This window comes from Clostridium sp., from assembly GCF_036781005.1.
Taxonomy (GTDB): Bacteria; Bacillota; Clostridia; order Clostridiales; family Clostridiaceae; genus Clostridium_B.
In genome coordinates this window covers 1-49,019 of record NZ_DAIQBT010000023.1, presented here as the reverse complement: position 1 = coordinate 49,019, position 49,019 = coordinate 1, and the positions used below count along the sequence as shown (strand labels likewise).

Sequence of the window (49,019 nt, the reverse complement as noted above, 5' to 3'; positions counted from 1 at the left end):
ACTTTAGATGTATGTCATAACAGGAGAATACATTCCCACAAGGTTTTCAAGGGAAATTCCAGAAAGGAGAAAGAATTCAACAGGGTGGTTTTATGGCTTCAAACTTCATCTTGTCATAAGTGACAGGGATGAAATTCTTTTTTTCTATCTGACATTTGGAAATGTAGATGACAGGAATATAGAGGTAATAGAACAACTCTCAAAAGAACTTTACGGGAAATTATTCGGGGACAAAGGTTATCTTCCTAAAAAGCCTTCTTTGAAATTGGACAAACATCCTTATTTAGCTTAGTCACAATATCACTTTAAATGTAAATAAATGTTAAATTATTTCTTCATTTGTAGTTAAATTATTTTTTAGATTTTCCATATCTATATTTACACAAAATTGTATTTTATTTTTTTCGAACTCAGGTTAACTAATACACAGGTTCAGTTGGAGTTTGCTATAGAGAAATACTTATCTCCATCTGAACCTTGAATATCTTATACATATGCGTCACTTTTTATCATTTGCAACTTTAAATGAGATAGAATATTAGCTAACACAGCCTTTAAATAAACTAAACAATCTGAAAAAACTAAATCTGTTATTCGGTACAATTTATTTTAGCTATAGCTACCACTTTTTGCTCTTCTTCTGTACGCATAAGAGTTACTCCCATAGCATTTCTACTAGTAGTGGAAATATCAGACACATTGAGCCTTATAGCTACATTACTACTATTTATCATCATCATCTCATCCTCATCTTTTACAACTCTAGCACCTACTATTAAGCCTGTCTTTTCTGTAGATTTATAGGTTATAATTCCTTTTCCACCTCTCTTATGAATAGTATATTCAGTTATTGGAGTTCTTTTTCCAAATCCATTTTCACTAACTACCAAAATATCTTCACCATTACTTGCAATATCCATAGCAACAGCAATATCTTGTTTTCTCAAAGTTATGGCTTTAACTCCTGTAGTATTTCTTCCAGTGGCCCTTACGTCTTTTTCATTAAATCTTATGGCATACCCATTTTTAGTAAAAATCAACACTTCACTACTACCCGTAGTCATTTTAACACCTATAAGTTCATCTCCATCTCTTAAATTTATAGAATTCAATCCATTTTTTCTTATAGATGCATATTGATTTATTTTAGTTTTTTTAACTAATCCCTGTTTGGTGGCCATTATAAAATAATTATCGCCATCAATTTCTTTAAAAGATATAACCGCTTGAATTCGTTCATCTCCATCTAAAGGTAATAAATTAACCAGATTAGTCCCTTTAGCTGTTCTACCTGCATCAGGAATTTCATAGCCTTTTAATTTATAAACTTTTCCTTTATTTGTGAAAAACAAGATATGACTATGAGTGGAAGTGATAAATATATGTTCCACAAAATCATCTTCCCTTGTAGTCATGGCTTGTATTCCCTTTCCACCTCTCCTTTGTGAAGAATAGGTATCTGCAGAAATTCTCTTTATGTATCCTGCATGCGTTAAAGTTATAACTACTTCCTCTTCTTCGATAAGATCTTCAATGTTTATATCATCATCGCTCATCTGTATTTCAGTTTTTCTTTCATCACCGTATTTATCTCTTATTTCAATTAATTCATTTTTAATCATATTTAATAGGATTGATTTATCCTCTAATATTTCCTTAAGATGTTTTATTACATCCATTAGTTCATTATACTCTGCCTCAATTTTTTCTCTTTCAAGTCCCGTAAGTCTTTGAAGTTTCATATCCAAAATAGCCTGTGACTGTTTTTCAGAAAGATTAAATCTATCTATTAACCCATTTCGTGCAATCTCTGTAGTCTTAGATGACCTTATAAGATTTATTACTTCATCAATGTAATCCAATGCTATTCTTAATCCTTCTAGAATATGAGCCCTTGCTTCTGCCTTATCCAGTTCAAATTGAGTTCTTCTAGTCAAAATTTCTTCTTGAAATTTCAAATAATATACAAGCATTTCTTTTAAATTTAAAACTTTAGGTTCATTATCCACAAGTGTGAGCATTATAACTCCAAAAGTATCCTGCATCCTTGTATGTTTATATAATTGATTCAAAGTTATATTAGCATTGGCATCCCTTTTCAATTCTACAACAATTCTCATTCCATCTCTATCTGACTCATCTCTAATATCTGATATACCATCTACTCTTTTATTTTTAACCAGATCTGCCATATTTTCTATAAGCTTAGATTTATTTACCTGATAAGGTATCTCAGTTATTACTATTCTGTTTTTTCCTTTTTCTTCTTGAATCTCAGTTTTAGCTCTTACTATTATCTTTCCTCTTCCAGTTTCGTAAGCACTTTTTATACCAGATGTACCAACTATTATTCCTGATGTTGGAAAATCAGGTCCTTTTATAGATGTCATAAGCTCATATACGGTAACATCTGGATTATCTATTATCATTATGACTCCATTTATAACTTCCACAAGATTATGTGGAGGTATATTAGTAGCCATACCTACCGCTATTCCTGCAGAACCATTTACAAGCAAATTTGGAAATCGCGAAGGCAAAACCACTGGTTCTTTTTCCTCACCATCGAAATTAGGAATAAAATCCACTGTATTTTTATTTATCCCCCTTAACATTTCAACAGTTATTTTATCCATTTTAGCTTCTGTGTATCTCATAGCTGCAGCACTATCCCCATCCACAGAGCCAAAATTACCATGGCCATCAACTAAGGTATATCTGATAGAGAAGTCCTGAGCCATTCTGACAAGAGCATCATAAACAGATGAATCTCCGTGTGGATGATATTTACCTAAAACATCTCCTACAATTCTGGCACATTTTCTATAACCTTTTTCAGGAGTGATTCCAAGTTCATACATAGAATACAATATCCTTCTATGAACTGGCTTTAATCCATCACGTACATCTGGAAGTGCACGACTGACGATAACGCTCATTGCATAATCTATATAACTTTTTTTCATCTCCTGACTTATGTCTATTGGTAAAATTTTTCCTTCATTAAACATCAATTACACCTCTCTACTATATGTCTAAGTTGACAACTTTCTTAGCATTTTCTATTATAAAATCTTTACGAGGTTCTACTTTATCACCCATAAGTATAGTGAAAATTTCATCTGCAACCATTGTATCTTCTACATTAACTTGTATTAAAGTTCTTGTTTCTGGATTCATTGTAGTATCCCAGAGTTGTTCAGAATCCATTTCCCCAAGTCCTTTATACCTTTGTATATTTACATTACTATTTTTTCCTCCTATTTCATCAAGTAATATTTCCAATTCTTTATCGGAGTAAGCATAATGGTCTTTTTTACTTTTAGATACTTTATACAGAGGGGGTTGAGCAATATATACATGACATTTTTCAACAAGTTCTTTCATATACCTATAAAAAAAAGTAAGTAATAATGTTCTTATATGTGCTCCATCTACATCTGCATCTGTCATTATTATTATTTTGTTATACCTTATCTTGCTAATATCAAAATCTTTTCCTATTCCTGCTCCAAACGCCGTTATCATAGCTCTTATTTCTTCATATCCCAGTATTTTATCAAGCCTTTGCTTCTCTACATTCATTATTTTTCCTCTCAAAGGAAGTATAGCTTGAAATCTCCTATCTCTACCCTGTTTAGCTGAGCCACCTGCAGAATCTCCCTCAACCAGATATATCTCACATTCAGACGGATCTTTAGATGAGCAATCTGCAAGCTTTCCTGGAAGAGATGTATTCTCAAGCACAGTTTTACGTCTTGTAAGTTCTCTTGCCTTTCTGGCTGCTTCTCTAGCACGTGATGCAATTAGTGATTTATCAATTATGGTTTTCGCAACTTGAGGATTCTCTTGTAAAAAATCACTTAAGGACTCTGACATTATATTGTCAACTATTCCTCTAACTTCGCTGTTTCCAAGCTTTGTTTTAGTCTGCCCTTCAAATTGAGGATCTACAAGCTTTACGGATATAACTGCAGTAATACCTTCTCTTATATCTTCTCCTGATAAATTTTTATCATTTTCTTTTAATATATTGAATTTTTTTGCATAATCGTTAAAAACCCTTGTTAATGCGGCCTTAAATCCCATTAAATGAGTTCCACCCTCTATTGTATCTATATTATTTGCAAATGAAAAAATATTTTCAGAATATCCATTATTGTATTGAAAAGCAATCTCCACAGAGTAATCACCTTTAATTCCTTCTACATATATCGGATCTTTATGAATTATTTGTTTATTTCTATTTAGGTAGGCTACAAAAGATTTTATTCCTCCTTCATAGTGAAATAATTCCTCTTTACCACTTCTTTCATCCTCTAGAGTTATAGCTATACCCTTATTAAGAAATGCTAATTCCCTAAGTCTTTGAGAAAGAATATCGTAATCAAAGTCTACCTCATCAAATATTTCCTTATCTGGCTTGAAATATATTTTTGTTCCATGATCCTCACTATCTCCTACTATTTCTAATCCTGTAGCTACCTTACCTCTTTTAAATACTTGTTTCCATATATGTTTTTCTCTTTTTACTTCAACTTCGCAAATTTCAGATAAAGCATTTACTACTGATGCACCAACTCCATGAAGACCACCTGAAACTTTATAACCACCGCCTCCAAATTTTCCACCTGCATGTAATATTGTCATTATTACTTCTACTGCAGGTTTTTTAATTTTATGATGTATACCCACTGGCATACCTCTTCCATTATCTGTAACTGTTACAGAGTTATCCTCATGTATAACAACGTCTATTTTGTCACAGTATCCAGCTAATGCTTCATCTATACTGTTATCTACTATTTCATACACTAAATGATGAAGTCCCCTTAAGCTGGTACTTCCAATATACATACCCGGTCTTTTTCTAACAGCTTCTAATCCTTCTAGTATCTGTATTTGATTTTCATCATAAGTTTGTTTTTTTTCCTGTGGCATACCTATCCTCCTTATCTTAAAGTTCATAATATAGAATTTCCGATCTCTTAGTCAATGTAGATGAAGATATAGGTGACAAGTAAATTTTACTTTTTTTATTTACTTCTGCAATAATAAAAGATTTAGGCTTATCATTTGTGATTTTTTGTATGAATCCATCTTCTTCAGCCATCCTTAAAAATTGAGTTGTATCAGAACTATACGTTGAAGTTTCAACATTGAATATACCAATTACATCTTTTATTGGAACAACTATATTTTCGCCTAGGTGCAGAAACATAAACAATCTCCTTTCAAAATTAAATTTTATTAACTTTACCTCTTTTTACAATAAATAGTTGAGCTTTATCTATTACATATTTTTTTATATCATCAATCCCAGTACAAGTTATAAATGTTTGTATTTCCTTTATAGAACTTAATATATATTTTTGCCTATTCTTATCTAATTCAGATAAAACATCATCCAAAAGCAACACAGGATATTCTCCTATGATTTCTTTTATTATCTCAAGAGAAGCAAATTTCATTGTTAATATTGAAGTTCTTTGCTGTCCTTGAGAACCAAAATTTCTGACGTTAATCCCATTTATATTTACAATAAAATCATCTCTATGGGGTCCATAGAGTGTACTACCTTTATATATATCTTTTTTTCTGTTATATTCTAGAATTTTAAATAAATCATCTTCTATATTGTCAAAATTTAACAAACATGTCATATACTTGAATTCTATATTTTCAATTCCAGAAGTTATATCACTGTGAATAATTTTTCCTTTTTCATTAAGTTTTTTTAAATATTTATTTCTAAGTTTTACTACAATGGCTCCATATTTAGCTAATTGTTTATCATATACTTGAAGAATATCTACATAATTCCCTTTATTCCAACTTTTAAGAATAATATTCCTTGCAGTTAACACTTTATTATATTGAACCAGACTATAATAATACTTTTTACTGAATTTACAAAGCTCAATATCTAAAAATTTTCTTCTGTAGACAGGAGATTCCTTTATTATTTTTAAGTCTTCTGGTGAAAACATAACTACATTAAGGATTCCCATAAGTTCAGATAACTTACTCACTTTTATAGAGTTTATATTTATTCCTTTTTTACCTTCTTTAAATATCTTTACTTCTATTTTTTTGTCAAAAGACTTTCTTAATATGTGTACTTTTATATATGACTCTTTACTATCCCAATTTATTAATTCCTTATCTTTATTTGTTCTAGATGACTTACCTATACTGCAATAATACATACTTTCCAATATGTTTGTTTTTCCCTGTGCATTATCTCCTATGAATACATTTATATTTTTATCAAATTCTATATCTAGTTCCTTATAATTTCTAAAATTAATTAGTTTTAAATATTTTATATACATTAAAAACACCTATTTATAATTATATCACAAATGTATAATTGACAATTAATAATAAATTCTTAATGTTTATAATATAATAAGCTACACAATTTTGTAAGTATTTACTCCAAATTCAACTACATCATCTTTAAATAGCTTTCTCCCCCTCCTTGTTTCTACTTCCCCGTTAACTTTTACCACTCCATCTTTTATAAATATTTTAGCTTCAGATCCTTGGGAAACTGCTCCACACCACTTTAAAAAAGAATCTAACTTTATCATATCTGTATTGATTTTAATTTCATTCATTTTACATTATCTCCAATTTATTTATTTTTAATTATTTGATAGTCTCACCGGGAGCACCAAATAAATACAATTATCTTTTTTGCTATTTTTTATAATACAAGGACTTACACTTCCTGAAAATTCCATTATAATTTCCTCATCTTCCATTATTTTAAGTACATCTATAAGGTATTTGGAATTAAATGCAATTTGAAGTGCATCTCCTTCTAGTATTATATTTAGTTCTTCTCTAACCATTCCTATTTGGGAATTAGAGGTTATAATCATATTATTTTGTTCTATCTTTAGTTTTATTAAATTTGTATTACTGTCTTTCGCCATCAATGAAGCTCTTTCAATACAATTTAATAATTCACTTTTTCTAGCTATTACCTTAAGACTGTATTCTTCTGGAATTATAGAATTATATTTTATAAATTCTCCTTGCAAAAGTCTAGATATGACTTTTGTATTTATTAAATTAAATAATATATGATTAGGAGTAAAGGTTATATTTACATTTTCATTATCATCACTTAAAATTTTTGAGACTTCATTTAATGTTTTTCCAGGAATAACAGCATTTATTACATTTTCATTATCTAAAAATTCAGATTTTAAAGCTAACCTATATCCATCTAGAGCTACTAAATTTAATTTTTTATTTTTAATTTCAAATAAAATGCCTGTAAGTATAGGTCTTGCTTCATCTTGTGCTGTAGCAAATATCGTACTTTTTATCATATTTTTCAAGGTACTTTGTGGTATAGAGAAGAATATATTTTCATTTATATTAGGTATTTCAGGAAAATCTTCTGCATTCATATGAATAATATTAAATTTTGATTTTTGACATAATATTTCTACAGAGTTATTCTCAGTTGTGGATATATATATATTATCATTTGGTAATTTTCTTATAATATCCCCAAATATTCTAGAATCAATTACCACAGCCCCTTCTTCTTTTACTTCTGTTTGTATAGTTGTTATTATACTTAAATCTATATCTGATCCTGTTAATTTTACTGTATCTTTATAGGCCTCTAAAAGTATACCATTTAATACAGGCATACTGGATCTACCAGTTATTGCTTTTTGAACTGTAAATATGGATTCTTGTAATTTATTTTTTGTACATAAAAATTTCATTTAAATACCTCCTCTTTTATTGATAGTATTTTAGTATAGATAGATAATTATCTATAGTAGTAGTAGTAGTAGGGACTGTGGATATGTTAATAAGTCTTAAAAATGTTGATAAAACGTTGGTATCACTAAAAAAAGAATAAAAAATAAGTGTGGATAAGTATGTGGATAAAATTTATATTATCCACATTATCCACATTATTAAAAAAATAATAATTGTAATATCTTTTTAATTAAATATTAATGAAGTTATCCACAATATATGTTGATAACTATTCCTGGGCTAATCTTTTAGTTAAATCATTTACAGCATTTTTAAGGCTTTCATCCTTTTTTAAATTATTAGATATCTTTTCATAAGCATGTATTACAGTTGTATGATCTCTTCCACCGAATTCTTCCCCTATTTTAGGCAGAGACATATCTGTAAGTTTTCTACACAGATACATAGCTATTTGTCTTGGAAAAGCTACATTTCTAGTTCTCCTTGATGATTTAAAATCAGATACTTTCAAATTATAATAGTTAGATACCACATCTTGTATTAATTCTATTGTAACTTGTTTTGATTGTCCACTTGATATTATATCCTTAAGAGCTTCTATTGCCAAATCAACACTTACTTCTTTATTTGTAAGTGATGAAAAGGCGACTATTCGTATTAAAGCCCCTTCTAGTTCTCTTATATTTGATTTGATTTTTGTTGCTATGTATGCCATTACTTCGTTTGGAATATTTAATTTTTCAACATCAGCTTTCTTTTTTAATATAGCCATTCTTGTTTCAAAATCAGGGGGTTGAATATCAGCTATAAGACCCCATTCAAACCTAGATCTAAGTCTATCCTCTAGTGTAGGTATTTCCTTTGGAGGTCTGTCACTTGATAAAATTATTTGTTTGTTGGCTTCATATAGCGCATTAAAAGTATGAAAAAATTCTTCTTGAGTTCTTTCTTTACCAGCTATAAATTGAATATCATCTATAAGTAAAACGTCTATATTTCTATATTTATTTCTGAATTCAACATTTTTATCATCTTTTATAGAATTTATTAGTTCATTAGTAAACTTTTCAGAAGAAACATATACTACTTTGCAGCTGGTGTTATTATTTAATATATGGTGTCCTATAGCATGCATTAGATGGGTTTTACCTAAACCTACTCCTCCATATATAAACAAAGGATTATATGCTTTTGCTGGTGATTCCGCAACAGCAAGAGAGGCTGCATGGGCAAATCTGTTACTATTGCCTATAACAAATGAGGTAAAAGTGTATTTTGGATTTAACATAGCTGACATTTCATCTGTTACTATTATTGAGCTTTTTATATTTTGTTCGTTTACAGTATCTAAAGTTAAAAATTCTCCAGGTAATTCAGATGAAATTAAAAATTTAACATTGTATTTTTTTGAAGTAACCATTTGAAGCGCTCTAATTATTAAATCAGTATATTTATTGCTTAGTATACCTTTTGTAAGATCATTTGGTACAGTTAGCATAAATGTATCATTTTCAATAGATATAGGAGTAATACTTTTGATCCACGTGTTAAAGCTTACTTCAGTAGTCTCACCTTTTATTATGTTTAAACATTGTTCCCATATTTCTTTTAGATGGGTATTCATTTTGTATCCTCCAGTCTTATAAAAATAATTAACAATATATCCACAGAAAATTATAGGTATATTATATTTCTTTGACACATGTGGATAAAAATATTCACATGTGGATGAAAATGTGGATATTTTTAAATAAAAAAAAGTTATCCACATTTTTAACAAAATAGATATCAACATTATCTACAGTGAATAATACTAGATAAATTGGGCAATAATGCATATATAGAAATAAGTTATACACATAAATTATTAAGTTATACACATATTTATCCACAAGTGTGGATAAATAATTTAAATCGTAAAGTTATCCACAAGTCCCTATAATATAATATCAAAACATAACTACCTATTCAATAAGTTATCCACAAAAATAAATAAAAATGTTGATATGTGAACTTTTTTATTAAATTTTATACTTTTTAATTTGTATTGACATTGTAACTTAGTGAATATATAATTTAATAGTAAAACTTTAGGATGGATTTAGTATTTTATAGATAAGTGTATTTAAAAAGCTGGATTTCTATTTTTAATGTTCAGTTTTAAATTGAATTTTATAATGTTAAATAAATATTATTAAACTTAAAGAAAGGAGTTGTGTGGATTATGTGGATGACTTATCAGCCAAAAAAGAAACAAAGAAAAAGAGAGCATGGCTTTAGAAAAAGAATGAGAACTCTATCAGGAAGAAATGTTATTAAGAGAAGAAGACAAAAAGGTAGAAAAAGATTAACAGCATAAGGCCGCTTTTGTGGCCTTTTTCTGCAAGCAGAAAAAAGGAGCAAAGACAGATGGATTTTTATAGATTAAAAAAAAATGCAGAATTCAGAGCTGTGTATAAAAGAGGAAAGTCTTTTTCTAATAATTTGTTAGTAGTGTATTTATATATAAATAAAAAAAGTATAAATAGATTAGGTGTATCGGTAAGTAAAAAAGTAGGTAAAAGTGTTGTTAGAAATAGAATTAAAAGGTTGATTAAGGAAAGTGTTAGATTGAATAGCAGTTGTATAAAAGTTGAAAATGGATACGATTTAGTATTTATAGCTAGAAAGGCATCTAGTGGAAAAAGCTACGTAGAGATAAATAATTCTGTAAAAAATTTAATTAGAAAAGCGGGTTTATATAAATGAAAAAGTTTTTGATTTTTTTAATTAAAATATATAGGAAGTACATTTCCCTTTTAAAAATACCCAGTTGTAGATTTTATCCTACTTGTTCACAATATGCATTGGAAGCTTTACAAAAATATGGTATTATAAAAGGTGGATTTATGTCTATAAAGAGAATATTGAGGTGTAATCCATTTTGCGCTGGTGGATATGACCCAGTTAAATAAATTTCAGGAGGAGTAATGTTTTGCAATATCTAAATAATGCTTTTGTTCAGTTTTTTGAGTTTTTACATCGTAATGTGACTTTACTTATACCTAATCAAAATGTATCTTATGGTATAGCAATAATTTTGATGACTATAATAATTAGGATCATAATACTCCCATTAGGTGTAAAACAGTTAAAGTCTTCACTTATAATGAATGAAATTCAGCCGGAAGTTAAAAAGTTGCAAGAAAAATATAAAAAAGATCCACAAAGAGCTCAACAAGAAATGATGAAATTATACAAAGAAAAAGGTGCTAGTCCTTTCAGTGGATGTTTACCACTTCTTATTCAATGGCCTATTTTAATTGCCCTCTACTATGTTTTTAATAATTTATCTGGAATAAATGGGATTAGTTTTTTATGGATAAGTGATTTGGCTAAAAGAGACATATTCCTTGCTATTTTATCTGGAATAACTACTTATTTATCTACATATTTTATGATGTCTTCAAATAATAGTGAACAGACAGCCAAACAGACACAAACAATGAATATAGGAATGTCCGGATTTATGATATTTATGAGTTTGGGATTTAAATCTGCATTGGTACTGTATTGGGTTGTTAGTAATTTGATTCAAATAGCACAAACTTTAGTTATAAAGAGGATTGGAACTAAGAAGAACACTAGTCATAGTAAAGGTTAGGGGGGTGGCTGCTTATTATGAAGATTATAGAGGTTGCTGGAAAAACTGTTGATGAAGCAATTAAAAATGCATTACTAGAATTAAATGTGGAAAGAGATAAAGTGGAAGTTGAAATATTAGATTCAGGAAATAAAGGTTTTTTAAACTTTATAGGGGTTAGACCTGCTAAGATAAGGGTTAAAGTAAAAAGGGATTATATAAAAGAAGCAAATATATTTTTAAAAAATATTCTACATTGTATTAAAGTAGAAGCTAAAGTACAAATTAAAGAGAATAATAATGTTATAAAAATATATTTAACGGGTTCTGATATGGGAATACTCATAGGTTATAGGGGAGAAACATTAGATGCTATTCAATATCTTGTAAGTCTTGTGGTGAATAAAAATCATGATATAGAATATAAAAGAGTTATTTTGGATACAGAAAATTATAGATTAAAAAGAGAAGAAACCTTAAAAAGACTTGCAAAAAAAGTTGCTGAAAAGGTTAGAAGGACAGGTAGAACTGTGAAATTAGAACCGATGAATCCTTATGAGAGAAGAATAATTCATTCTTCTCTTCAAAATGATTTTTATGTAAATACCTATAGTGAAGGTCAAGAACCTTTTAGAAGAGTTGTAGTAGATTTTAAGAAAGCCTAAAAGGCTTTCTTTTTTTAAATCTGTAAAAGTTATATAATTTTATTTGGAGGAAATTAAAATTATGTTAGAAATTGATACAATAACAGCTATTGCTACTGTTTTAGGAGAAGGAGGCATATCTATTGTAAGAATTTCAGGAGAAAATTCTCTTAGTATAGTTAATAGCATATTTAGAGGAAAAAATAATAGAAGTTTGTTAGATATAAAATCCTATTCTATGAGATATGGCTTTATAATAGAGATAGACACTGGTGAAATATTAGATGAAGTACTTGTAAGTTTTATGAAAGGACCTAAAAGCTATACTGCAGAGGATGTGGTAGAGATAAATTGTCATGGTGGAATATTAGCTACAAGAAGGGTAATAGAAGAAGTTATTAAAGCAGGTGCCAGACTTGCAGAACCTGGTGAATTTACCAAAAGGGCATTTTTAAATGGAAGGATTGATTTAAGTCAGGCAGAAGCGGTAATTGACATAATTAAAGCAAAAAGTAACATTTCAGTGAAGTCAGCCTTGCAGCAATCACAAGGTAAAATTTCTAAAGAAATTAATTTATTAAGAGAGGAACTTCTAGAGATAATTGCACATATAGAAGTTACTGTAAATTATCCAGAAGAAGATTTAGAAGAGGTGACTTCAGAGGAGGTTATTTTAAAGTTAAATAAAATATTGCATAAAATAAATTATATATTAAGTAATGCAGAGGAAGGCAAGATAGTTAGAGAGGGTTTAAATGTAGCAATTATTGGAAAACCCAATGTAGGGAAATCATCTTTACTGAATTCTTTAATTGAAGAAAATAAGGCCATAGTTACAAATATACCTGGCACCACTAGAGATGTTATAGAAGAGTACATGAATATAGGAGGAATTCCTGTAAAAATAATTGATACAGCTGGTATAAGAAAAACTGATGATGTGGTAGAAAAAATAGGTGTGGAGAAATCTAAAGAAAAAATAGATGAATCAGATTTGGTTATATTAATGATGGATTCAAGTAAGGAATTAGATGAAGAAGATAAAGAAATAATAGATTATGTAAATCATAGAAAATATATTATTCTATTAAATAAAATTGATATAGGTGATAAAATAGGTTTAAATAATATTTGTAATTTAAATTCAAGATTCATAATAAAAACTTCCATTAAAAATGGAGAAGGTCTGGATGAAATTAAAAACTGCATTAAAGAATTATTTTTTAAAGGAGAAATTAAGTCAGAAGATTTATTTATAACTAATACCAGACATAAAGAAGGATTAATCAGAGCCAGAGAGAGTTGTGTTGAAGCGTTAAAAACGTTAAAAAGTACTTTATCTATAGATTTAGCATCTATAGATATAAAAAATGCATGGGTTAGTTTAGGAAAAATAACTGGTGATACTTTAGAAGAGGATATAATAGATAAAATATTTTCACAATTTTGTTTAGGAAAGTAGGTAATTAGAATTGGAGTATTTTTCAGGAAGATATGATGTAATAGTTGTAGGCGCAGGCCATGCAGGATGCGAAGCAGCACTTGCTGCGGCTAGAATGGGTTGTAAAACTTTAATATGTACCATGAATTTAGATAGCATAGGTTTTATGCCATGTAATCCCAATATAGGGGGAACAGCTAAAGGTCATTTGGTAAGGGAGATAGATGCTTTAGGAGGAGAAATGGGTATAAATATTGATGCTACTTTTATACAGTCAAGAATGCTTAATACTTCTAAGGGACCTGCTGTGCATTCACTGAGAGCACAGGCGGACAAGAGAAATTATTCAGGAAGAATGAAAAGTGTACTTGAAGGACAGTATAATTTGGATTTAAGACAGTTAGAAGTGATAGGTATAAGAATTGACAATGAAGGTAAGGTTTGTGGAGCTTTAACAAAGAATGGAGCATATTTTGAGACAAAAACTATTGTTTTATCCACAGGGACCTATTTAAAAGGTAAGATAATTATAGGTGATACAAGTTATAGTTCGGGACCAAATGGATTTATGCCAGCCAATGATCTTTCACAGAGTTTATTAGATTTAGGGATAGAGCTTAGAAGATTTAAGACAGGCACACCGGCAAGGGTAAATAGACGTAGTGTAGATTTTTCTAAAATGATAGAACAGTCGGGTGATAAGAAAATAATTCCTTTTTCTTTTATGAGTAAGAATTTAGACAAAGAACAGGTGTCTTGTTATTTGACATATACTACAGAGAATACTACAAAAGTTATAAGAGAGAATATAAATAGATCGCCACTTTTTAATGGCTCTATTAAATCAGTAGGACCAAGATATTGTCCTTCTATTGAGGATAAGATAGTTAGATTTCCAGATAAGGAAAATCACCAAATATTTATTGAACCTGAAGGGGAGGATACAAATGAGCTGTATGTGGATGGTGCGTCTACATCAATGCCTGAAGATGTTCAAATAGCCATGTATAGAACTATAATAGGACTTGAAAATGTAGAATTGTTGAGAACGGGATATGCTATTGAATATGATTGTATAAATCCACTACAATTAAAGCTTACTTTAGAATTTAAGAAAATTGAAGGATTATTTGGAGCTGGACAGTTAAATGGAAGCTCTGGATATGAGGAAGCAGCATCTCAGGGTATAATTGCAGGTATCAATGCAGCACTTAAAGTTCTGGGAAAAGAACCCTTTATTTTAAAAAGATCAGATGCCTATATAGGAGTTTTAATAGATGATTTAGTTACAAAAGGAACAGAAGAACCATATAGAATGATGACATCTCGTGCTGAATACAGGCTTATACTTAGGCAAGATAATGCTGATTTGAGACTTACAGAGATGGGATATAAAATAGGGTTAGTAACTAAAGAAAGATATGATAAATATTTAAAAAGAAAGAATAGTGTAGAAACTGAAATAAAGAGAATAAAAAATCTGTATATAACACCTAAGAAAGAAGTAATTGAATTCTTAAATTCATTGAATTCCTCTGGATTAAAAAAAAGTATAAGTCTTTATGAATTAATAAAAAGACCGGAGCTTGATTATTTTAAACTTCAGTTGCTTGATACAGATAGACCTGAATTAAGTGAAGATGTTCAAGAAGAAGTAAATATCATTTCAAAATATGAAGGATATATAAGAAAACAGTTAGAACAAGTTCAACAGTTTAAAAAATTTGAAAACAAATTTATACCTGAAAACATAGATTATGGTGAAGTGAAAGGATTGAGAATAGAGGCAAATCAAAAATTAAAGAAAATACGGCCTATAAGTATAGGGCAAGCTTCTAGAATTTCAGGAGTTTCACCAGCAGATATTTCTGTTTTACTGGTTCATTTAGAAAAAAGACGTAGAGAAAAACTTTTATAAAATAATGATTTTGGAGAAAATATTATGAATTATTTTGTGAGTATGGATACTGTATGTAAAGATTTAGAATTAGATTTTAATCAGGAAAAGTACGATAAATTTATTAAATATAAGGATATGCTCAAGTTATGGAATGAAAAGATAAATCTTACTGCGATAATAGATGATCAGGATATAATTAAGAAGCATTTTATAGATAGTATTAATATATTTAAATTTTCCCCTTTAAAAAGTGTTAAAAGTATTATTGATGTGGGAACTGGTGCAGGATTTCCAGGCATACCTATAAAAATAATTAGACCGGAAGTAAAGCTCGTACTATTGGATTCTTTAAACAAAAGAATAAATTTTTTAAATCAACTGGTTTTAAATATTAAATTGGATAATATAAAATGTATACATGGAAGAGCAGAGGATTTTGCAAGAAAAATAGAATACAGAGAGAATAGTGATGCTGTGGTATCAAGGGCCGTAGCTAATTTAACGGTTTTAAGTGAATTGTGTATTCCTTATGTAAAAATAGGAGGATATTTCATAGCAATGAAGGGACCTTCTGTTGAAAATGAAATTAAAGAAAGTAGAAATGCAGTTAATATTTTAGGAGGCAAAATTCAAGATATAATAAAAATTGAAGATAATGAATTCAATCATAATTTGGTAGTAATGAAAAAAGTAAAACACACCCCTGACAAATACCCCAGAAAAGCAGGTATCTTATCTAAAAATCCATTAATGTAGATGGAGCTTTAGATATAAAGTATATAATATACTTTTTTAATGAAGGAATATATAATATTAATTGAAATTTATAAATTTCAAAAAGCAAAATGTTTCACGTGAAACATTTTGCTTTAATTTATATGTTACTAATTTTGTTATAATTTTACAAGCAGTAATACTGCTATTTTTTTAGTTTTTTTAGTATATAAATTAATGGATAAAATTATAAATTTTATATGTATTTTGCTATAAATAAAAGAATTTATATTAAAAACTCTTTTATTATTATAAATAAAAATATATAATTAAGAATAGAAAACCTAGAAAGGGGGAATTTAAATGAAAATAATATCCATATTTAATCAAAAAGGCGGAGTAGGTGTGCGTCCGTAATGGGTTATAAGAGAATGTTGTTTAATACAACCAAGGTTACAACGATACCTTGTTAACCAATAGACTTACCTAAGGATGGAAACATCAAAGGGACAATAGCATGTCTATTAAAGCATATAGTTTCTAAAAATGGTTAAGATGCTGATATGCAAGGTTAGGATGTGATAAGGTCAAGGCTGGATTGCTTGAATTCTAGTTTCTTAGCTCTAACTGCCGGGGTTTACGAAGACCATTTGAATACGTAAACGGAATATTTAAAGATAAAATTTTACCTGCGTTTTATTAACGTTGTAGATATTCCCCACATCTCCTATAAGATGTACAAGAAACGAAAGGAAGACCTAAGTCATGTTATCGCTTTTATTAATCTAAACGGAGATAGTCTAAGGTGAAATATTTTAAGCATTCATTATGACTACGGAACCTTCATAGTAGTCCGGGATAGGGAAAGCCTATTACATGGCGAAGGAAGGAAGGTTATTTTTATTGTCTGATTAAGGAGGTATGCGAAATGCAAAAAGCTGAATTAATATTGGCAATATTAAAAGATAAATCTAATAAAAATCCCAATTATAGATTTCAGAGAATATATAGATATTTATTTAATATAGATTTTTATTTAAGGGCATATTCTCAAGTGTATTCTAATGAAAATATAAGATATACCATTGAAGAAGAGGTACATAAATTCAGTATTGAAAGTACTTATGAAGTAATTAAAAAATTAAAAAATGAAAGCTATTATCCTGAGCCATTAAAAAAAACAGATAAGGGAAATAAAAAACATTGGAAAACAAAAACTCTATATGATAATTTAATACAGCAAATAATTGTGGAAATTCTTCAAGCTATATATAATATTGATTTTAGTATTAATTCTCATGGATTTATACCCAATAAAAATTGTCATAATGCTCTTTACAAGATAAAGTCCACTTGTGGTGGTTCTAGATGGGTCATAAGGGGTAATATAGAAAATTATTTTTACAATATAAATTATGATTTTCTTATAGAGCTTTTAGGTGAAAAAATATCTGATGGACGTTTTATAAATCTTATCTATAAGTTTCTTGTGGCAGGATATATGAAAGAAAAAAAAGATTGTGATACATTGTCAGAGATATCCCATAGGAAAAGTTTAGCTAGCATATTGATTAATATATATTTATATAAATTTGATAAATATATGAATGAAGAATTTAGACAAGCAGAATATACACGTTATTTAGATAATTTTATAATTTTTACTTTTGAAAATAGAGATTTGTCTGAATATATGGTAAGTGATGTAATAAGTTTTTTGCAAGATAAGTTAAATATAAAAGTCACTGAAAAAGAAATTTTTATGATTGATTTAAATAAGCGGAGGGCAAGATTTTTAGGATATGAAATAGCTAAGTTAAAATGTAATTATAATGACAATAAAAATTGTAAGCATGAAGAAAAAAGAGATAGTGGGATAATACAATTATTAATACCGGCTGATGTAATAAGAAAAAGAATTAAGCCTCTTATGCTGAATGGAAAATCAATACACAATAGTTCTAGAATTAACTTACCTATATTTAAGATAATTTCTCTTTACAATAGAGAAATTATAGAGTTATATAATTATTATTCTTTAGCATCAGATGTAAATATAAAGATTAGAAAATTTAAATTTTATCATTATTTAAGTTTAGTAAAGACTTTGGCAAGAAAAGAACAAATATCAGTTAAACAAGTATTAAATAGATATGGAATAGTATCTAAAGAAAAGGATAAAAAGATTGTAGGAGTTAGTTATAACACAGAAAATGGAATAAAAACTGTAACTTATTTTAATGAGTCTTTAAAAAAGAGAAATAAACCTCTTTATAATATAAATGATATAATTGGGAAGTAGATTGGTATAACTAAGAAGAACTTGATATAGATTTATCTTTTAATATAAATAACTGGAGAGCCGAATACATTGAAAGGTGTACGTTCGGTTCGGAGGGGGGTTCTCAAAAATCTGCTGTAATTTAATTATAGTAAGACGTTGGGTTCCTACCCTACAAAACTACTACTTGTATTAATTTAAGTGCATACTTAGCTATGCAAGGATATAAAATATTAAATATAGATATTGATCCTCAAGGTAATACTACTAGTGGATTAGGTTTTGATAAGAGAAATGTAGAGATTTCTATATATGATGTTTTGACCTCAAGGGTTAATATAAATGAAGCAATAGTACCCTGTGAGCTTATAGATAATTTCTATATAATTCCTTCAATAATGGAGTTGGCTGGATGTGAAATAGAATTAATAAGTAAGAAGAATAGAGAAAAAATATTAAAAAATAAGCTGAAAAATTTGAAACAGGAGTTTGATTTCGTATTTATAGATTGTCCACCATCTCTAGGATTGTTAATTATAAATGCACTCACTGCATCAGACAGTGTGCTTATTCCAATTCAATGTGAATTTTATGCATTAGAAGGCGTGGGACAATTGATGAATACAGTTAAATTAGTTAAGGAATCACTGAATACTAATTTAAAAATTGAAGGAGTAATTATGAGTATGTGTGATACTAGGACTAATTTATCAAATCAAGTTGTTTTAGAAGTGAAGAAATATTTTAAAGATAAAGTTTATGATACCACTATACCTAGGAATATAAGACTGGCGGAAGCTCCTAGTTTTGGACTACCTATAGTGCTTTATGATGATAAGTGTAAAGGTGCTGAAGCTTATGAGGGATTGACTAAAGAATTTTTACATAAGCAAAAGGAGTGAATGTATTTTGAATAAGAAATCTGGATTGGGAAAGGGCCTCAGGGCACTAATACCTGAAAATACTTTTGATATTGAAGAAGAAAATCAAAAAGACATTAAGTATATTAATATTGATTTTATAGTTGCAAATAAAAATCAGCCCAGAAAAAAGTTTGATGAGGATAAGATATTGGAACTTTCTCAATCAATAAAAGAGTATGGTATAATACAACCTCTTGTGGTTAATAAAATTGAAGATAACATATACGGTATAATTGTAGGAGAGAGAAGATGGAGAGCTGCCAAGTTGGCTAATATAAAAGAAATACCTGTAATTATAATGAACTTGTCAGATAATGAGATTTTGGAAGTTTCTTTAATAGAAAATATACAAAGACAGGATTTAAATCCTATAGAAGAAGCTCTAGCCTATAAAAAATTGGTTACTGATTTGAATTTAACTCAAGAAGAATTAAGTAATAAGATTGGAAAATCCAGGACTAAGATTACTAATTGTATAAGGCTTTTAAATTTAGATGATAGGGTTCAAAATTATCTTATAGATGGAGCCATTACTGAAGGACATGGAAGAGCTTTATTAGGTTTAGTAAGTAATGATTTACAATACAAGTTAGCTAGAACTATTATAGATAAAAATCTTACTGTTAGAGCTGTGGAAAAACTTATTAAAAATTTCAATTTACATAAAAAACCACCGCAGAGCGAGATTAGAGAACAGAATATTTATTATTTAGACATAAAAGACAAGTTAGAAAATTTATTTGGTACAAAGGTTTCATTAATGGATAAGAAAAATAAAGGTAAAATAGAAATAGAATATTATTCTCAGGAGGATTTACAGAGAATATTAGATATATTAAAAATCTAATTTGTTTAAAAATGTTTCACATGAAACATTTTTAAACAAAAATTCTTTTCATATATATAAGGGGTATATTGTTAAATAAATTAAGAACCATTCATTTTTAATTCCTATGAAAGGAGAAAAATATGCAAAATATCGTTAAACTAATAAATGGATTACACATATACATTATAATTGGATTAATTATAATTATAATAATATTATTTATTATGAATATAGTAATTTTAAAATCTTTGAATGGCTTAGAGAAAAGATATAGAAAATTTATGAGGGGATCTAATAATAAAAATTTAGAAGAATTTATTATTGGATATTTAGATAGCATAGACGATGTGAAAAATCAATATGAAAATATAAAGGAACTATATAATAGTTTAAATTCTAAAGTGAGCTGTTGTATACAAAAAATAGCTGTTATAAGATATAGGGCCTTTGAAGATGTAGGAAGTGATTTGAGTTTTTCAATAGCACTACTAGATGAAAAAAATGATGGGGTAATAATTACAGGAATATATGGAAGAGATGAAAGTACAACTTATGCTAAGCCTATAGATAAGGGCCTGTCCAGATATGGTCTATCTCAAGAAGAACAACAAGTTTTAGAAGATTGTATAAATAAAAGAGTATAGTAGTTATTAAATAAAAAACTCCTTGAAATACTTGTAAATTTATAAGGAGTTTTTTTATTTTTTTAAAGGGTTAATATAATCATCTAATTTTATTAATAAATAAATCAAAGATTGTTTATTTAAAAGATGCATTAAGCTTCCACGTTTTGGATAAAATTAGTATTATTTCTTCCACCAATAGTCTTTAATATGGAATGATATACGCCCTTTGAAATTATATCTGCCAATTGCATAACAGTAAATAATCTTGTATTTTGCAAGACCATAAATTCCATTGCACCACATATGTTTACAATGCCTGTTATACTTAAATCGCCCACTTTTGGAAGTGACTTATTCATGGCAGAACCAGGGTGAAGAGGTTTGGATTCTAATATTATTTTACCTACATTTTGAATATTGCCTAAACAGGCATCAATTGCTATTGTGAAAGGATCATTATATTTAGAGTTTATTTCATTTATTATGTTGGAAATATTTTTAGCGTGTACTGGATATTGAAGATTTCCATATAGTGCAACTCTATTTCTTACTAGAAATTTTAACTTATCTCCTACTATGGGACCTAAACTGTCTCCGGTAGATCTGTCTGTTCCTATACATAATATTACTATAGTTCTTTTGGATTTGACTATAGGAAATATTTCATTACTAATATTATCTCTTAAAGTGTATATTGAATTTTTGGCTGCGGGATCTATTATTAATTTTTTAATCATAAAAAACCTCCTATATTAGAATCTTTACCACATAGAGGTTTTTTATACTACAAGTTCATATATTTTGTTATAAAATTTAGAGCATATCAAGTTTTCTAAATATATTAAAAAATACCACTAGAAATATACAAAATATCATTCCAGATAGACCATTTGCTTTTAATCCTATAAACAATGCTGCAAGAACTGCTACAGGATGTATTCCCAAAGAAGATGAGACTATCTTAGGTTCAATAATTTGTCTTATTATAGAGACTAATATATAGCATATAAGCAGTCCTATAAATGTAACATAATTTTTAAATACTATTAAGTAAATAAAAGCTATAGGTATATATATGGTTCCAATCCCAAGGATAGGAAGTAAATCTGCTATAGCACATATTATACTTAATATTACGGCATATTTAACTTTAAAAATTAAAAATACTATTATGGTTTCTAAAAATGTAAATGAAATTATAATCATGTAGGAAAGTAAATAATTACCTAACATTTTTTTAGCCTCAGAATATATTCTTAATAATTTATCTGTTTTGTCATTTGGTATTAAATTTTGCATATTTATTTTGGAGGAACTTATATCCTTTGTAAAAAAATATGTAGTTAATAAAGTAAAAAGTACTACCATTAATATATATGGTATTGTAGCTATTAAATTTATTATATAAGATACTAGTTTACTGGATAAATCTACTACTATATTTGATGTTTTGGTAACAAAATTTGTAAAGTTTTTTTCTAAGGTATTTATTATATAAGGATCCAAATTATTATAATATTTTTGTAATTTATAAAATGAGTTATATATATCTGTTGAGTTTTTAGAAATATATATTTGAGTATTTTTACCAAATTGTATAGCTTCTTGACTTATAGTGGTTATTCCAAGAACCAATAAAGTTATTATTATTGTAAAAAATAATACAGTTGTAATTAAAGATGCAATGCTATTTTTAATTTTTAATTTTTGTGAAATAAAAATTGTAGGTCTTCTAAGTATTAATGCACATAAAAGAGCCAGAACAAAAGGTAGAGTGTAATCAAGAGTATTAAAAAATATTAAAAAGAGTATGGTATAAACTATAAAAAATATACTAATTTTATCAATTTTGTTTATTAAATCACTCATGAGTATATATCAACTCCTCTAAAATTTTTACTATTATTTTCATTATTAATAATAGTACTAGGATATATTTTATAATTTACATAATAATTATATATATTATTAAATACGAAGTATATTTGTTATATAATTATATCGTGAATTAAAATAATCTATGTATAATAATTATAAAGTAATATAATAGTATTGTATATACTTAGAGTAGTAAAATTTTACATACTTAGTTGAGTTATTTAAGAGTTTGAGGGAATTTTATTATGAAATATACGTCTTCTTCATCTAAATTTTAAAAGAACTTATTAGGGTCTATAGTAATTATTGATATGAACAACAAATTAATTAAGTCTCAAGAGAATATAAAAAAAGGTAAAATTTAAATAGAGAGAAGGTGAAAACTGCTATAAATTTATTAAAATTAATGATATTAGAAACTTCAAAAAAATAAAGTTTATTCAAAGAAAAATTTCAAAATATAAATAATCAGCATAGCATCATATTTATGGTAATGTTGATACATTATGTTTTTTATACAGAAATTTAAGTTTTTGAAGCAATATATCAAATAGAAAGAGATTTATTAATAATGTATAAATCTCTGTAGATTTTATTAGATTTTATGTAACGGAAAATATGAAAGAAAATTTAACTAAAATATATAAAAGTTTGAAAATACCTAAAGAAAGTATATATAATTTTGGTGAAACAGTGTTTAAAATAATAATTATAGTAATTGTTATGTATGTTGTTATTAAACTTGGAAATAAAATAATAAGTAAGTATGTTTCTAAACAGAAAAATTTTAAAATTTCATTGGATGATAAAAGGGCTAAAACTATAGGAGCTATCTTGAGAAGTGCATTGAAGTATGTAGTATATTTTTTCGGTATATTTAGTATTATTACTATAATATCACCTAAAATAGGTATAACTGGATTGACTTTTGCAGGTATAGGTGGAGTAGCATTGGGACTTGGAGCACAGAGTATTATAAAAGATATAATAAATGGTTTTTTTATATTATTTGAAGATCAATTTGCAGTGGGAGATTATATAAATATAGATGATAAAGGTGGTATTGTGGAAAGTATAGAATTAAGAATTACTAAGATAAGGGATTTTAATGGAGATTTACATATAATACCAAATAGCCTAATAACTAAAATTACAAATCACTCTAAAGGAAGTGCCAGAATTATTATAGATACAGATATTGCCTATGATGAAAATATAAATAGGGTTATGAGCGTAATGTCGGAATTATGTGAGAGGTTTAAAAATGAAAATTCTGTTATTGTGGAAGGGCCTGCAGTTCAGGGTATAACAAGTATTAAAGATGATAGAGTGACTATTAGAATAGCTGGTAAGACAAAAACAATGACACAATGGGATATGGAAATGAAACTTAGAAAGGAAATATGGGAAGTATTAAAACAAGAAAATATTAAAATTCCTTATTCATTAGTAAAAATTTTAAAGGAGGAATAGATATATGAAAAAAATCTTTTATATTGGTGATATAGTACAGATGAAAAAAGGTCACCCCTGTGGCAGTAATGAATGGCAAGTTATAAGACTTGGTGCTGATATAAAAATAAAATGTTGTGGCTGTAGCAGGATAGTAATGCTTCCAAGAAATAAATTTGAAAAAAATGTAAAAAAAATCATAAAGCAGAATTCACCTGATATACAAGAGTTATAAGTGTATGTTATAAATTTTCTATGCATAAAAAAATTAATTGATTTTATATAGAAAAAGTAGTAAAATAAGAAAACGTAGTCCCTGCTGTGAAAATTACAGCCATTAGTCCGAGGGGAGGAGGTGGAATTCAATGGGTAAATATGAAACTATATTTATATTACATCCGTCATTAGATGAGGAAGGTTATAAATCTAATATAGAAAAATTTAAAGGTGTAATAGAAAATGGTGGAGGTGTAATAGAAAACGTTGATATTTGGGGTAAGAGAAAGCTTGCCTATGAAATAAAAAAAGTTAACGAAGGATATTATACTCTTATAACTTTTAATGCTGATCCTACATTGCCAAAAGAGTTAGATAGAATATTTAGAATTACAGATACAGTTGTTAGACATATAATAGTAAAGGATGAAAAATAGGTGGTGTTTTAATTGAATAAAGTTGTTTTAATTGGAAGATTGACTAAAGATCCGGAATTAAGATTTACACCAGGAATGGGAAAAGCGGTTACTACCTTTACTATAGCTGTTGATAGAAGATTTACTAGAGACGGACAAAGAGAGGCAGACTTCATTCCTATAGTTGTATGGGGAAAACAGGCTGAATCTACTGCTAATTATATGAGTAAAGGAAAGCTTATAGGTATTAGTGGCAGAATCCAAACTAGAAGTTATGAATCTAGAGACGGTATTAGAAAATATGTTACTGAAGTTATTGCAGAAGAAGTCCAATTTCTTGAATGGGGACAGAAATCTGTAAGCAACAATAACACTGAAAATTTATCTGAGGGTTTTGGCAAAAACTCAGGCTTTAATGAAGATATCTATGGAGAAGATATTACTCCAGTTGATGAGGGAGATATCCCATTTTAAGAGTAAGGAGGGAGAAGCAGTATGGCAAATAGAGAAGGCGGAAGAAGAAATTCTGGAAAATTAAGAAGAACCAAAAGAAAAGTTTGTGCTTTTTGTATGGATAAGTCTGAATTTATAGACTATAAGGATATAAATAAATTAAGAAAGTATGTCACAGAAAGAGGAAAAATTCTTCCAAGAAGAATTTCTGGAAACTGTGCAAAACATCAAAGGGAATTGACTAGAGCTATTAAGAGGGCTAGAAACATAGCTTTATTACCATTTACAACAGAGTAGTTAAAAAGTGAAGAATTTGTATTCTTCACTTTTTTTAAACCTAATCTTAAATTATACATATAAGTTTAAATCATCACTTCTATTTTATTGCACAAAAATGTAAAAGAAACTAAAATATAATTAAAGAATAGGAGGAGAACTGTATGAAAAAACAAAATTTTAACATAATGTATAATGTTAAAATGATAGAGGATTTAAAGGCGGATCTTCTATGTATAATAGGGGATTTTTTTAAATTACTCACAAAAGGAAGTAATGTAGCACAACAAGCCATATTAGATTGTATTTCTGGAGCAATAATAATATTATATTTGCTTTCAGAAAGATTGGGTTACTCTCATACAGCTGTAGATGAAACTATAAAAAAGAAATTAAAAATTGGTATAATTGAAGAGGATAGAATAGAAAAAGATGGAAAAGATTTAACCAAGTTATATAATTATCTTAAAGACAGAAATTGATGGAGGTATGTATGCAAGGTAAAACATATAATGTAAAGGCTTTAGTAGAAGCCAGTATTATAACAGCATTTACAGTGGTAATAGTTCTTATGAATATATATGTACCTATATTATCTATAGTTATTAATTTTATAATACCTATTCCTATAGCAATACTATATATAAGACAAAACTATAAGGTTACTTTGATTTCTGTGGCAGCTAGTGGTATATTTATAGCAATGCTTTATAATCCTATAAGTGCATTATCCTCTATATTGTTAATAGGGCTCACAGGAATGACTTTAGGATATTGTATAAAAAATAAAAAAGGGTTTGGAAATACAATTATTTTTTTAGCTATATCTTTTGTTGTAGGAATAACATTTTATTTATTTGTTTATACCATTTTTATAAATAAAGAGGGTATATATGGATTTATCAATGAAATGTTAAAAGGATTAAAGCAGTCAATGGAATTGAGCAAAGATATGTATAAAAGATCTGGAATGTCAAGCAGTGAAGCTGCTGCAATTGAAGAAGTATTTAGAGTATTTACACCAGAATATATTATGAAGTTTATTCCAGCTGTGGTTATAATTTCAGTATTTATATTATCCTATTTAAATTATATGGTAACGTTATTTGTACTTAAAAGATTAAGATATGAAGTTAACGAAATTAAACCTGTTAGCCAATGGTATATGAATATCAGATTAGGTACATTAATTGGATTAATTCTTGTTATAGGAATGCTGCTTGATAGAAGGAATATGATTATAGGAGGATATTTGGCTAATTCAGCAGGTACTATACTTCAATTTATACTTTTATTAGATGGTATAACATTAATTACATATTATTTAATAGATAAATACAAAATATCTAAAAAGATTGTGGCATTAATAATAATATTTACAGCTATGTCAAGATTATCTTTATTTTATGTTATTATAGGATTTATAGATATGATATTTGATTTCAGAAAACTAGATCCTTATAGAAAATTAGAAAAATAGTAACCGGGGGCTTTATTTGATGCAAGATAATTATAATTATTTTATAACTAGTAATAAAGTGTATATGGTGATAATTGCGGTGCTGGTTTTATTATTAATTCTATATGGACATATAATAATTGGTAGCATAGCTATTGCTTTATATGTGCTGCTTGTAATTTATAATATAAAAAATACAAAGTTTAGAAAAAATGAGTGGAAAAAATTTATAGAAGATTTTTCTTCGAAACTTGATGTAGCCACTACAAGTACACTTGTTAAATTTCCATTTCCGCTTGTTATAATAAAAGTAACTGGAGATGTACTTTGGTATAATCAAAACTTTTCTTTTATATTAGAAGGAAAAGATATATTAGGTCAAAATATTAAAAATATTGCAAGGGACTTTAATATTAAACAGGCGGTGAACGGAAAGGAAAGTGTATTTAAATATATAAAAATAAAAGATAAATATTATGACATATATACAAATATAGTAGGAACTTCAGAAAAATCTAGGGATAAGATTGTTATATTATATCTTTATGATGTAACAAAGTCTCATAATATGGTAAGTTCGATAAATGCCAATAAAGATACTATAATGCTTATGGAAGTTGATAACTTTGATGATGTAGTTAAAGCTATGGATGAAGATGATAGACCACTTATAATAGCAGAAATAGAAAGAACTATAAATATTTATGCACAAAGTTTAAATGCAATGATTAGAAAATATGAGTCAAATAAATATATATTGTGTATACAGAACAAGTATATAGAAAAAGAAATGGAAAAAAAATTTGAAATATTAGATACTGTGAGAGAAATAAATATGGGAAACAAGCTTGCAGTAACTTTAAGCATAGGCATAGGTAGGGGAGGAGCTACTCCCTTAGAAAATGAAAAATATGCAGTATCTGCTAAAGAACTGGCATTAGGCAGGGGTGGAGATCAATCAGTTGTAAAAAATGGAGATAAATTACTATTTTATGGAGGAAAGGCCAAAGAGGTTGAAAAAAGAACTAAGGTAAAGGCAAGAGTGGTAGCTCAAGCATTGGTGGATATAATAAATGACAGCAACAATATATTTATAATGGGTCATATTAAACCAGATATAGATTGTTTGGGTGCAGCAGTAGGATTACACAGTGTGGTAAGTTTACTTCATAAGGAGTGTCATATAGTATTAAATAATCCAAATGAAAGTACAAAACTTATATTGGCAAAAATAAAGGACGAAAAGGAATATAAGGATGTATTCATACATAGTAGGGATTGTGATGATAAAATGGATAAAAACAGTCTCCTTATAATTGTGGATGTTCACAGTGAAGGCTATGTAGAAAGTATGGATTTGGTAAATAAATTTGGTAGAATAGTTATAATTGACCATCATAGAAGAACCACAGATCTTATTAAAGGATCACTTTTAAGTTATATTGAACCTTATGCTTCATCTACCTCTGAATTAGTTACAGAAATGTTGCCATATATGGTAGAAAAACCTGCCATAAAAACTATAGAAGCAGAAGCTCTTCTTGCAGGAATATGCGTAGATACTAAAAATTTCTATTTTAAAACTGGAGTAAGGACTTTTGAAGCTGCTTCATTTTTAAGAAGACTAGGAGCAGATACTATAGAAATAAAAAAATTTTTCTCTTATGATTTAGAAGCTTATTTAAAAAGGGCTGAAATTATAAAGTCAGCTAATATATATAATAACATTGCCATAGCAGTATGTCCGAAGCAAATAGAAAGTATACTGTTAGCAGCTCAAGCAGCAGATGAATTGCTAAATATTACAGGTATTCAAGCGTCTTTTGTTTTTGTTAAAATAAAAGATGAAATATTTATTAGCGGAAGATCCCTAGGAGATATAAATGTGCAAGTTATACTTGAAACATTGGGAGGGGGAGGACATATTACTATGGCAGGAGCAAAATTAGAGCATATTACAATAGATGATGCTTTATTGCAATTAAAGGATGCCATAAAGAAATATGTTAAGGAGAGTGAAAAATAAATGAAAATTATTTTATTAAAAGATGTAAAAACTCTAGGGAAAAAAGGTGAAGTTATAAATGCTTCAGATGGATATGCTAGAAATTATTTAATACCAAAAGGATTTGCAGAAGAGGCAAATAAAACTAACCTCCATATATGGAATAATAAAAGGGAAGCTGAAAGAAAACAGAAGCTGGCCGAAATTGAAGCAGCACAGAAGCTTGCGGCAGAATTAAAGGGAAAAGAAATAAGTTTATCCGTTAAATCGGGAGAAAATGGGAGAATATTCGGTTCTATAACCGGAAAGGATATTTCAGATGAATTAAATAAAAAATTTAAAATAAATATAGATAAGAAAAAAATAGCGGTTAATAATATAAGACAGATTGGTACTTATGATGTGGAAGTTAAATTATATCCTGAAATATCTACAAAAATAAAAGTAATTATTGCAGAAAAATAAGGAGGAGAACTCGTGAAGTTACAATTTATTGATGGTTTGGATAAAGAAATGAATAATTCCATACCAATAGATATTCAAGTTAAAGTATTATATGATTTATTAAAGAAAGTTATGGATGAAGCTACCATAAATGATAAGGTAGAAAAATATAATCTTCAAGAGTACATAAATAGTGATGATGTATTTAAAAGAATATATGCTTTGAATAAAATAGTAAGTAATGGAAAAGGATTAAGTATTATACCCAATCAATCTAATATATATAATGCTTTAGAGGATACCAATAATTGGCTTGCGGAGACTTTAGCAGAGAGATATGTGAGAACTAAAATTGAAAGAGAAGTAGAAAGAAATGTTACAGAACGTCAGGACAAGTACATGGATGATGTAAGATTAAGTATTATAAAGAAACAAAAAGGGCCAGAAAATGCTAAAACTTTAAAAAAGTATGCAAAACTTGAGGTACTTGATTCTAAAAATCTTAGTAAAAATATACAAAGACTTTTAAGACCAGAAAATTTTGATGAAATTATAGGTCAGAGAAGAGCAGTAGAGTCTATACTTTCTAAAATAGCATCCCCTTATCCACAGCATATAATCTTGTATGGACCTCCTGGGGTAGGTAAGACTACTGCCGCTAGAATTGCTCTTGAAGAGGCAAAAAAATTAAAGTTTACTCCTTTCAATAAAGATGCTAAATTTGTAGAAGTTGATGGGACTACACTTAGATGGGATCCTAGAGAAATTACAAATCCTCTTTTAGGTTCTGTACATGATCCTATATACCAAGGTACCAGAAGAGATTTAGCAGAAGGAGGTATACCTGAACCAAAGCTTGGACTTGTTACAGAAGCACATGGAGGAGTACTTTTTATTGATGAAATTGGAGAATTGGATGATATGCTCCAAAATAAATTACTAAAAGTTTTAGAGGACAAAAGAGTTGAGTTTTCCTCTTCGTATTATGATCCTGATGATGAAAGTATACCAAAGTATATAAAGTACTTGTTTGATAAGGGAGCCCCAGCAGATTTTTTACTTATAGGAGCTACTACAAGGGAGCCGGGGGAAATAAATCCAGCTCTTAGGTCAAGATGTACAGAAGTTTATTTTGAACCCCTTTCTGTAAAAGATATACAAAATATAGTGGAAAATGCAGCAGCAAAATTAAATATAGATATGGAAAATGGGGTATCAGAACTTATAAGTAAATATACTATTGAGGGAAGAAAAGCTATTAATATATTATCAGACGTATATGGATATGTACTTTATAATAGTGGCATTAAGGATTTAAATAATAAAATTAAAATTACAGTAGAAGATTTAAAAAAGATTATATCTATAGGAAGGTTTAAATCCTTTGAAGATGTGTCTTTAAAATCAGAATATGAAGTGGGGCATATTTATGGATTAGGAGTTAGTGGATACATAGGTTCTACTATAGAAATAGAATCAGTGGCATTTAAGGCCAAGGAAAAGGGAAGAGGAGTTGTAAGGTTTAATGATACAGCGGGAAGTATGGCAAAGGACTCAGTATTTAATGCTGCTTCGGTAATAAGAAAAATGACAGATAAAGATATAAGTGATTATGATATTCATGTAAATATAATAGGGGGAGGAAGAATTGATGGGCCTTCTGCAGGGGCTGCTATCACAGTTTGCATAATAAGTTCTCTTTTAAATAAGCCATTAAAACAGAATATTGCTATTACAGGAGAAATATCATTAAGAGGCAATATAAAGCCTGTGGGTGGAATTTTCGAGAAAACCTATGGTGCAAAAAGAAATGGAATAAAAACAATGGTCATACCTGTAGAAAACTTAAAAGAGGTACCTAATGATATTGAAGATATAGTAGTTGAGCCAGTATCCAATATTGAAGAATTAATCAAAATAGTGTTTTAATATAGTATAGAAATAAACTTTTGTAAACTTAAGGAGTGAAGATATCCATGGATGCACCTTTAGGAAGTATACCTCATAATTTGGAAGCTGAACAAAGTGTAATTGGTTCAATGCTTGTTGACAAGTCTTCTATAGTTGAATCTATGGAAATTTTAAAAGTTGATGATTTTTATAGAGAATCACACAAGATTATATTTGAAGCCATTTTAGATTTATATAAAAGAGATATAGCTGTAGATATAATAACGTTAACTGAAAGTTTGAAGTCTAAATCTAAATTGGAAGCTGCAGGAGGAATAACCTACATAAGTGAATTGAGTGGTTCTATAGTATCAACTGTAAATTTACAGTCTTATATAAAAATTATAAAGGATAAATCCACCCTCAGAAAACTTATTAAAGCCTCTACAAAGATAATAGAAGAAAGTTATAACAATCAAAATAATGTAGAGAAAACTATTGATATGGCGGAAAAGTCTATATTTGACTTATCAAATAATAGAAAAGTGTCTGATTTTGAACCTATGAATGTTGTACTTGAAAGAGGATTTTTGGAAATAGAGAGATTGTTTAATAATAAAGGTCAGACTACAGGCATAGCCTCTGGGTTTAGGGAATTAGATGCTAAAACTTCAGGATTTCAAAAGGGTGATATGGTTTTAGTAGCTGCAAGGCCTTCTATGGGTAAAACTACTTTTGCATTGAATATAGCAGAATATGCAGCCTTAAGAGAAGGTAAGAAAGTGGCTATATTTTCTCTTGAAATGTCAAAAGAACAATTGGCATATAAATTACTATGTTCTGAGGCACATATAGATATGCTAAAGCTTAGAACTGGAAATTTAGAAGATAAGGATTGGGAAAATATTGCCAGAGCTTCAGGCCCCCTAGCTGAGGCAAAGATATTTATAGATGATACTGCTGGGATATCTATTATGGAAATGAGATCTAAATGTAGAAGGTTAAAAATAGAACATGGTATAGATATTATAATTGTAGATTATCTGCAGCTTATGAGTGGCGGGAGGAGTTCGGAAAGTAGACAGCAGGAAGTGTCTGAGATATCTAGATTTATAAAATCTCTTGCAAAAGAGATGCAGTGTCCTGTTATAGCACTCTCACAGTTATCTCGTGCGCCAGAGGCCAGATCAGATCACAGACCAATGCTTTCAGATTTAAGAGAATCAGGTTCTATAGAACAAGATGCCGATATAGTTATGTTCTTATATAGAGATGAATATTACAATAAAGAAACAGAAGAAAAAAATATAGCGGAATGTATTATTGCAAAACAAAGAAATGGTCCTACTGGTACTATAAAATTAGCCTGGATGGGGCAGTTCAGTAAATTTGGAAATCTGGATATGATACATCAGGAATAAAAATAGGGAACTATATTTTTCATATAGTTCCCTATTTTACTATGAGGTTATAGAGGAAGACCCCAATTAATGTATTTCTATTTTGTTACTATTTCCCTTTCCTTTTTCTAATTTTGGAAGTTCAATCTTTAGAACTCCTTCTTCAAAAGAAGCATTGATATTTTTTTCATCCACATTATCAATATAAAAACTTCTCTTAAATTCACCATATCTTCTTTCTTGTCTTATAAAATTTTCTTTATTGTCTTCTACAGTGTCGTCTCTTTTAGCGGATATTGTTAAATAGTTGTTGTTAAAGCTTAAATCTATAGCATCCTTTTTTATACCTGGAAGATCTGCTTCAATAAGATAGGAAGTATCAGTTTCTTTAAGATCAACTTTGAGTCCATTATTAAATAAGTTCATATTAAATGGTGTTAAAAAATCATTGTTAAAGAAAGAGTTGAAGAAGTTTTCCACATCATCACCTTTTCTTATAGAATTATTTCTTTTAAACGGAACCATATCAAACATAATTTATACCTCCTTATATACTGGTTATTATTTATTAATTTTTAATACAGTTACATAATATATCAAAAGTCAAAGAAAGTCAAAGTCTAAAAGATATAGATTTCTCTACTAATGATTAGAAATTACTATTGAGAAGTATATAATTTAGTATAAACAATATATTTAAAAGTAAACTAATAATTTTAATCAATTTTACCGGTTAAGTAGATGAAACATAAAAAAATTTTTTATGTTTGATTATAAAGAAAATTTGTATTAAAATAGTATTATATGTTTTGCTCTTATAGTTCAGACGATAGGGTATTAATTTGTAATGGCATACATAAAGTTAGTAAGGTTCTGAATTATTTTAGTTACAAGTGATCTAAAAGTTAAAATTATTTTCTTATATGCTGGTGTAGCTCAGCTGGTAGAGCAACGCACTCGTAATGCGTAGGCCGCGGGTTCGATTCCCTTCACCAGCACCAAAAACCAGCCACGTGTCAGGTTTTGAAACTGTGATTATACGGATTAAATCTGCCCAAATTATAAGGCAATGGATGATAAAAAATGCATCTAAAAGCAAGAGAGACTTCCTCATAATTTTAGCTGCATCAAAGCTATTTTCAATCATTTGCACAATATGAGAGCCTGTGTTTTTATCTGATTCATTCCACTGACGAATAGATTCAACCCCATCATGAATTTTCATTGAAATTGGAACACAAAACATCCTGGAAATATCCCCTATTAAAACACCCACTGCACCAAACATATGACCAAATATATACTTAGCTTTTGAGGAATTTTCGGATTCCTGGTGCAGTCTTTTAACGCCGGGCATTTTGCGTACCTCTTTTGATTGCTTAACTCCATCACCTATAAGTACAGTCATCCCATCCTGTTTGTAGACTGGTGCTATAGCAGCTACAGTTTTAGCCCATACAGCTATTAAATTGTTTGAATTCCATCTAATAAAAATATAAATTTTTAAGAATATTTTTCAAAAAAGTAGGAAAACCTAAAATAGTAAAGTTTATTTTAGGTTTTCCTATTTTTTTATATTTAGTTATACTATTATAGTTATATTTAATACTTAATTTTAGGTAATTATTAAGGTTGATATAATATTTTTATAATAATATTATACATTATGGAGATAACTATGGTATTAGGATTGCTATTTTAAAAAAAATTCATAAAATACGCTATTTCAGGAACGATAAATACATTAATTACTTACAATATTCTCATACAAATTGGTGTTAATTATATAATATCAAATGTGGTAGCATACTTTTTTGGAATTATAAATGGATTTATACTGGATAAAATTTGGGTATTTAAATCTAATAAAAAAATTGTCCTCTTATTTAGTAAATTTATTATTGTAAATATACTCTCTCTTTTCTTTAATTCTATAATATTATTTGTACTAGTAAATAATGTTGGTTTAGACAGTATGTTTTCACAATTAATATCAACCATTTCTACAGGTATATTTAATTACATAATGAATAGAGCATGGACATTTTCTTAAATACTTGTGTAAATCAACGGAGTGATATATATGTCTATAAATCAATATAAAAGATATTTTTTAAAAGAATGTGATAATATTGATGAATTTTGGAAAGAATTATGCCCTGAAAATCCTTTAGGACATAAGAGAGGAAAATTTATTTACAGAGGTCAAAGAGATGATACATGGCCTTTAATCCCCAGCATATTGAGAACCACTAAAAAAATTAATACAAAATTCAATATAAAGTGTGAAGAACAAGTACATAATGAACTTATGATATTAAATTATTTTGTAGATCAATGCGATTCTATAGGAATAAGTATAATAAATGATTCCTTGGAATTTAGGAAAAAGTACTTGGATTTTAAAATAGGAGATGAAAATGACAAGTTTTCTATCGATCCATCCAATTGGCCCAGTGAAGAATTGCTGGAATTAATGGCATTAGCACAGCACTGCGGAGTACCCACTAGTCTGATTGACTGGTCAAGACGTTCATATGTAGCCGCTTACTTTGCCGCTTCATCCGCCTTAAAACATTATCATAAAAATAATGATAAAAAATTAGCAGTATGGGCTTTAGATATAGAAAAAGTTAAACTATACAAAAATGTTAAATTAATTAAAGTTCCAGGTTCAACTAGTAATAATCTTGCGGCCCAATCCGGTTTATTTACTTTCCTAAAGCAAGCAGGTAAAAGGGGCGATATATTTTCTCCTAAATTTTTAGAAAATGAGTTTGAAAATACACCAGATACACCTTTATGGAAAATAACACTCCCTGTTACATATTCTGTGCAAATACTAAAACTATGTAAGTTATATGGTATTTCAGGTGCAACCTTATTTCCAAATTATAATGGTGTCTCACGCTCCGTTTCTGACTATATAAATACCATTTTAATCAATTGAAATATTAAGTATCCTCTGCCAAGAATCACTTTATAATTAAACTCTAAGTCTATAGCCTGCTCCCCACACTGTTTCTATGTATTGAGGTTTAGATGGATAAGGTTCTATTTTTTCACGTATTCTTCTTATATGTACCGTAACTGTAGCATTATCTCCCATAGAACCAAGTCCCCATATCTTTTCAAAAAGTTCTTCTCGATTAAATACTCTATTGGGATTTTCAGCCATATAAAGTAAAATATCAAACTCTTTTTGAGCTAAAGTAATTTCCTGGCCATTTACAAAAACCTGTCTGGAATCTCTCAGTATCTCCAATCCTCTTATTGTTAATTTATTATTCTTACAATTAAATTTATTTTTTATTCTTTCATAATTTTTAATATGTGATTTAACCCTTGCTACCAATTCACCAGGACTGAAAGGTTTTGTGATATAATCATCTGCACCTAATGTAAATCCCTTAATTTTATCAATTTCTTCCTTCTTAGCAGAAACCAAAAGTACAGGAATATCTTTCTTATCCTGTATACTACGCAAAATACTATAGCCATTAATTTTAGGAAGCATTATATCTAAAATCAATAAATCAAATTTATTATTATTTAAGGTATTTAGACCTTTTACTCCTTCTGTACATATAGTAACTTCAAATCCTTCTAATTCAAGGTAATCCTTTTGAAGTTCTGCTATACTTAAATCATCTTCAATTATTAAAATCTTTCGCATAAATAACCTCTCCCATGCAGTTCACATTCAATATTATATGTTAAGTTTATTTTTTACATTAATTAAAATAAAGGCTGCATTAACAACAAAATTTTTAACCAACTTTCCCAATAGATATTAATATACTTGTCCCTCTTAATTCACGAGATACAGCCCATATCTTTCCATTATGACTTTCTACAATTTGTTTTGATATGGCAAGTCCTAAACCACTTCCTGAAGGATTACTTCTTGAAGAATCCCCTCTATAAAACTTATTAAATATTTTATTTACATCATCCTCATTAATACCGGCTCCATTGTCTTTTATTTCAACTATTATGCTTAAATCAGTTTCTCTAAGAAATATAATTATTTCTCCTTCTTCTTTGTCCATATATTTTCTAGAATTATCAATTATATTTAATATCACTCTCATGAATCTTTCTCTATCTATCATAACATATCTTGAATTTTTCAAGTGATTTTGTAAACTTATTTTTATGTTAAATTTATTAAGTTCTGGTTCACTCTCAAGAATACAGTAATTAAAATAATCCACAATATCTGTTTTTTCATAGTTAAAAGGAACCTGTTTTAAATTTAATTTAGAATATAAAAGTAAATCATCTATCATATTATCAATTTGAATTGCCTTTCTATGTATAGTTTTTAAATAATGCTCTAACTTTTCAGGAGTATTAGCTACTCCGTCTAAAATTCCCTGAACATATCCCTCTATAGAAGTTATAGGAGTTTTTAAATCATGGGATATACTTGAAATAAGTAATTTTTTATTATCATCATATGCCATTTTTGCATTAATTGAATCTTTCAATTTTATCCTCATTTGTTCAAAATCAACACAGAGTTCTCTTATTTCCTCATCTCCTGATTCTGCAATTTCAAAATTCAACTCTCCATTCCGTATTTTTGACATGGATTCTTTCAGTAATGTTATAGGAGTTAATATTTTCTTAGAAAATATATATGATACAAGAATACTTGTTAAAACAGAAGAAATCAAAAATATAGCTAAAATAGCTATTATAAAATTTTTCAAAACATCCATTTCTTTTCTTACAGGAAGTAAAAATATTACTTTTCCCTGCAAATCATCATTAAATTGAATAGGAAAAGATTTTACAGAATAATAAATATTTTCTATGGTTACAAGATTTTTTGAAAGTTTACTGTTTGCTTCATTTAATGAATTTTCTATATCCATTTTATCCATATTATCAGAATAAAATATAATAGTATCATTTTTTATTATTATAATCTTGCCATCTATAAGTGCAATTTTTTGATTTAAAAACTTTTCAAACTCTGTACCTTTTATGTCTTTAACATTAGATTTGGATATTTCTCTTACCGTATTTAATAATTCAGATCTTATATATGCAGATTCCTTAAATTTATCATAGTTTATACTGGTGTCAAAAAATTTTGAGGATATAGATACAAATATAATTGCAATTGCACTGGCAATTATAAAAGGAATTATTATTGTTAAAGTATTGTAAAAAATCATTCGTCTTTTTATATCCATATAAATTCACACCTTAAAAATCTCTTTTATCAAACATATAATAAGCTGTTGTAAATAATATTATAATATAACTTAACATCATTATAAAGTTACGAAGTATCTTCATAACGGGTATATTGTCCATAAGCCACAAAGTATGCCACCCCATAATAGATGTAAATAAAATTCCTGAATATATTGGAAAGAAAATGGCAAGTACTTTAAACAAAATAAATACTAGCACAGAAAGAAAAAATACAGCTATTCCGCTTTTCAGTATATTGGTAAATAAAACAATCATAAGACATAAAATTATCATAGGTATCAAAGTTACTACATATGAAATTATTATTTTACCAATGTTTTCCAGAGTAAAAGAATTAGAATTAAATATCACTCCTGATATTATAGAAAAAAACATTATAATCATTAAAGTTATAAAAATAACTATAATTATTGCATTTATTTTTATTGTAAAAAGCTTTAGTCTTGAAATAGGTTTCGTTAAACATATTTTCATAGTATTATGAGAAGATTCACCAGAAAAACTATCAATGGTAATAAGTGCTATGAATAAAGGTAATAATGTATTTATAAATATAGAAAGGACCAAAAGAGGAAATTCGGTACTAGAAACGCCTTTAAGCCCAAAATTATTCCTTACCAACAAAATAAAGACTTGACCAATTATAATAAATATTATGGACAATATGGCTACTATTAAAACTTTTTTATTTTTATACAATTTTTCTAATTCATTTATCAATGTTGCTTTAATTCTTGTCATTTCTATCTACCTCACTTATAAAATAATTTTCCAAGGAAGCATAATTATTCAATATATTTTTAGTAGTATCTACATTAATAAGATTTCCATTATACAACACTCCAATATGTGTACAAGTTAACTCAATATCATGTATCAAGTGACTGGAGATAAAAAAAGTAGTATTTTTGTTTGTTGATAAATTTTTTATTATATTTCTTACATCAATCATCCCTTCCACATCCAAGCCATTTAGAGGTTCATCTAAAATTACAATTTCAGGATCACATAAAATTGAAGATGCAATTCCAAGTCTCTGTTTCATTCCCAGAGAAAATTTTTCAGGTTTTTCATCTTTATATTTTAAGAGTCCTACCATATCTAAAGCTTCTTCAATTTTATTATTATTTACATTATCGTAGTATCTTGAGAACTGTCTCAAGTTTTCAAAAGCTGTCAAATATGAATAGGCTTCTGTATTTTCTATAATACATCCTACCTTATAGATAGCCTTTTCAAATTCTTCTAATATACTGTGACCTAGTATCTTAACATCTCCCTTATCTGGTTTCACAAGTCCTGTCATTATTTTCATAGCAGTAGTTTTTCCTGCACCATTAGGCCCTAGAAAACCAAAAATCTGGCCTCTATATATGTCTAAATTAACATTTTGTATGCCTCTTCCATTTTTATATACTTTAGATAAATTGATAAGTTCAATAACTTTTTCCATTTAAATTCCTCCTAAAATTTAATTTCACTTATTTTAAAATAATTTGCCGTCAAACTCCCGGCAAATTATTTTAAATATATATTTTATCCTAGGATTTTAGTTTAATATTTTTCTATAGGTATCATCTAATAGTACATTTGAGTTTACATCTCCATCAATGTTAAAATTTAAACTTGGCTCATTAGGTCGAATATAAATAAACCCAGATACTTTTTTATCAGCTTCCGTTGTACCAGTGAATTTGCCACTAAAGTTATCTTGGTTTTGCCCTAAAGTTCCAGTAAATTTTATACTTTCATTATCATTTGCATAATTTTCATATCCTTCTAAATATTGTTTAGAATAACTTCCTTTTATAATTTTATTATCTATACTTTCAATATTTAAAAAAGCTTCTCCTATCTTTTTAAACTTGTCATCATCTTCTATTATAATATCAGATGTGTATTTTCCTATATATTTTTCAGGATTAGATAATTTACTATAATCCTTTTCTATATTTTTCACTACTTTCTCTTTAGATAGATCAGGTTTTATTACTTCAGTTGAATTTATATTTTGTAATTTTATTAAAAACTCTAAACTAAGCTGATGTTCAACACCATTCTTATCAATGCCATTTAAAGTTCCAGAAGCTAAAATAGTTTTAACCAAACCATTTTTATCAGTAGTCATATTACCTTTTATACTATCTACAAAAATATTTTTTGTAAGTTTAGGCATAACATTTTCACTGCTAATTATATTTCCATAAGAACTTTTAAATTTAAATGATGTAAGGGCGTTTATAAGAGTAGGAATTTGAGTATTATTTAAAGAACCTGATATCTCTTTAGTTCCATCTTGCTTTTCAGTAACTGTCACAGAATCCTTTAAATTTCCTACAACGGCATCTGCTATTTTCTCAATATCAGCTGCTTTGTCTTCCTTAAAAGGATTTTCTAATACACTAAGATTTTTATCTTTTTCATTGGAGTATTCAGTTAAATAGTAAATATTTCCATTAATACTTGGATTTTTAGTTATATAGCTATTTTTATCTCTATAATAATAGCGTTCTATCTTAGTGGATCCTTTAATATCTGTATTTATACTTTCTTCTGAATTTTTATCCATATCATACTTGTTTATTGTATTTTCTGATATTATTGTATTTCCATTATCTTTTATCACAAGGGATGCGTCTACAGTAAAGTTTGAAAGGGTACTAGTACAATTTTCTGCAGTATATTTTAAAGAATCTTTTAACTGATCATAACCACTTTTAGATGCCACTTCAGCCATAGCAGTGGTAGCAAACATCATAATTCCCACTGTAAAACTTATGACCATAGCTGTTTTTTTCTTAAGTTTCATTTTCTCATCTCCTTTTTATATTTTATGGGGAAGTACTTCCTAATTATATTGTAAAATATGTATCTCTATTTTATCTAAACTAATTATAAACAAAATCTAAACTTTTTAAAGTAGTAAATTATTATTAGAGTTTTTTAATAATTCAGGTTCTACCTCGACTTTTGTATTGAGGTAGCTGACAAAAAATCTTTAATAATAGAAGAAATGTTTAAAGATTTTAAAGCTGGTGGTTTCAATCTGAAGGATACTTGGACTTATAATATTCAGTATGCAAGGACTTTATATTTGTGTATTTGTATAGCCTATTGCTGGATGATAACTCTTGGATCCTCTTGTTCTAAGGATAAGAAAAATAAAATAATTGGAGCCACAAAGGCACTAAAAGGGAATCAAGTTAGAATTTACAGTCTTTTTAGATCTGGCATTAAATGGTTTAACAGATGCTATAATTCCCTGAAAAGCCACTACTATTTAAAGATTGTTTTTACATTATATGAATCTTAATTACTTTTATTTACATTGACACAAAGCACTGTCATAAGTATAAATCCTTATTTACATTTTAATCAATTTATTCAATAATAATGAACTTAAAACACAGTTAAATTATAGAATACATAAATTAATACCAACTATTGTATCCGCTGGAATTTCATATAAATTTACTGCCCGTAGGTCAGATATTTTTGGGGTATTTTGCCTTTATCTTTCTTTGGGGCCTGAGAATGCCCATTTCTTTACATAGACGATATATCTTTTTCTTGTTGATAATCACCCAATATGTCCGCCTTAATTCTATTGTTAATTTATAATAACCATATGCAAAACAGTCTCCTTGAATCAGTGCTAGAATCCATTCTTTGATCTGCATATCGCATATTTTTTTGTAGCCAATAGTATAAGAGTATCCTGGAATAGGTCTACCACCATTTTCTTCTTTCTTTTCGCTGCTTTTTGATATCGCATAATAATATGTCTATGGCCTAAGGACTACTAACCTCAGAACTGTCGTAGATTCATAGCCTTTTGAGATCCACTTGCCGGCAATTTCTACCTTGGTGGTAACGGAATTTTCATTTTTTTTAAAAGGTCTCTTAAAATCTCTATTTCAAGCTCTTTCTCCCCAATAAGCTTCTTTAGCTGTGTATTTTGCTCAAAAGCCTTTTTTATCTCCTTCGGATCCTCAGCAAGAGTTGTAGAATCTTGTAATGCTTTATTTGTCATTATTTTCATTGGATTTATCTTTCCAACACGAACCCACCGGGCTACAATGGATGGACTGATGTCATGTTTTCTTCCAACCAAACTGGCATTACCAGTTTCAAGTGCTTCTTTGATCACCTGTTTTTTAAATTCTTCTGAATATTTTTTCCCTAGCATATTATTATCCCCCTTGCTTATTTTTATTATATAAACTTTAGGTCTAATTGTCCAAACTGATTAGGGGGCTTATGAGGGAGGACTTGTATATGTCAAGGGCAGATAACTCTTTCATGCAAAAATTAAAGACTTATACATCACCTATCACCTGACTGATACTTGACGAACCGGGACTTAAAAAGCTTAAGCAGAATAGTGTTATGATTTCTATGAAATTGTGTCAAAACGCTATGAAAAGGGTTCAATAATAGTAACATCCAATAAAATATTTGAAGAATGGGCCAGGATATTTTATAATCCTGTATTTGCTTCGGCCATTCTTGACAGGTTTGTTCATCACTGCCACTTTGTCGTTATTAGAGGTGACAGTTACAGAATGAAACAGAGTGAACAGGCTATTAAGAAGTTAAGTGAAAAATCCCAAAATAATGCTTGATTTTTTATGCTTACAGGTGAGGAATCTTTATTCCCAAAAACGGGACTTTTTTCTTGACAATAACACATGTAAATCCTTATGGAAACTTTGATTTAGATATGCAGCAAAGGATACCTATTAATATCTGATAAAAATCCGGGTAAAAACATGTATTTTCCATTGAATTTAAGACGATAATTATATATATTAGAGAAACATATAAATACTTTTTTCTAGACAGTGAATATGTATTAAACTTTAAGTTTAGGAGGGGGATAAAATGAATGTATATGTAGCTAGACAAGCAATTTTTGATACGAATAAGCAAATAATAGCTTATGAACTTCTTTTCAGAAACAGTAATATCAATAAATTTACTCCTATAGAAGGCCTAAATCCAACTTTAAATGTAATTAAAAATAGTTTTTCAATCATAGGCCTTGATAAGATTACAGAAGGGAAACGAGCATTTATAAATTTTGATGAAGCTCTTTTAAAATCAGGAATTATTGAAACCATTCATAAAGATTGTATTGTAGTAGAAATACTGGAGACAATAAATCCAGATGATACAATTATTAATTGCTGTAAACACTTAAAGACAAAGGGATATATTATTGCTTTAGATGACTTTGAATACGATTACAAATTTGATAAATTAATGAGATATATAGATATAATTAAAGTAGATTTTACTCTTACTAAAGGAAAAGGAAGAAAAGAAATCATGTATAGAATAAGGAACAAAAATATAAAATTTCTTGCAGAAAAAGTGGAAACAGAAAAAGACTATGAAGAAGCACTAGAGTATGGTTATTCCTACTTTCAAGGCTACTTCTTCTGTAAGCCAGTAATTATTTCAGGAAATGATATTTTCATTTACAAACCCACTTATATTAAGTTAATTAAAGAACTAAGCAGTGAGGTTGTAGATATAGAAAATGTTGAAAATTTAATTAAGAGTGATGTTGCTCTTTCTTATAAAGTATTAAAAATAATAAATTCTGCTTATTACAGCTTCAGTAAAGAAATTACTTCTATTCGTAATGCTATTATGATTATTGGAATTAATGAATTAAAAAGATGGGTTTTTATTATGGAATTAAAGTCTATAACTAAAAATAACACAGGAGAATTGATAAAACTGTCCTTGATTAGGGGATGTTTTGGGGAATTAATAGTAAAAGAAATAGATTTTGGAGTAGAAATATTTGATGTATTTCTAACAGGATTATTTTCTTTAATAGATGCATTAACCAATCAACCATTGGATAAGATTTTGATTGAATTACCAGTTTCAAAAAATGTAAAAGATGCATTGGCGGGGAAACAAAATATGCTTAGTAAACTGCTAGATCTAATTATAAAATATGAAAAAGGAATTTGGGAAGAAGTAAATATAATAGTGGAAAAAATTGGATTGGATAATGCATTTGTAATAAAGTGTTATTTGAAAGCCATAGAAAGTGTTAAATGTTTAGAAGCTGTATAAGGCACATTAAAATAGAAAATTTATTTACATTTATATGGAATTCTTATTTAAAAATTATTATTATTATTCCAATAATTAGTCCTACATTTTATATTTTTCACTTTATGATTCATTGATTTATAGGAGGTAAAAATTATGGTAAAAACAAATAAAGATAATTATGTGAATTTTGATATAAGTTCATTTAAAATAGAGGATATTATTGATATTAGTTTACTCCAAAAGTTTCAAGATAGCTTTGCAAAAAGTATGAATATTGCCAGTGTAACTGTAGATACTGATGGAAACCCTGTAACTAAACCAAGTTCCTATACAAGCTTCTGTATGAACTTAACACAATCTACTGATATTGGTACTAGACGCTGTGCTGAATCGCACAAAAGAGGTGGAATAGAAGCAGTAAAAACAGGAAGACCTTATATTTATACATGTCACGCAGGATTAATAGACTTTGCTGTACCTATAATAATAGAAGGCAAACACATTGGAACAATTTTAGGAGGTCAAATTTTAACTTCTAATCCAGAAGAAACAATATATAAAAAGATCTCAAAAGAACTAGGTGTGGATGAAAAGGAATATTTAAATGCTGTAAATAAAGTAACAATTACTGATGAAGAAAATATAAGAGCAGCTGCAGAAGTATTATATATTATTGCAAATGCACTCTCAAAAATAGGTTATGAAGAATTAAAAATAAAAAATACATCTAATATACTTTCTGATAATTTAAATCAAGTTTCTGCAATTATGGAAGAATTATCAGCATCTGCAATTAATGTTTCAGATAATCAACATACTTTAAATAGGGAGATTGTTAATATTAAAGATATCACTATTGAAATTAACTCTATATTAGATGCAATAAAAGCCATAGCCGATCAAACAAAAATGCTTGGATTAAATGCAGCTATAGAGGCGGCAAGAGCAGGTGATATAGGCAGAGGTTTTGGTGTAGTTGCTACAGAAATAAGAAAGTTATCTCAAAACTCAAAAGATACAACTATAAAGATATCAGAACTTACTAAAAAAATTCAGGATTCTGTAGATAGAACAGTAGAAACATCAAAGTCTACCTTGCAAACTACAGAGCAACAAACATCTGCTATTCAAGAGACTACTGCAAATTTACAAGAAATTACTCTAATCTCAGAAGAATTAAATACTTTAACTGCTTCTAGAATGCAAAATTAGTATAATACCAGTAGAGATGTCAATAGGGACAAAGTAAAAAATGTAATATAAAAATTGATATTATATTTTTACTTTTTACCTCTTATTCAAAATATGAGTGCTAAAGTCTGCTGTTATGATAATACATGTGTTTAATTATTATTGTCATTTTTGAAAAAGAAAGAAGAAGTGATTTTTTATATAAAGGGGTAATGGGAGCATCCTTCTTCTGTACTGTAAAGTAAATTGCGTAATTTGAAAATTTATATTAGATATCTTATTAAATTTAGACACTAGAAATTTTTTGTATAAATGCATAATTTCCACCTCAATAGTCATCTGTTCATAGAAAATTTAAACAATACGCTTGACTTAGAGTTAGCTCTAAGTGGTAAAGTATGAACTAAACATAGGTTATCTTCGTTAACCTAAATACATTATATAAGGAGTATATTAAAATGAACAAAAAGATTTTTATTATTTATTATTCTTGGTCAGGTAACACAGGTAATATTGCTAAGTTGATTCAGCAGGAAACAGGCAGCCAACTATTTGAAGTTAATCCCGTTCAATCTTATCCAATTAATTATGGCGTTTGCGTTGAACAGGCAAAAAAGAAATTTATTCTGGATTTATGCCGAAGCTAGAAGCGATTCCTAACAATCTGGATAGTTACGATATTATCTTTATTGGTACCCCTATTTGGTGGCATACTATGGCACCTCCAGTATTCACATTTCTGTCTCACGTAGATCTATCGGGTAAAACAGTGGTTCCATTTTGTACTCATGGTGGCGGTGGAAAGGGTGATTGTATAAATGACATTGCTAAGTTATGTAAAAACTCTATTATCTTGGATGAACTCGTGATGTATGGGGATGGCGGAAAAAGTGCAAGACTGGATGTACAGGCGTGGTTGAATAGAATTGGAATCAAAGAGAATCTATAAATTGAGTATTGCCAATGTATATCATATCGGTCAGCCCATGGGAAAACGGATTTGTTGAATCATTTAATAACATAATGCAAATAGACTAGTGGTTGAAGACGTAATTAAGTGGACACTTAAATTTCAAATAAATTAAAATATTTCCATATAGTTACTTGCAAAAAGAATAAAAAATATGCATGATAGTATTGCAAAAACCACCTAAAAAAGGAGGAAACTATCATGCATAATAAAATTATAAATGGTTTAAAAAACTTTTTCAAGAAAAATAGTACAAAAGATATTGATTTAGAATTATTAGAGAAATCAAACAGCTCTACTGTTTCCAAAAGTCTAAATATAAATAGAAAAACGGTTATTAAATGGAAACAAAGGTGGGTACAGTCTAAAATAGAATTAGATCGTATAGAAAAAGATGAACCGCGTAAATTAAAGCAAGCAATAAAGGAAATTTTAGAAGATAATTATAGATCCGGACGGCCTAATAGTTTTACAATGGAACAAATAGCATGTATTATTAATTTATCATTACAAAAGCCGGAATCAGTTGGGGTACCGATAAGTCATTGGACTGCAGAAGAATTAGCTTGTAAAGCTATAAAAGATAATATTGTTGAAAGTATATCGGCAAGGCAAATTTGTAGATATTTAAAGGAAATGGATTTGAAAATACACCAGTTTGAAGGGTGGCTAAACTCAAAAGATAAGTTAAAAGATCCAGAAGAATTTGAAAGACGTACAGGTACAGTGTGCTAGATTTATCTCAATATTAATAATCTGCAGCAAGAAGGATTTCATGTTCTAAGTTGTGATGAAAAAACAGGCATACAGGCAATAGAACATAAACATCCATCAAAGCCTGCAAGACCGGGTGAGATTGAAAGATGTGAACATGAATATAAAAGAAATGGAACTACAACATTAATAGCATCCAGAGATATAAATACATGACAAATTATAGCATCTATGGTAAATAAAACAAGGACTGAAAAAGATTTTGTAAAACACATATCAGATGTAGTTTCCAGCGCACCTGAAGATAAGTATATTTTTATAATGGACCAGTTAAATACACATAAATCTGAGAGTCTTGTTAAATATGTTGCAAAGCAATGTGATATCCAGGAGAATTTAGGTAAGAATGGTTACTGTGGAATATTAAAAACAATGTAAACAAGACAGGCGTTTTTAGAAGATGAAAGTCACCGCATAAAAATAGGATATACTCCAAGATATGCTTCATGGCTGAATCAAATTGAAATTTGGTTCGGTATATTAACCCGTAAGGTATTAGACGTGCAAGTTTTAAATCGGTTCATGAACTTGATGGGAAGATATTAGATTTTATAAGGTATTACAATCAAAATATGGCAAAGCCATTTAAGTGGAGTTATGCAGGCAAAATTTTAAAAGCATAGTTTGTTAACAATACACCTAAAAACAATTTCAGGTGGCAATAAAAAACTGCAGATGGGTATCATGAGCATAAAATTATTCTAAGAATGTATATTTTTAGGTGTGTACGGAATTAAGTCTTGAACCACTAGTCAACGAGAGATATTTGACACACTATATGAGTCTAGGGACTCCTTACTTGCTGGGTTAATAAGTACAACACGGTGGTATTGTAAATGTCGAAATGTCATACTATATCTGACGGCTTATTTTTGTAAAATAAGAAAAGAAAATCATTTTGAATGAAATTGAAAAAATAACGGTAAAAGTCACATACCCAAAAAGAAAAACAAAGAAATAATAAATATTTAACTATACGATTAACGTTCTTATTAGCATTAACTGGATGGATATCCATAACAAATCTTTATTATAATCAACTTTAACATATTAAAATTACAAAATATTTAAAGGATGTAGCTAATGCATTTGAAATAAACTTTCTTGTTGGCATCATTTCTACAGATAAGTAATAAAAAAAGGATCTATATATTATTAAACGAAGTGGTAGAAGCAAATTTTATTGGTTAAAGGAGATATTTTTCTATGATGATTGCAGAAGTAAGTCAAAAATATAATATAACAGCTGATACATTGCGGTACTACGAGCGTATAGGTTTGATTCCACCTGTTAATCGAAATCCAAGTGGGATTAGAGACTACACAGAAGAAGACTGTAATTGGGTTGAATTTATCAAATGTATGCGTAATGCTGGACTTTCCATTGAAGTATTAGTTGAGTATGTAACCATGTTTCAGCAGGGCAATTCCTCAATTAAGGCTAGAAAACAACTTTTGATAGAACAACGTAACCAACTTTCTGGAAAAATTAACGAAATGAAGCAAACATTGGAACGTTTGGATAAGAAAATTGATGGATATGAAGAAGGAGTACTGGTAAAAGAAAAACAATTAAAAAGAACAAACAACTAATTTTTGCTCTTTAAATATTCAATTTCGAAAAACTGACAGGAAACTGTCGATAGCTTTTGTAAGGGAACGTACCTAAATTTGTGTAAAACAAATCAAGGTATGTTCCCTGTATGAATGGACTCAAAGAACTTCCACAGGCCATAAAAGTAGTCTTTCCTGAAGTAAATATACAAAATTGTATAATACATCAAATAAGAAATTCTATGACATATGTACCCTCAAAAAATATTAAAGCTTTTATAAAGGATTTAAAAAATGTATACAAAGTAATTAGCCTAATGCCAGTAAACGTGTAACCAGGGGCAAAATATATTACATAATTTAGAAATTTATATTAGATATTTTATTGTATTTATACAAAAAATTTCTTTTGTCCAAATAAATATAATCTGTAGCTTGTTTTCAGACATGCCCTAATTAGACTATAAAATAGGTGTATTATTAATGTATTGTAAAATATCACAAGTGTTGATTAACTAGTTTTTTACTTCAAATTATAGACTTATTTTTGATATTATTTAAAAATAAGTTAATGGATATATAGACTTCAATCTCAA

Annotated in this window: 49 protein-coding genes, 1 tRNA gene and 4 pseudogenes; 37 read left to right on the top strand and 17 right to left on the bottom strand. The window is 28.4% G+C overall.

Going from position 1 to position 49,019, the window contains the following annotated elements:
* Positions 1-253: pseudogene (locus V7Q02_RS10525) on the top strand (transposase); the annotation flags it as partial.
* 337 nt (positions 254-590) lie between these two features.
* Here V7Q02_RS10525 and gyrA read toward each other — a convergent pair.
* The 7 genes from gyrA to dnaA all read right to left on the bottom strand — a co-directional run bounded on the left by gyrA (position 591) and on the right by dnaA (position 9,379).
* Positions 591-3,011, bottom strand: a complete 2,421-nt coding sequence (gyrA, locus tag V7Q02_RS10520; RefSeq protein WP_333860969.1) for a DNA gyrase subunit A — start codon at positions 3,009-3,011, stop codon at positions 591-593.
* A gap of 16 nt (positions 3,012-3,027) precedes the next feature.
* Entirely contained in the window at positions 3,028-4,941 is a 1,914-nt protein-coding gene (gyrB, locus tag V7Q02_RS10515) for a DNA topoisomerase (ATP-hydrolyzing) subunit B (RefSeq protein ID WP_333860968.1), read from the bottom strand.
* A gap of 16 nt (positions 4,942-4,957) precedes the next feature.
* Entirely contained in the window at positions 4,958-5,221 is a 264-nt protein-coding gene (gene remB, locus V7Q02_RS10510; RefSeq protein ID WP_011988618.1) for an extracellular matrix regulator RemB, read from the bottom strand.
* A 19-nt stretch (positions 5,222-5,240) separates the two neighbouring features.
* The gene (gene recF, locus V7Q02_RS10505; protein WP_333860967.1) at positions 5,241-6,335 is read right to left on the bottom strand and encodes a DNA replication/repair protein RecF; all 1,095 of its coding nucleotides are present in this window, start codon (positions 6,333-6,335) and stop codon (positions 5,241-5,243) included.
* Positions 6,336-6,416: 81 nt separating this feature from the next.
* Positions 6,417-6,623 (bottom strand): S4 domain-containing protein YaaA, encoded by a 207-nt coding sequence (yaaA, locus tag V7Q02_RS10500; RefSeq protein ID WP_333860966.1) that lies wholly within the window; start codon positions 6,621-6,623, stop codon positions 6,417-6,419.
* A gap of 27 nt (positions 6,624-6,650) precedes the next feature.
* Positions 6,651-7,754 carry a DNA polymerase III subunit beta gene (dnaN, locus tag V7Q02_RS10495; protein WP_333860965.1) on the bottom strand — a complete coding sequence of 368 codons (1,104 nt, stop codon included), beginning with the start codon at positions 7,752-7,754 and terminating at the stop codon, positions 6,651-6,653.
* Between the two features lie 269 nt (positions 7,755-8,023).
* A complete protein-coding gene (gene dnaA / locus V7Q02_RS10490) occupies positions 8,024-9,379 on the bottom strand; it encodes a chromosomal replication initiator protein DnaA (RefSeq protein WP_333860964.1) in 1,356 nt (451 codons plus the stop codon).
* A gap of 600 nt (positions 9,380-9,979) precedes the next feature.
* Here dnaA and rpmH point away from each other — a divergent pair.
* The 12 genes and pseudogenes from rpmH to V7Q02_RS10430 all read left to right on the top strand — a co-directional run bounded on the left by rpmH (position 9,980) and on the right by V7Q02_RS10430 (position 20,753).
* Complete coding sequence (rpmH, locus tag V7Q02_RS10485; RefSeq protein ID WP_012104240.1) at positions 9,980-10,114, top strand: 50S ribosomal protein L34; 135 nt, start codon at positions 9,980-9,982, stop codon at positions 10,112-10,114.
* Positions 10,115-10,164: 50 nt separating this feature from the next.
* A complete protein-coding gene (rnpA, locus tag V7Q02_RS10480) occupies positions 10,165-10,503 on the top strand; it encodes a ribonuclease P protein component (RefSeq protein WP_333860963.1) in 339 nt (112 codons plus the stop codon).
* Positions 10,500-10,709: a membrane protein insertion efficiency factor YidD gene (gene yidD, locus V7Q02_RS10475; protein ID WP_333860962.1), complete on the top strand. Its 210-nt coding sequence runs from the start codon at positions 10,500-10,502 to the stop codon at positions 10,707-10,709. The genes rnpA and yidD overlap by 4 nt, the downstream gene beginning before the upstream one ends.
* 20 nt (positions 10,710-10,729) lie before the next feature.
* Positions 10,730-11,398: a membrane protein insertase YidC gene (locus V7Q02_RS10470; protein ID WP_333860961.1), complete on the top strand. Its 669-nt coding sequence runs from the start codon at positions 10,730-10,732 to the stop codon at positions 11,396-11,398.
* 17 nt (positions 11,399-11,415) lie between these two features.
* Positions 11,416-12,042 (top strand): RNA-binding cell elongation regulator Jag/EloR, encoded by a 627-nt coding sequence (gene jag, locus V7Q02_RS10465; protein ID WP_333860960.1) that lies wholly within the window; start codon positions 11,416-11,418, stop codon positions 12,040-12,042.
* Between the two features lie 61 nt (positions 12,043-12,103).
* Positions 12,104-13,483 carry a tRNA uridine-5-carboxymethylaminomethyl(34) synthesis GTPase MnmE gene (gene mnmE, locus V7Q02_RS10460; RefSeq protein WP_333860959.1) on the top strand — a complete coding sequence of 460 codons (1,380 nt, stop codon included), beginning with the start codon at positions 12,104-12,106 and terminating at the stop codon, positions 13,481-13,483.
* 10 nt (positions 13,484-13,493) lie between these two features.
* Positions 13,494-15,380 carry a tRNA uridine-5-carboxymethylaminomethyl(34) synthesis enzyme MnmG gene (gene mnmG, locus V7Q02_RS10455; protein WP_333860958.1) on the top strand — a complete coding sequence of 629 codons (1,887 nt, stop codon included), beginning with the start codon at positions 13,494-13,496 and terminating at the stop codon, positions 15,378-15,380.
* A gap of 24 nt (positions 15,381-15,404) precedes the next feature.
* Entirely contained in the window at positions 15,405-16,118 is a 714-nt protein-coding gene (rsmG, locus tag V7Q02_RS10450; RefSeq protein WP_333860957.1) for a 16S rRNA (guanine(527)-N(7))-methyltransferase RsmG, read from the top strand.
* Positions 16,119-17,004: 886 nt separating this feature from the next.
* Positions 17,005-18,378, top strand: coding sequence for a reverse transcriptase/maturase family protein (locus V7Q02_RS10445; protein WP_333860956.1), 1,374 nt, complete (start codon positions 17,005-17,007; stop codon positions 18,376-18,378).
* A 155-nt stretch (positions 18,379-18,533) separates the two neighbouring features.
* Positions 18,534-19,259, top strand: a pseudogene (locus V7Q02_RS10440) (ParA family protein); the annotation flags it as partial.
* A 7-nt stretch (positions 19,260-19,266) separates the two neighbouring features.
* Complete coding sequence (locus V7Q02_RS10435; protein ID WP_333860955.1) at positions 19,267-20,127, top strand: ParB/RepB/Spo0J family partition protein; 861 nt, start codon at positions 19,267-19,269, stop codon at positions 20,125-20,127.
* 122 nt (positions 20,128-20,249) lie between these two features.
* Positions 20,250-20,753, top strand: coding sequence for a DUF4446 family protein (locus V7Q02_RS10430; protein ID WP_333860954.1), 504 nt, complete (start codon positions 20,250-20,252; stop codon positions 20,751-20,753).
* A gap of 131 nt (positions 20,754-20,884) precedes the next feature.
* Here V7Q02_RS10430 and yyaC read toward each other — a convergent pair whose 3' ends face one another.
* Together yyaC and ytvI are read right to left on the bottom strand one after the other, a co-directional pair.
* Entirely contained in the window at positions 20,885-21,472 is a 588-nt protein-coding gene (gene yyaC / locus V7Q02_RS10425) for a spore protease YyaC (RefSeq protein WP_333860953.1), read from the bottom strand.
* 76 nt (positions 21,473-21,548) lie between these two features.
* Positions 21,549-22,604, bottom strand: a complete 1,056-nt coding sequence (gene ytvI / locus V7Q02_RS10420; protein ID WP_333860952.1) for a sporulation integral membrane protein YtvI — start codon at positions 22,602-22,604, stop codon at positions 21,549-21,551.
* Between the two features lie 627 nt (positions 22,605-23,231).
* Here ytvI and V7Q02_RS10415 point away from each other — a divergent pair.
* From V7Q02_RS10415 to V7Q02_RS10365, 11 genes are all read left to right on the top strand, one after another.
* A complete protein-coding gene (locus V7Q02_RS10415; protein WP_333860951.1) occupies positions 23,232-24,086 on the top strand; it encodes a mechanosensitive ion channel family protein in 855 nt (284 codons plus the stop codon).
* Between the two features lie 4 nt (positions 24,087-24,090).
* Positions 24,091-24,300 carry a DUF951 domain-containing protein gene (locus V7Q02_RS10410; RefSeq protein WP_333860950.1) on the top strand — a complete coding sequence of 70 codons (210 nt, stop codon included), beginning with the start codon at positions 24,091-24,093 and terminating at the stop codon, positions 24,298-24,300.
* A gap of 130 nt (positions 24,301-24,430) precedes the next feature.
* On the top strand, positions 24,431-24,718 hold the full coding sequence (rpsF, locus tag V7Q02_RS10405) for a 30S ribosomal protein S6 (RefSeq protein ID WP_333860949.1): 288 nt from the start codon (positions 24,431-24,433) through the stop codon (positions 24,716-24,718).
* A 12-nt stretch (positions 24,719-24,730) separates the two neighbouring features.
* The gene (locus V7Q02_RS10400) at positions 24,731-25,171 is read left to right on the top strand and encodes a single-stranded DNA-binding protein (RefSeq protein ID WP_333860948.1); all 441 of its coding nucleotides are present in this window, start codon (positions 24,731-24,733) and stop codon (positions 25,169-25,171) included.
* Between the two features lie 21 nt (positions 25,172-25,192).
* Positions 25,193-25,447, top strand: coding sequence for a 30S ribosomal protein S18 (gene rpsR / locus V7Q02_RS10395; protein ID WP_333860947.1), 255 nt, complete (start codon positions 25,193-25,195; stop codon positions 25,445-25,447).
* A gap of 143 nt (positions 25,448-25,590) precedes the next feature.
* Positions 25,591-25,908, top strand: a complete 318-nt coding sequence (locus tag V7Q02_RS10390; RefSeq protein ID WP_333860946.1) for a MazG-like family protein — start codon at positions 25,591-25,593, stop codon at positions 25,906-25,908.
* Positions 25,909-25,919: 11 nt separating this feature from the next.
* Positions 25,920-26,906 (top strand): YybS family protein, encoded by a 987-nt coding sequence (locus V7Q02_RS10385; RefSeq protein WP_333860945.1) that lies wholly within the window; start codon positions 25,920-25,922, stop codon positions 26,904-26,906.
* Between the two features lie 19 nt (positions 26,907-26,925).
* Positions 26,926-28,911, top strand: coding sequence for a DHH family phosphoesterase (locus V7Q02_RS10380; protein ID WP_333860943.1), 1,986 nt, complete (start codon positions 26,926-26,928; stop codon positions 28,909-28,911).
* The gene (rplI, locus tag V7Q02_RS10375) at positions 28,912-29,355 is read left to right on the top strand and encodes a 50S ribosomal protein L9 (protein WP_333860942.1); all 444 of its coding nucleotides are present in this window, start codon (positions 28,912-28,914) and stop codon (positions 29,353-29,355) included. It begins immediately after the preceding gene.
* A 48-nt stretch (positions 29,356-29,403) separates the two neighbouring features.
* Positions 29,404-31,263, top strand: coding sequence for a Lon family ATP-dependent protease (lonC, locus tag V7Q02_RS10370; protein ID WP_373844972.1), 1,860 nt, complete (start codon positions 29,404-29,406; stop codon positions 31,261-31,263).
* Positions 31,264-31,310: 47 nt separating this feature from the next.
* Entirely contained in the window at positions 31,311-32,645 is a 1,335-nt protein-coding gene (locus V7Q02_RS10365; protein WP_333860940.1) for a replicative DNA helicase, read from the top strand.
* A 66-nt stretch (positions 32,646-32,711) separates the two neighbouring features.
* On the opposite strand, the gene hsp18 is transcribed toward V7Q02_RS10365, so the two are convergent.
* On the bottom strand, positions 32,712-33,158 hold the full coding sequence (hsp18, locus tag V7Q02_RS10360) for a heat shock protein Hsp18 (RefSeq protein WP_333860939.1): 447 nt from the start codon (positions 33,156-33,158) through the stop codon (positions 32,712-32,714).
* A gap of 391 nt (positions 33,159-33,549) precedes the next feature.
* On the opposite strand from hsp18, the gene V7Q02_RS10355 reads away from it, so the two are divergent.
* The 3 genes from V7Q02_RS10355 (at position 33,550) to V7Q02_RS10345 (ending at position 35,574) form a co-directional block, all read left to right on the top strand.
* Positions 33,550-33,625 (top strand) — tRNA-Thr (locus V7Q02_RS10355).
* Between the two features lie 710 nt (positions 33,626-34,335).
* Positions 34,336-34,677, top strand: a complete 342-nt coding sequence (locus tag V7Q02_RS10350; RefSeq protein WP_333860971.1) for a GtrA family protein — start codon at positions 34,336-34,338, stop codon at positions 34,675-34,677.
* Between the two features lie 30 nt (positions 34,678-34,707).
* A complete protein-coding gene (locus tag V7Q02_RS10345; protein ID WP_333860938.1) occupies positions 34,708-35,574 on the top strand; it encodes an FRG domain-containing protein in 867 nt (288 codons plus the stop codon).
* 36 nt (positions 35,575-35,610) lie between these two features.
* Here V7Q02_RS10345 and V7Q02_RS10340 read toward each other — a convergent pair whose 3' ends face one another.
* The 5 genes from V7Q02_RS10340 to V7Q02_RS10320 form a co-directional block, all read right to left on the bottom strand.
* Positions 35,611-36,300, bottom strand: a complete 690-nt coding sequence (locus tag V7Q02_RS10340; protein WP_333860937.1) for a response regulator transcription factor — start codon at positions 36,298-36,300, stop codon at positions 35,611-35,613.
* Positions 36,301-36,394: 94 nt separating this feature from the next.
* Entirely contained in the window at positions 36,395-37,831 is a 1,437-nt protein-coding gene (locus tag V7Q02_RS10335) for a sensor histidine kinase (protein WP_333860936.1), read from the bottom strand.
* A gap of 13 nt (positions 37,832-37,844) precedes the next feature.
* A complete protein-coding gene (locus tag V7Q02_RS10330; protein WP_333860935.1) occupies positions 37,845-38,597 on the bottom strand; it encodes an ABC transporter permease in 753 nt (250 codons plus the stop codon).
* Entirely contained in the window at positions 38,584-39,309 is a 726-nt protein-coding gene (locus V7Q02_RS10325) for an ABC transporter ATP-binding protein (protein WP_333860934.1), read from the bottom strand. Before V7Q02_RS10325 ends, V7Q02_RS10330 begins: the two co-directional genes overlap by 14 nt.
* A 96-nt stretch (positions 39,310-39,405) precedes the next feature.
* Complete coding sequence (locus V7Q02_RS10320) at positions 39,406-40,665, bottom strand: hypothetical protein (protein WP_333860933.1); 1,260 nt, start codon at positions 40,663-40,665, stop codon at positions 39,406-39,408.
* A gap of 204 nt (positions 40,666-40,869) precedes the next feature.
* On the opposite strand from V7Q02_RS10320, the gene V7Q02_RS10315 reads away from it, so the two are divergent.
* Positions 40,870-41,169: a hypothetical protein gene (locus V7Q02_RS10315; protein WP_333860932.1), complete on the top strand. Its 300-nt coding sequence runs from the start codon at positions 40,870-40,872 to the stop codon at positions 41,167-41,169.
* A 172-nt stretch (positions 41,170-41,341) separates the two neighbouring features.
* Here the strand turns inward: V7Q02_RS10315 and V7Q02_RS15960 are convergent, their stop codons facing one another.
* The gene (locus V7Q02_RS15960; RefSeq protein WP_373844969.1) at positions 41,342-41,536 is read right to left on the bottom strand and encodes a transposase; all 195 of its coding nucleotides are present in this window, start codon (positions 41,534-41,536) and stop codon (positions 41,342-41,344) included.
* 179 nt (positions 41,537-41,715) lie between these two features.
* A complete protein-coding gene (locus tag V7Q02_RS10310; protein WP_333860931.1) occupies positions 41,716-42,045 on the bottom strand; it encodes a transposase in 330 nt (109 codons plus the stop codon).
* A gap of 217 nt (positions 42,046-42,262) precedes the next feature.
* Here V7Q02_RS10310 and V7Q02_RS10305 point away from each other — a divergent pair, with 217 nt between their 5' ends.
* The 9 genes and pseudogenes from V7Q02_RS10305 to V7Q02_RS10260 form a co-directional block, all read left to right on the top strand.
* Entirely contained in the window at positions 42,263-42,481 is a 219-nt protein-coding gene (locus V7Q02_RS10305; RefSeq protein ID WP_333860930.1) for an ATP-binding protein, read from the top strand.
* Positions 42,482-42,740: 259 nt separating this feature from the next.
* Positions 42,741-43,952, top strand: coding sequence for an EAL and HDOD domain-containing protein (locus V7Q02_RS10300; protein WP_333860929.1), 1,212 nt, complete (start codon positions 42,741-42,743; stop codon positions 43,950-43,952).
* Positions 43,953-44,087: 135 nt separating this feature from the next.
* The gene (locus tag V7Q02_RS10295; protein WP_333860928.1) at positions 44,088-45,146 is read left to right on the top strand and encodes a PocR ligand-binding domain-containing protein; all 1,059 of its coding nucleotides are present in this window, start codon (positions 44,088-44,090) and stop codon (positions 45,144-45,146) included.
* A gap of 437 nt (positions 45,147-45,583) precedes the next feature.
* Entirely contained in the window at positions 45,584-45,772 is a 189-nt protein-coding gene (locus V7Q02_RS10290) for a hypothetical protein (RefSeq protein WP_333860927.1), read from the top strand.
* The gene (locus V7Q02_RS10285) at positions 45,760-46,074 is read left to right on the top strand and encodes a flavodoxin (RefSeq protein ID WP_333860926.1); all 315 of its coding nucleotides are present in this window, start codon (positions 45,760-45,762) and stop codon (positions 46,072-46,074) included. The genes V7Q02_RS10290 and V7Q02_RS10285 overlap by 13 nt, the downstream gene beginning before the upstream one ends.
* A 222-nt stretch (positions 46,075-46,296) precedes the next feature.
* Positions 46,297-46,830: a hypothetical protein gene (locus tag V7Q02_RS10280; protein ID WP_333860925.1), complete on the top strand. Its 534-nt coding sequence runs from the start codon at positions 46,297-46,299 to the stop codon at positions 46,828-46,830.
* 210 nt (positions 46,831-47,040) lie between these two features.
* Positions 47,041-47,415: pseudogene (locus V7Q02_RS15955) on the top strand (transposase).
* Positions 47,416-48,075: 660 nt separating this feature from the next.
* The gene (locus tag V7Q02_RS10265; protein WP_333860923.1) at positions 48,076-48,462 is read left to right on the top strand and encodes a MerR family transcriptional regulator; all 387 of its coding nucleotides are present in this window, start codon (positions 48,076-48,078) and stop codon (positions 48,460-48,462) included.
* Positions 48,463-48,569: 107 nt separating this feature from the next.
* Positions 48,570-48,728 (top strand): annotated as a pseudogene (locus V7Q02_RS10260) (transposase); the annotation flags it as partial.
* Positions 48,729-49,019: the final 291 nt, after the last annotated feature.

Excerpts from the sequence above, each read along its gene's own strand:
- gyrA (WP_333860969.1), bottom strand. The coding sequence starts at position 3,011 with ATGTTTAATGAAGGAAAAATTTTACCAATAGACATAAGTCAGGAGATG.
- gyrB (WP_333860968.1), bottom strand. The coding sequence starts at position 4,941 with ATGCCACAGGAAAAAAAACAAACTTATGATGAAAATCAAATACAGATA.
- remB (WP_011988618.1), bottom strand. The coding sequence starts at position 5,221 with ATGTTTCTGCACCTAGGCGAAAATATAGTTGTTCCAATAAAAGATGTA.
- recF (WP_333860967.1), bottom strand. The coding sequence starts at position 6,335 with ATGTATATAAAATATTTAAAACTAATTAATTTTAGAAATTATAAGGAA.
- yaaA (WP_333860966.1), bottom strand. The coding sequence starts at position 6,623 with ATGAATGAAATTAAAATCAATACAGATATGATAAAGTTAGATTCTTTT.
- dnaN (WP_333860965.1), bottom strand. The coding sequence starts at position 7,754 with ATGAAATTTTTATGTACAAAAAATAAATTACAAGAATCCATATTTACA.
- dnaA (WP_333860964.1), bottom strand. The coding sequence starts at position 9,379 with ATGAATACCCATCTAAAAGAAATATGGGAACAATGTTTAAACATAATA.
- rpmH (WP_012104240.1), top strand. The coding sequence starts at position 9,980 with ATGTGGATGACTTATCAGCCAAAAAAGAAACAAAGAAAAAGAGAGCAT.
- rnpA (WP_333860963.1), top strand. The coding sequence starts at position 10,165 with ATGGATTTTTATAGATTAAAAAAAAATGCAGAATTCAGAGCTGTGTAT.
- yidD (WP_333860962.1), top strand. The coding sequence starts at position 10,500 with ATGAAAAAGTTTTTGATTTTTTTAATTAAAATATATAGGAAGTACATT.
- jag (WP_333860960.1), top strand. The coding sequence starts at position 11,416 with ATGAAGATTATAGAGGTTGCTGGAAAAACTGTTGATGAAGCAATTAAA.
- mnmE (WP_333860959.1), top strand. The coding sequence starts at position 12,104 with ATGTTAGAAATTGATACAATAACAGCTATTGCTACTGTTTTAGGAGAA.
- rsmG (WP_333860957.1), top strand. The coding sequence starts at position 15,405 with ATGAATTATTTTGTGAGTATGGATACTGTATGTAAAGATTTAGAATTA.
- V7Q02_RS10445 (WP_333860956.1), top strand. The coding sequence starts at position 17,005 with ATGCAAAAAGCTGAATTAATATTGGCAATATTAAAAGATAAATCTAAT.
- V7Q02_RS10430 (WP_333860954.1), top strand. The coding sequence starts at position 20,250 with ATGCAAAATATCGTTAAACTAATAAATGGATTACACATATACATTATA.
- yyaC (WP_333860953.1), bottom strand. The coding sequence starts at position 21,472 with ATGATTAAAAAATTAATAATAGATCCCGCAGCCAAAAATTCAATATAC.
- ytvI (WP_333860952.1), bottom strand. The coding sequence starts at position 22,604 with ATGAGTGATTTAATAAACAAAATTGATAAAATTAGTATATTTTTTATA.
- V7Q02_RS10415 (WP_333860951.1), top strand. The coding sequence starts at position 23,232 with ATGAAAGAAAATTTAACTAAAATATATAAAAGTTTGAAAATACCTAAA.
- V7Q02_RS10410 (WP_333860950.1), top strand. The coding sequence starts at position 24,091 with ATGAAAAAAATCTTTTATATTGGTGATATAGTACAGATGAAAAAAGGT.
- rpsF (WP_333860949.1), top strand. The coding sequence starts at position 24,431 with ATGGGTAAATATGAAACTATATTTATATTACATCCGTCATTAGATGAG.
- rpsR (WP_333860947.1), top strand. The coding sequence starts at position 25,193 with ATGGCAAATAGAGAAGGCGGAAGAAGAAATTCTGGAAAATTAAGAAGA.
- V7Q02_RS10390 (WP_333860946.1), top strand. The coding sequence starts at position 25,591 with ATGAAAAAACAAAATTTTAACATAATGTATAATGTTAAAATGATAGAG.
- V7Q02_RS10385 (WP_333860945.1), top strand. The coding sequence starts at position 25,920 with ATGCAAGGTAAAACATATAATGTAAAGGCTTTAGTAGAAGCCAGTATT.
- V7Q02_RS10380 (WP_333860943.1), top strand. The coding sequence starts at position 26,926 with ATGCAAGATAATTATAATTATTTTATAACTAGTAATAAAGTGTATATG.
- rplI (WP_333860942.1), top strand. The coding sequence starts at position 28,912 with ATGAAAATTATTTTATTAAAAGATGTAAAAACTCTAGGGAAAAAAGGT.
- lonC (WP_373844972.1), top strand. The coding sequence starts at position 29,404 with ATGAATAATTCCATACCAATAGATATTCAAGTTAAAGTATTATATGAT.
- V7Q02_RS10365 (WP_333860940.1), top strand. The coding sequence starts at position 31,311 with ATGGATGCACCTTTAGGAAGTATACCTCATAATTTGGAAGCTGAACAA.
- hsp18 (WP_333860939.1), bottom strand. The coding sequence starts at position 33,158 with ATGTTTGATATGGTTCCGTTTAAAAGAAATAATTCTATAAGAAAAGGT.
- V7Q02_RS10345 (WP_333860938.1), top strand. The coding sequence starts at position 34,708 with ATGTCTATAAATCAATATAAAAGATATTTTTTAAAAGAATGTGATAAT.
- V7Q02_RS10340 (WP_333860937.1), bottom strand. The coding sequence starts at position 36,300 with ATGCGAAAGATTTTAATAATTGAAGATGATTTAAGTATAGCAGAACTT.
- V7Q02_RS10335 (WP_333860936.1), bottom strand. The coding sequence starts at position 37,831 with ATGGATATAAAAAGACGAATGATTTTTTACAATACTTTAACAATAATA.
- V7Q02_RS10330 (WP_333860935.1), bottom strand. The coding sequence starts at position 38,597 with ATGACAAGAATTAAAGCAACATTGATAAATGAATTAGAAAAATTGTAT.
- V7Q02_RS10325 (WP_333860934.1), bottom strand. The coding sequence starts at position 39,309 with ATGGAAAAAGTTATTGAACTTATCAATTTATCTAAAGTATATAAAAAT.
- V7Q02_RS10320 (WP_333860933.1), bottom strand. The coding sequence starts at position 40,665 with ATGAAACTTAAGAAAAAAACAGCTATGGTCATAAGTTTTACAGTGGGA.
- V7Q02_RS10315 (WP_333860932.1), top strand. The coding sequence starts at position 40,870 with ATGTTTAAAGATTTTAAAGCTGGTGGTTTCAATCTGAAGGATACTTGG.
- V7Q02_RS15960 (WP_373844969.1), bottom strand. The coding sequence starts at position 41,536 with ATGCAGATCAAAGAATGGATTCTAGCACTGATTCAAGGAGACTGTTTT.
- V7Q02_RS10310 (WP_333860931.1), bottom strand. The coding sequence starts at position 42,045 with ATGCTAGGGAAAAAATATTCAGAAGAATTTAAAAAACAGGTGATCAAA.
- V7Q02_RS10300 (WP_333860929.1), top strand. The coding sequence starts at position 42,741 with ATGAATGTATATGTAGCTAGACAAGCAATTTTTGATACGAATAAGCAA.
- V7Q02_RS10295 (WP_333860928.1), top strand. The coding sequence starts at position 44,088 with ATGGTAAAAACAAATAAAGATAATTATGTGAATTTTGATATAAGTTCA.
- V7Q02_RS10290 (WP_333860927.1), top strand. The coding sequence starts at position 45,584 with ATGAACAAAAAGATTTTTATTATTTATTATTCTTGGTCAGGTAACACA.
- V7Q02_RS10285 (WP_333860926.1), top strand. The coding sequence starts at position 45,760 with ATGCCGAAGCTAGAAGCGATTCCTAACAATCTGGATAGTTACGATATT.
- V7Q02_RS10280 (WP_333860925.1), top strand. The coding sequence starts at position 46,297 with ATGCATAATAAAATTATAAATGGTTTAAAAAACTTTTTCAAGAAAAAT.
- V7Q02_RS10265 (WP_333860923.1), top strand. The coding sequence starts at position 48,076 with ATGATGATTGCAGAAGTAAGTCAAAAATATAATATAACAGCTGATACA.